Source organism: Mycobacterium sp. 23, from assembly GCF_048287075.1.
Classification (GTDB): Bacteria; Actinomycetota; Actinomycetes; order Mycobacteriales; family Mycobacteriaceae; genus Mycobacterium; species Mycobacterium gordonae_B.
The window spans coordinates 173,015-230,217 of record NZ_JBLVUX010000004.1 but is presented as its reverse complement, the minus strand read 5'-3'; the positions used below and the strand labels follow the sequence as shown (position 1 = coordinate 230,217).

Below are 57,203 nucleotides of genomic sequence, written 5' to 3'. Positions count from 1 at the left end.
GCAACGCGGCGCACAGCGCCGCAGGGGCCCAGACCAGGCAGGCCAGGCACTGGCCCTAGCCTGGCGAAGCCATCCGTCGGCGCCCCAGTGGTGCCAACGGCACACCCCGGCCGCGTGGGCGCGCCTGTTGGCTGCCCCGCACGCCACGGCTGGACCCCGCGTGACCTCAATCAGCTCGTGACCGACTGGCTGGGCGTGGGGCACTGGATCGCGGACAGTCCCCACAAACCGATTGGTCTACTCGGGGCGATCCTGGCCTGGCACGGCCCTGACAACCTAGACCAGCGCCCGGCCTGCTACGACGACGCCCGCTACGCCGAGTCATTCGGGGCCGCTGAGGTCATCGTCGAGGACGAACCGGCGGCGACCGCCCAGGCCAGAGACATTGCCCGCCAGGCGCTGGCCGGCCCGGGTCGCACTCAGGTCGGCCAGCAGCTTGCGCTGATCCGGGCCCGGTCGGCCCAGCGGCGCGCCCAGGAGATCGCCGCCCAGATCGCCCAGTTTGAGGCGCATGTGGCGGCGCGGCGCGGCGTACCCGCGAGAGGCCGTGAATAACTGGCGGCTCGACTCAAGCGCCGGGTGCGGGTTTACCGCAACAGTTCACGCACCGGTGAATCCTCCGGCCCGATGTGCTGGTCAAACGCCTCGTTGAGGACCGTATACATTCGCTCGGAACCGCCGCGCAGCACGTCGGTGATCAGATCCTCTAGCTCGATGTGGGTGTAGCGAGTCAAAACGGTCGGGTCGATGTACAGGTCCTCGATGTAGCCATCTCGCTCAATAGTCACCTGGACCTCCTCACCGAAGGGCCCCAATTCGTTGGCGCGGCGCTGGCAGTCGGCGTTGAACTCAGCAAGCGCAGCGCGGACCATCTCAATTTGCTTCTCGATCGCAGCGACGGCGTCAGCATCACTTGCGGGCATTGGGTTGCTGCCCGCGCGATTTATCGCGCTCTCTGTCATCGTCTTTGTTACGCCCTTCTCGACGGTTCTTGACCGGCTCACTGTTCGGCGGTACCACCACCTGCAGCTTGCGGTCCTGATACAGCTGCTTGTTGTGCGGCCCCGAACCGCTGCCGCCGCGCCCACCCATCGGCGGCAACATCGACCCCATCGCCCCTACCGCGGGGGTCGGTTCTGCCGATGCCGGCGCCGCTGCGGGCGCCGCCGGCGCCGGCGCGGGAGCCGCCGCCTCCGGGGCAGCAGCCAACGGAGCGGGCGCGGCCATCGCCCCGCCGTCACTGGCCGGCGCGGTCTCTCCGCCCCCGCTGCCGCCGATTCCAGAGCCCGCTTCTGGCTCGCCGAGCGATTCCGGGGACTCTGGTGGCGACTGCCCACCGGACGGTGCTCCACCCCCGGGGTGTTGGCCTAGGCCACTCATCATCGGCGCTGTGGCCTGCTGGACCCCTTGCAACGCTTTGCCCGCCGGCCCCGCCAGCCCACCCAGAACACCGCCAAGACCGCCGACCACCCCGCCGATAATTCCCGGGACCAGCATCGGCGCCGCTCCTGCACCAACGTCAGTCACCGTCTCCAGCAAGGGGCGACCGCCTTGTGTCGGATCCACGTCGGTCGGCGGCCAGCTCGGCCCACCACTGAGCATGCTCTCCCCCGCCGCCGGGCCTTGCTGCACCGGCTCTAACGGGGCGCCGGCGGCCGCGGGATCGGGCTTGGTGGTCACCGGCGTGCCACCCGGGGCCTTAGCTCGCTGCACATCAGGACTGTCCGGTGCGGCTCCCGGCGGCGGCACCGGCGCGCCCGGGCCAGGACCTGGCACCGCCTCGGCGAAACTGTAGCTGCTAAACCCCGCGGTCGAGGCCTGATACAGGCCGGCGACCTTCACCTGGGCGTGCACGACCGCCTCGCGGCGCATCCCCCCAGCCGCGATATTGGCCTGCACCGCTGTCTGCAACTCGCGCTCCCCCGCCACCACTTGCCGGTAAGTCGGGATCGCGGTGCTCGCGCGTTGAAAATTCTGCACATGCGTCGATGCCTGCTGCGCCAAGCCCGCGACGTGGCGCGCATGGCCCTCATACCAGGCCTGCAAGGTGCGTAACCGCGCAGTCGCCGCCTGCGCACTGGCCGCATCCCAACTAGCCTCGGTCGCCGCGATCGCCGCCCCCAACTGGGCGGCGGCCTGCTCGAGCTGCCCGGCCTCGCTACGCAAGCTGGTCTCCACCGCCTGCCACGCCTGCATCCCCCCACCGGTGCGGCCGGCCTCAATTAGCCGCGCGATGTCGCGCGGCGCGGCCGGCACCTCACCAGCCGGCGCCGACACCCCGCCGCCGCCCACCCGAGTAGCGACAGCATCGATATCCACCCAAGGAACGGGTGTCGATGCAGGCACCGGCCCGGCTCCACCGATGCCTAAGCTCGCCGCCGATACCGACTCTTGAGCGTCGTAGGTCGCGGCGCTGGTCTGCAACATGACCCCGTAGCGCTGGGCCAGCGCGTTGGCGATCGTGGTGTAGCGGCGGGCCACACTGACCGCGGCACTGAACCGGGAACTCGCGGCCACCGACACATGATCGGGCGCGCACGGCTGCACCTGGTCGGTGTGCGGGAGCGCCGCGTGCGCTACGGCACCAGTCTGCCCGGCCGCACCCCTGAGCGTCCCTGGGTCTACCCGCACCGAGTCCGACACCGCCGCAACCCCGTGCTCAGGTGCTCAGCGTGCGCTGGTTGCGCTCCTCAGCGTCACGGTAAGTGGCGACGCTGCGGTTAATGTGTCCGGCCACCTCCTCGCAGTAGCGACCAAGCGTATGGCCGGCCTCCGCGCGAGCCTGTAGCACCTCCTGCAACGCTGCGCCCACCGTCGACGAGCCGATCCGCCCGAACATCGACCGGGCCCGTTCCAAGGTTTCCGGACTGGCGTCAAGCATCTCCCGGACGCGGGGAGCTTCGCTTTCCCACCATTGCGCGTGCTGGTCCCACTCGTCGTAATTCACCGACACATCGTTGGCCACTGGCAGGTACCTCCGGTCTCTGAACTGCGTATTCATCAACCTTAAAGCGCTGCGCCGCCCCATGTCTGGGCCGCGACCAGTCAAAAATCGATCGTCTGCCGGTACTCCTGCACCTCGGCCACACTCGGATAGCCCGCGGTCACCGACCATTGCGCGCCGGACTCCTCGCCGCTACGCACCCGCGCCTGGGCGCGTAACTGCATCAGCGCCAACCGGTGCAACCGTGCAATGCGATCAGCCAGCACCTCAGCCGGCCACGACGTCGCAGCCGGCTCCAGCTGCACCTGCACATCAAGGCCAGACTCGTCGGACATCTTGACCATCAGCGCACCATCGCGGGACCACTCGACGATCTCATTGATCACCGTGATCCTCGCTCCATCGACATACATTTAGGCACCCGCTGCAACAGTCGGCGCCGACACACCGGGCGCCGCCGCTGCGGGTACGTGCGTCGTTGTGCCCGTACCGAACTGGGTCGGGTCCTCCCACCCCAGAAATTCTCCGGCGGGCAATGCGCTCTGCGGTTGAAGCTGTCCATCGAGCCAAATCTTGCCATTCCCCATGTAAATGATTGGCTCGCGACTTTTGCACTGAGCGACCTGACCAGGCACCAGATGGCTGGGATCCGTTGGCGCCGTCACCGGCGTCCCTGGCGGGGGCAGCTGCGCATACGGCTTCCACGCATCAGTGACCGAGGCCCCATTGAGTACCGCGCGCACCACCGCGGCGTGTTGCGCGGACGTCGTGCTCACCGGCGTGCCATCAGGCATTTGCACCACCAGACTCCCATCGCCTCCTGGCGCGCTGGCCGGTGCGGCCGCCGCATCTGCGGGGTGTGCGGCCGGCTGCGCACCCGCGCTTCCCCCTACCGCGGCGTCGGCCTTCGTATCACTGTCACTTTTGCCGTGGCCCTCGGCGACCTCAGATTTCTCTTCGTGACCATGATGGTCATCAACGAAATCAGCAGGCTCGCCGCGCTCATGGGACTCGCCGTCGTTGAGCCCCTCACCGCTGCCAGCGTGGCTGCTCATCGCCCCCGCTAGTGGCGCCAGCGCACCCAATGCATCCATCGGCAAGGAACCTCCCGCCCCACCCAACATCCCGGGCAGCGAACCCAAAGCCCCCAACGCCGGGCCCAGCATTGACGACGGATCACTCATCATCCCAGGCAATCCGCCCATTCCTGCCAGAGGATCAGTCACCCCACCGGTCGCGCCGGCCCCCGGGTCAACACCCGCACCTCCGCCAGCGGCTCCGCCACCATCGGCTCCGCCACCGCTACCAGAACCAGCGGCATCGGCACCGCCTGGCCCGCCCCTACTGCCATCCGCGGGACCCTTGCGGGACTCACCGCTGGTCTCGCGGTACTCATCGCCCAGCGCGGCCAGCAATTCGGCCTGCCTCTTGCTGTCCACCTTGGCGCTGTTGAGTAGGCGCTGAATCTCGGCCAAATGCTGATCCAGCATCGTGTTGAACAACGACAGTGCCTGAGGGTCTTTCGACATCGCCGGATCGGTCATGATTTTCTGATGAGCAGCCTGAATACCGGCGACCAGCTCACCGACCCGAGCCCGTGTTTCGTCGTTGGTCGTGAAGATCTCTTTAAGCAGCTTGGCTAATTTCTCATCGGTAGCTGCCACCGCCCCGCTGCTCTGCCGGTACGCTCCACCCGCCTGATCCGCCCCCCAGTGCAACCCACCCGAGGCGTCCCAAGGCGGCCTCGCAACGTGCGGCGGCCCACCTACCCACCCCCGAGGCACCACATCCCGGGCCCGCTCACGCGGCGGCCGCCGATCGTCGTCGTCGCCGAAAATTGCGTCGACACCAGCAAGAACCGGGCGGAGAAGGTCCTCCAAATCCTCCAAAAATCCCACCGGCTCCCCTACTTCCGCCTGATCACAGACATCCACGCACTGACTGAAAAAACGCTACCGCCGGGGTCGACCCCAAAGCGACGGGCGAGGCACACCAATTCGCGACGCTCCTACAGCAGGCGGCGATGGCGCTGATGCACCTGGACGTCACAAACGGGATGGGGTCAATCCCAGCGGGCTCGCCGACCCAGATCGGTCGCGTTCGAAAGAGTAGCGAGGTCACCCTGACCAATTTCAGGCCCTTAGCCGCGACAGGGCCCTGCGGCTCGTGCATGCCGGGAAACAGTTTGCTGCCGTTGTGGTCTGGGCCGGTGCATGCCGGTTACGGTGTGAGAACCGTGCCCCACCACAGCATGTGCGCGGTATACCGCGCGGCGTGTCGTGCGCGGTATACCGCGCACTCGTGCCACTCTTGTCCCACCGACACCACGTTCACCGGTAATAGGAGGGCGATCCGGTCCCATCAGAGGATGCACAACTTCATAGGCCCCCGAAGCAGAAATCCCCGCCGAAGCGGGGACACCTGCCACCGGAGCTAGCGACTCCGGATTTGGGCTTCCGACAAGCAGAAACCACGCCTAGCCAGGCAGGTTTCACGATAGAGGACACCCTCGTGAACCACAAGATCCGACGTTACCCAGGCACACCGTGCGCCCAGAACCCCGCCGACTGGCTCGACCCGAGCAGCCGCGGCCACACCGCGCGCGCCTGCCGCACCTGCCCGGCCCTCGCCCACTGTGCAGCCGAGGCACGGCGCACACGACCCGCCTACGGCATGTGGGCGGGGGTCTGGATCGACGGTGACTTCGCTGACAAATCACAACTGCTGGCCCTGCCGCACCCTGACCCATCCACCACCCAGCAAGGTGCGCTCCAAGGCCCGGTTGTCGAAGGCCCGGTTGTCTCGCCGAAAGCGATGCGGGCGGCACGGGTACGCCGCGTCGGTGCCCTGTGCACCGCGGGTGCGCCACCCGCGGTCGCCGCGCTGATCACCGCACGCGCTAGCGGGCACTGCGAGATCATGGCACCGGCCTGCACCTACACACAGACCGCTGTCTTCCCTCGCCGCCGCCGCCGCGCCATCAGCCTACTGAGCAGCCCCGCCGAAGCCCTTGCCGCCTGCGCCAACTGCATCGACCTCATCGAGCACACCGCCCTGCCGACCGCGCTGGACCTCGGCTACATCCTTGACCCCCGCAGCTGCGCGAGCACCGTCGCGCTGTGGTGGCGCCAACGCCACTGGGTGCACCTCGATACCCGGGGGCGCCTGCGCCCGCTCGCTACCCCGCGGCTTACCCCCTCCGCCTGACGTGCCCGCCACCTCCAGCGCTCTGGCCTGCGACCCCGCCGCTACCTGGAAAACGCTGGCCCCGCTGCTAGCGGCCCGCCCCACGGTGCGGACCTGGAACGCCGCCACCGGCAAATTCGATCGCAGCGCCCCCCTGAGCACCCGGCTGCCCCGCCAGCCCGCGGCCGTCGCGCTCTACCTGTACGGACGCACCCAGGTCCTGGCACTGGACTTCGATACCAAACGCCACGAACCGGCCACCGTAGACGCCGACTTCACCCGCGCCCTGACCTGGATCACCGAAGCCGGCGGGCGCGCCGTCACCGACCGCTCCACCAGCGGTGGACGCCACATCCTGGTCCCGCTGGCCGTCGGCACTTCGGCCACCGTCGAGGAACTGCTCCCGCTGCTGCGGCTGCTAGAAGCGCGCCTACCCAGCCTCGACAAGACGCCCATGACCAACCCCAAAACCGGCTGCATCACCGCACCGGGCTCCCCTTGTCGCGGCGGGGGCCACCGGCGTCTCGACGGACCCCTCAGCGCCGCCGTCGAAGCCTTCACACAGCGCTCCGATCCAGCCCTGCTCCCGCGGCTCAACCTGCTCCTGGGCGCGCTGGCGCCCTTACCTGGCCGCGGCCGCAACCCGGCCACCGTCTTACCCGGTGCGGCGATCATCGGCACCGGCGGTCACGCCCGTCTGGCGCCGGAACACACACGCGCCGGTGACCTCCCGGCCCGCATCACTGCATACGCCGCCACCGGCGTCTTGCCGCCCGACACCACCTGGCCAAGCCACTCCGAAGCCCGCCAGTCCGTCCTCGCCCACGCAGCGCTGCACGGCCACAGCCTGACCACCATCGCGGCCCTGATCACCCCGGGCAGACCCTGGCACACCGGCCTGGGAGGCGCCTATCGCCGCTATCACGCCAACGCCCAAGCCGCCCTGACCCGCGATTTCCATAAAGCCCTGACCTGGGCCGCTGCAAACGCCCCCAATTTCCGGCCAGTCTGCGCACAAGATCTAAAAGTTCACACACGGGGGGTGGGCAGGGGCCCCGAGCTCCATCGGCGGTGGCTGGCGAACGCTGTCGCCTGGATCGAACGTGAGTACCCCGGCCACCCCTACCGGTGGATTGGGGCGGCGGTGTACCAGGCGCTGGCGAGCTATGCGGTGCGCGCTGGGCAGGTCATTAACGGGGTTCCGGTGGTGGGAGTCGGGGGACGGTCGTTGTCTGTGGCCGCCGGACTCATCGCGGAGACCACTGTCTGGCAGTTTCTCCGTGACACCCGGGATCTGCCTGGCTCTCCCTTGGTGCGCACTCGCGTCGCCCAGGGTCGCGAGCCTGACTACTACGCGCTGACCCGTCAGAATGTGTTGCACATCCCTGAACGGGCGGTCGCGGTAACCCGCGTTGAGGACGTCCATCTGGCGTGGAAAGTCGTCGGACACCGTCACCGGCGCGTCTACGAGCTCATCGTCCACCGCCGGCTCAATACACCCGCAGAGGTCTTCGCTGCCGCTCACGTCGGCTCTAGTAGCGGCTACACCACGCTGGCGGCGCTGGCTACCGCGGGACTGATTACCCGGACCCACGGCACCGTGGCGCCGGGACCGACCAGCCTGGACCAGATCGCCGCGGCTCACCGCCTCAACGAACTGCGCGCCACCCGCATCGCCCGCCACCAGCGCCAACGCGCCGATTGGCACGCCTGGCTGGAAATCCGGGAAGAAGCTCGCAACCACGCGAGACGACGGGGTGCAGCCTTCGACGTAATCGCGGAGGTACCAGATGAATCCGATCGGCAGGAGTATCTTGCGGCGGTCTTGGCTACCGGGCCCCCCACCGTTGATCAAGAGCAACGAGCCATCGAGCTACTCAGCGACCTCCTGGGCGCCAAGCTGGTGTTCTCGGCGAGGTGAAGTCCGCAGCCGACCACTCGTACGGTGTCGGGACGACCACATACCGCCCAACTGCACGTGCCCTTCACTTACGTTGGGGTGAGATGACACGGCCGGCTCGATGATGTTGCGGGGGCTCGCATGTCCGCCGCCATCGCCCCACCTACGTCTGACTTGCCCGTAGGTATCGTTTGTTGACTTCGGGTTTGACGAAGCGTACGAGCCCCAGCTAACGGTGCTACTGAGTGGCAGGACGCGACTCGTAGGCGACAGAACGGCACGGTGGCCGGCGATCTGCGTTAGCAACTCACCCCAGCGGGCCGCCAAGCCGATCACCCAGAGTCGGCGCCGATATTCGGGCCCCGGCGCGCGTTCAGGCGGAGAGCTGCTCCCGGGTTTCGAGAAGTTGGTAGGCCGTGCGACGGATCAGGTCGACGGGATCCAGCCCCCGCTGCTCGGCGATCGGCAGCAATTCGGTAAGAAGGTCGCCGCACCGCCTAATGAGGTTGTTCAAGTCACTGCCGGCCGCCGCTTCCAGTTCTTGGAGCTTGTCCGGGTCATAGCGAAGCTGAAGCCGTGCTCCCATACTGCGGGTTTCAGATCCCTGACGTTTCTTGCGGCGCAGCGCCTCGCCCTGGTGGCTCGCGCCGGTTCGAGGTGTACGAGCTGTTTGGCTCATGAGATCCGGTTCCCCTTTCAGCGTTGATCAAGCCGACCGGAGGCTTGAGCTGCTATAACGCAATCCTCGTAACAGAATACCGGTAACTAGTACCATGTAACGTAGATTGCGTAATAGCATGTGAGGCGTGTCGTACGCCCACTCGGAGAGGGTGCAGGAACTCTCCGCCGCGGTGTTCGGACAACGGCACCGGCTAGCACTTATGGCGGCAATCGCGCAAAGCGAGGACGGTGTTGTCAACCCCACTGACTTGGTGGAAAGTTTGCGACTGCGGGCCCAAAGTTCGCTGCAGGGCCCCCTAAACAGCCTTCTGGCAGCCGGACTGGTGACGCGGATCTCAGGAATCGGCGACCGCGTTTATTACCGGCGAGAAGCCAGCGCCGCCTGGGCGTTCGCGCTCGAGCTGCTGACCCGCGCGCTGCGCGAGGAAGCGCAGCTCGACCAGAGGCCAACCGCAGACCATTAGTTACCGTAACAAACGGCCGTCGTGTACGGACGATGCGGACCTCGGCGCGCCCGAATGCGGCGCGCCAAATGACCGGTTTGACGATGGCTGGTGCGGCAAACTAAGTCGTGGTCGGCCCGCATGTTCGTTGGCCACTCGTCAGGCCAGCCACTGTTCCAAACGACGCGTTGGGTCCCGGCGCGCCAAGCCGCCCCCAATCGCCGATCACTGTCGGGCTGGATGCGACGATCTGGACCCATTGCCACGGGCGGGGCCGAATACGGCGCCCAACTGCCACGCTCGGGTCCCTCGACGAGCGCGTCATGCGCTAGCCGAGACAACGCAGTGCGCGTGGCGGGCTGGCTGAAGCGCTCGACTTTGAGGCGCTGCCAGGCCTCAACTCGACAGCGAGCGTCCGAGCGCCGCGATCGTGCCGGATTCCGGGATTGTCGGGGACACGGCGACTGCCTACGGGGATCAGCCCATTGCCGCGGCGTCCAGAAAGCCATTCAGCAGAAACTTCATCGGCGTGGCGGGCTGGCATAACCCCGGCCGCGGCGGGTTAGTGCCGCCAGCTTGAAGAGCGGCTGACCCGCGACGGCCACAGCGCCAAACGGGAGCCCTCACCAATGCTCGCTGCACCCTTCGCCGTGGCGGCCACTCCCCCGCAGGCCGAGCGATATCCGCCAACACTCGGCACCCGTGATCGCACTCCGGGGTTATTGCGCCCGATCGAATAACGCCGGCCAACAGCCGACCAGTCGCAGTGACCCACAAGTTGCCCAGCGGCCGACGCAAGGTCCCCGCGAGGAGTGCCGCAGTCGGACCGCACAGGTGCCGCCCCGGCAACCCACTTACTCAGAAGAAGGCCCGTAGTTTTCCGCGGAAAACTGGGCCAACTCTCAACAATAACCGCAGGTCAAGACCACTGCCCGTGGGAAACCCTACTCATCAGACGCTGGATTGCCAACGTGCGTCAGCGTCAGTGCGCGCGAAGTTTTCCGCGGAAAACTGACTATAGTTCACGCAACGTCAGCGTGTCGGCCATGCTGGATGTGTGCGCAGATCGTACCCTCTAGGGAGTTGATCTCGGGCCGGCCGCAGTCGCGGCCGCAGAAGGTAAAGGTCTCATTCCCATGACAAGAGTTGTGACAATTTTGAACCAGAAAGGCGGTGTCGGCAAAAGCACTGTGACCGTCAATCTGGCGGCGGTGCGAGCCGAAAAGCTGATGGCCACCCTCCCCGCTGACGCGCCCTCGCCGGTCGCTGCGGTGTCGATCGACCCTCAGGGTTCGGCCAAATGGTGGGCCAATCGGGTTGATGCGCTCCCCTTTCATCTCGTGCAAGCTCACGACGATCCGCTTGAGTGGCTACGTCAACTCAACGACCTCCCCGGCATTGCCGAGGTCTACGTCGACACCGCCGGCTGGTTCGACCTCGATCCGGACTCCACTGGCGACGGGTTGGGCGACGGGTACTCCGCCGATGCCTTGCGCACCGTCCTGGACGTCACTGACGAAGCGATCGTCCCGATGCTGACCGCACCCATGTGTTTCGACCCGACGGCTCGTACGATCCGCAAAATCCTTCAACCGCGCGGTATCCCCTACCGGGTGTTCATTAACGACTGGGATCCACGCGACGGCGGGCACTGGCTGGACCAGACGCAAAAGTTCGTGCGGAGCCAGGGTTGGCCGCTTGCCAAGACGGTCGTGCGTCACTACAAGATCCACACCAATGCCTCCAACGAGGGCGTGGTTGTCACGCAGTACAGGCAAAGCGGCACGGCGGCTAACGCCGCCTCCGACTTCTACGAACTCGCCGACGAACTCAGCCTGGTGGGTGTCCGGTAATGGCCCGCGGTGGTGTGAAGACCTTCGACGGACTCGTCGAGGCGGTCGGCGACAATTCCTCAGTCGACGGCGAGGCGCGGCCGACCGGTCCGCGACCGCCGGTCACGCGATCAGTACCACTACGTGACCTGATCGCCAATCCGCACAACCCCCGCGATTCGGTCGGTGATCTAGACGAACTGGCATCCATAGCCGAGTTCCAGCTTCAACCGGCGGTAGTGGTCACCCGCGGCGCCTTCGAAAAGCTCTACCCCGAGACCAGCATCTCGGCGCGTTGGGTGGTCGTTATTGGCAACCGTCGCCTCGCTGCCGCCCACAAGTTCGGCCGTCCCGAACTCGACGTCGTGGTCAAGGACGAGCTAGCCAAGGACCGGGCGACGCTGCTGACCGCCGTGATATCCGAGAACGTCGACCGGTCCGGGTTCGACGTCATTGAGGAGGCCAAAGCGGTGGAGAGCCTAGTAAGCGAATACGGCAGCGCCGACGCCGCGGCCGATCATCTTCGCAAGAGTAAGACATGGGTTTCGCAGCGGCGCGCGCTGCTCAAACTCGCGCCGGCCCTGCAGGAGGCCACCCGCAGGGGTGATTTGGCGATCAGGGAGGCGAGGTCGCTGGCGCGGGTGCCGCTGGAACAGCAGGTGACGCGCTGGACGGCGGTCAGGGACCGCCGCGGAGAGGGTCGGGAGACCGACGCCGACGGCGGAAAGTCTTGCGCCGAGGGCAACGGGCGGGGTGGGGGAGAGGCGACGTCGCGTACGTCGCGGTCAATTAGTAAAGCCCTGCACAAATTCGACACCGCACCCGACGAGTTGGCCGCCGCGCTGCGAGACCAGCTCGGTGACGCCGGTGCCAAAACCCTTGTCCACCAGCTGCGAAAACTGTTGAGGCACGCTTAGCTTCGACCCCGAAGCGCGCAGTGTTACCTCAAAGGTCGCGCTGGCAATCGGTTGCGCCAGGCAAGTGTCCGGACCGATGAGGTGGCCACAAGCTGATCGTGCCGGCGCCATCGGGCGACCGGTAAACCGGGTTTGCGAGTAATCGAGTGTCGGGGGCCGGTTCTGGGTTCGGCACCGCGACTGAACGGCTTGGGACGGCCGCACCGCAATGTGCGTGGCCTGGCCTTGATGTTGATCGGTTGCGACTTCATCGGGTGGGCGTACCTCGGTGTGAACCGGGTTCGACCGGCAAAGGTCACCAATCGATCTTCGAGCTGGTGCGGCCGCGACGTGATCGGGGAAGCTGGTAGCAGCGGCACGGGAAGGCGCAGGCGTTGCGGCGCGAGATCAGCAGTGTCCTGGGCTGCTGTTTGCGTGAGGGAACGCTCGCCTGGCTGCCGGCGTTCCAACGTTCGCCCTATGGCCGGATAGATTAGGAACCGTAGCAATGCGATGTGTGGCGACATCCCGGGTACGACGGGGGAGGGGGCCACCCTGGTGACAGGTGAGGACTCAAAGCAACGCGGGTCCATCGGCGGCGCGACGAGATGATGGGACGCGGCCACCGTGGGGGCGCAGAGCCAGTGATTTGTGCCACGGTGAGCTCATCGCCGGTGAGCCAGTTTTCCGCGGAAAACTGGCAACGTTAACCCTGGGCGCACAGAGGACGGCGGGTGCGGAATACTCTCAGCGACAAGCTATTTCGGCATCGCACTGTACGGGATAGTGACCTGCGTGGCAGTAAGTGTGAGGGGGGCGGCGCAACGCAAGCTTGGTGGGGGCCTATTGCCGCAGACGTCAGTGCGTGACGGGTCGGCGTCATTGGAAGCCGTGTGGTTGGCTGCGCGGCCGCGCGTCTGCGCGTGGTGTTCAGCCGTTGATACCTATGCGCCATGAGCGCTCACGCCCAGCATGGGCACCCGAGGGCACGGGCGGGGTGCCAGAGACCAGACCGTGCGACAGCCGGGACAGAACGACGAACGCTCGTCATGGGACAGGTGGCTATGACAGTTTGATTCAGGACCGGTGTGACGGCCTGATTCAGGACCACCTTCTTTCAGACCGGTGTGTTGTGACGGTTTGATTCAGGACCACCCTCGACGGTTGGCGTGTCGATTATTGGCTCGCTGTCGGAGGGTTCCGGATGGGAAGTCGTGTGGAGCTGTTCGCCCAGATACGTAGGGACGCCCGGGTCGAGGGTTTGGGTATTCGGGCGCTTGCTCGTAAGTACAAGGTTGGCCGGGATACGGTCCGGCACGCGTTGGCGAATCCGGAGCCGCCGAGGCGGAAGACACCGGTGCGGGAGTCGCCGAAACTGGGCCCGCTCAAACCTGCGATTGATGCGATGCTGCGGACCGATCTGGATGCGCCCCGCAAGCAACGCCACACTGCGACAAGGATTTGCAATCGTCTGGCCGATGAACACGGCGTTGAGGATGTGTCGTATTCGTCGGTGCGTGACTATGTCCGGGTCCGTCGTGCGGAGATCATCGCCGAGTCCGGTAAGCAGGCGCAGGAAGCGTTCGTGCCGCAGGAACACCCGCCCGGCGCTGAAGCTGAGGTTGATTTCGGCGAGGTTCACGTCATCCTCGCTGGTGTCAGAACCCGCTGCTACATGTTCGTTTTCCGAATGTCGATGTCCGGCAAGGCAGTCCATCGGGTGTATGCGACTCAGTCGCAGGAGGCGTTCCTCGAAGGCCACATCGAAGCATTCGACGTGATCGGCGGCATCCCGGTGCGCCATATCCGCTACGACAACTTGAAGTCTGCGGTCACCTCGGTGGTGTTCGGCCGCGGTCGGGGCAGGGTCGAGAACGACCGGTGGGTGCTGTTCAGATCGTTCTACGGGTTCGACCCGTTCTACTGCCAGCCGGGAGTGAAAGGCGCCCACGAGAAAGGCGGAGTCGAGGGCGAGATCGGACGTTTCCGCCGCACCTGGCTCACGCCCATGCCGGAAGTGGACTCGCTGTCAGAGCTCAACGACTACATCCGCCGCTGCGAAGCACGTGAGGATCATCGGCGGGTCACCGGCCGGCTGCACACCGTGGGCCAGGACTTCCAGACCGAACGAGAACATCTCGCCGCTCTGCCTGCCGAGCGGTTCGACCCGGGGCTGGTGCTGCATCCACGGGTGGACCGGTCGGCGCTGATCACGGCGCGGTCGGCGAAGTACTCGGTTCCCGCCCGGTTGATCGGACGCAAAGTCAGGGTGTCGCTGCGGGCCTCGGAGTTGGTCGTCTTCGACGGCCGCACTATCGCCGCACGCCATGAACGCGTCACGACCCGCAACGGGCAATCGATCAACCTCGACCACTATCTGGAGGTGTTGCACTGCAAACCCGGCGCGTTGCCCGGCTCCACCGCGCTTGCTCAGGCCCGCGCCGCCGGCACTTTCACCGCAGCGCACGAGGCGTTCTGGCAGCAGGCCCGCCGCGTCGACGGCGATGCTGGCGGGACTCGCTCGCTAATCGACGTGCTGCTGCTGCACCGCAGCATGCGCGCTACCGATGTGATCGCCGGGATCCACGCCGCCCTGTCGGTCGGTGCCGTTTCAGCGGATGTGGTCGCGGTCGAAGCACGCCTGCATGCCGCCGGTGGTGGTCTCGAATCAGACCGTCACGCCGGTAACCATGCCAATACCGTCGATTACCGGGTCGTCAGTCTGACCCAGCGCCGCCTGGCTGATCCAGCGACCGTGATCGCCGGCCTGCCACCCGACACCCGGCCGCTGCCTGACGTCGCGGCCTACGACGAGCTGCTCCAACGCAGACCCCCAACACCGCCACCCGGTGACGGAATGGAAGGAACGACTGGATCATGAGCACGGCCACGAAAGTCACCAACACCCTGCGCCGCCAACGCGGGATGACCCCACAAGCGGCCCAAGCCGCCGTCGATTCCGCATGCCGACGCCTGCGGTTGCCGACCGTGCGTGCGGTGATCGACGAAGCAGTGAAAGTCGCCGAGCGTGAACAGCTCACCTACCACGGCTTCCTCGCCGAACTGCTCCTGGCCGAATGCGATGACCGGGACCGCCGATCCACCTTGCGGCGAGTCGCAGCGGCCGGGTTTCCACGTCAGAAATGGTTGGGCGACTTCGATTTCGACGCCAACCCAAACATCAACGCCGCCACCGTACATACCGTCGCCCAAGGCGATTGGATACGCCGAGGCGACCCGCTCTGCCTGATCGGCGACTCGGGCACCGGCAAGTCCCACCTGCTCATTGGTGTGGGCACCGCCGCCGCCGAGCAAGGCTTCCGCGTCCGCTACACACTGGCGACCAAACTGGTCAACGAACTCGTCGAGGCCGCCGATGAAAAGCAACTCGCCCGCACGATCGCCCGCTACGGCCGCGTCGATCTTTTATGTATCGACGAACTCGGCTACATGGAACTCGACCGCCGGGGCGCGGAGTTGCTGTTCCAAGTACTCACTGAACGCGAGGAAAAGGCGTCAGTAGCCATCGCATCCAACGAGAGTTTCTCCGGCTGGACCAAAACCTTCACCGACCCCCGACTCTGCGCCGCGATCGTCGACCGACTCACCTTCCACGGCACCATCATCGAAACCGGCACCACCTCATACCGGCTCAGCCATACCCGCGGTAGCAGCTCGCGATCACAGCCTACGAAGACGCCTGAGCCACCACCTCCTCGCCGAGGTGGTCCCGAATCAAGCCGTCACAGTGGTCCTGAGTCAGGTTGACATAGAGAGACAGGGACAGGGACAGGGAGCGCTGGGGGAGCGGCGTTGGTTAGAAGGGGGCAGTGCTGGTGGTGCGCCAGGGGCGCTTAATCCGCGGTCTGCGGAGTTTGTCGGCCAGTGTGGGCCGCCGAGCTGTCGCTATGCGGCAGTGCCTCGGCTCGACGAGGAGGTAGTGGTGGTCACCACCGCGCCGGAATCTGCGCTAAGTAGTGACGACGTCTGAATCGCGGCCAAGGGTAACTCCACCGCCCCCGGAAGTTCTCTGCTGCGGTGGCCGTCCAACAGCCATCACATGGCCGGCCGAACAGCGGATCGGCGGACAGCTATCTAGCGACCCTTCGACGCAGCACACCAATTCACCCATCTCGAAGCTGACTGAGAATCTCCACGGTTGACTTGCCGATGTCACACGCGCCGGCGGTGAAGGCGCAGTTGCAAGTTGAGCGGTTTGAGGGTCATGGCCTCAGCAGCGGCGAGCCGGTAGTCCGGCGAGGGTTCGAGGTCGAATTGGTGCAGGACGGCAGCGAGGGTCACAAGGATCTCGTGGAGTGCGAATGCGCGACCGATGCACGCGCGGGGACCTGTTCCGAAGGGCCGGTAGGTGCGGGGTGGAAGTCTGCGCAGGTTTTCGCTAAGGAACCGGTCGGGATTGAATTCGGCGGCATCAGGTCCCCAGGCATCGGAGCGATGTGCAGCAATGAGGTGGACGAATACCCAGTCGCCGGTCCGGAAGTGGTGTTTTCCATTACCGATCGTGGTGTCGTGGCGGGCCTGGCGGAAATAGCCGGGGGCCGCGGGCCACAGTCGTAATGTTTCGTCAACGATGCAGCGCAGGTATTGCAATTGGTGCACATCCCCAAAACCGATCTCGGGAAAGCCGGGTTCGGGCCAGCGTGCGTCGATCTCGGCGCGGGCCCGGGCAGCGATGTCAGGATTGCTGGACAGAACGTGCAGAGCGAAAGCGATTGCGTTAGCCGAGGTTTCGCTTCCGACGACGAGAAAAGTGAGCAGTTCGTTGATGACGGTGGCCTGGTCGAGCTGTTCACCAGTGTCGGGGTCTCTATTGTGCAGCAGTGAGTGCAAGATGTCGCCATTCCCCTGGGTGGCGGGGTCCCTGCTGCGGTCTTTGACGATCCTGTCGACCTCTCGGCGCATCTCGGTCTTGTCTGAGACGTGCTGACTTTTTCGCTCGTCAGAGATATCGACCGTGTGGCGGTCCGCGTAAGCAAGTTCGCGGAGCAGCATTGCCAGGAACGGCTTTTGCCGTTCCCGGGGATTGCTCAGGTTGTTGAATGAGTGCCCCATGGCGACGCGGCTGATGATTTCCAGGGTCAGTCGGTTGGCGTCAGCGGGAACACTGATCCAGGCGCGGACACGGCTTTTGGTGTTCCACCCGTCGATCAGTTCGCGCACAGTGTTGACCATGTCGCTGTGATAGCGACTCATCGCTGCCCTGGTGAACAGCGGTACAAGCAGGTTATGCGCTCGCCGCCAATTCGGTTCGTGGTTGTACGCGGTGAATAATCCGTCGCCGAGCACCGATCGCAGTCGGTCCAATGAAGGTCCGACGTGTTTTTCCCAATGGGTTTCGTCGTTGACTTCCGCGACGAGGGCGGTGTCAGCGACAAAGATGACCGGCTGGGCGGCGAACGGTTGCTCGATCATGCCGCTGCCCAGTTCACGCAGCCGATCGGTAACGTCTTGGACCGGCTTGGTGAAATCGATCGTGCGGTAATTACCGAGGACAGGGAACTGAAAGCGAGAAGAATCCCTGGTTGACGGGGGAGTGTCCGCGATCATCCGGGCGTGCCTGCTTTCGTCGATGGGATCGGTGCGGTGCGCCTCTGAGTGGCAGCCCACGCAAGGGTCCACCATTTTGCCACCTTCACCAAGGCTGCGACCTCGCCGTCGAGGGTTGTTGACGGCGATCCGAGCACCGTTACAGCACTGGGGGACTTGGGTGTGAGTCCCGCGCTGCGAGCCCTCGCGGCACACGCCAACTGGAAGGCCTGAGTCGCTGCGCCGCAGCGTCGGGTCGGTACTGAATGCGTCGAGAGGAACGTTGCGACCTCCCGCGGATCGACTTCGCCGAAGTAGGGGCGCAGCCGCAGAAAGGCGTCGCGAATTTCGATCACTGTTTGGTGCAGTGCCAGGGTAGTGATCCGCCCGCCCGGATCTACCTGCTCGATGTTGAATCTGCTCTCGGGAACCACTGATGTCATCGCACGCCATAGTGGCTGCAACTTTCGGCTACTGCGGCTGACGGGATCTAGGCCCAAGCGGGAGAGCAGTCTCACGACAAGTGGAATTGCGCCCAGGACGTAGACAAACACTGCGATACCGAAGTATTCGAAGCCGTGCAGCCACAGTCGGAACATCACAGTGCTTGTCCAACCGAGTTGATCGGTCAACGCTGATATCAGCGCTTCCAGGCAACCGAGGGCAGTCATCGTGCCCAGCGTCAGGCCGCTGGCGGCCAGCAGGCGCTCGCGTCTGTTGCTGGCCCTCTTGAGTTCGTTGGCAAACATCCAGACAAATCTTGCGGCCATCACGAGCAGGATGATCAAGTAGAATACCCATGCCCAGATCGCATCCCAACCGCCGGAGACTTCCAGCGTTTGGCCGGCCAAGCGGGCACGGGTAGCGGCAACTAGAAAGCAGATGCACGAAATGATGGCCGCCGCCCGGTAGTAACGGTGTTGACGGCGTGCTTGCTCTGGTGGCAGCCCATTCCACAGCATCGTGAAGCCGATGAGTTCGGTGCTGGCGAAAACCATTGCGACGAAAGCCATTTGTTGGGCGGTAGTCGGCGACATGAGGGCGCCTCGAGACAGGATGTCTTCGACGCTGCCCTCGCGCAGAAGTTGGGCCACGAGGACGAATGCCATCAAGTTGTTGTAATAGGTGTCGTAGCTGTTGGTCCTACACAGCCAGTAACGCCCGACGAGCAAGACCGCCATGGTCACGATGACGGGCCAGGCAATGACGGCTGGGACGCTAGAAATCATCGCCGATGAAGGAAGGCGCTACGCATCATCGATTGGCTTTGCGCTGCCTCGGCGGCGGCAAGCATCAATACCGAAGCAAACCGTTCGGCGTCCCGTTCCTGCTCGTCGGCGTAGTCCGTGCGCCCCAGGACCGTCCGTATCAGGGCTGGCTCGAGGTCGGGGAGGATGGAGCGGCACAGTTCGGCGATCGCAGTCGGCCCTACCCTGTTGCCCTCGCGTGGCCCGCTGCGATGTTCAAGGACCATGTGGCCAATCTCGTGGCAGACAATTTGATCAATGTGGTAGTCGGTTGTCCCCGCCTCATGAACGATGATGTCTTCATCATCTTTGATCAGCCACAGGCCGCAGGGGCTGTCGATGAAGGCTGCGGTGTCAGTCGGGATCAGCCGGATGGGGCGGCCACGCTGATGCGCAAAATTTTCGACGAACGTTCGCCGATCCCATGGCACAGGGATCGGCAATTGACGCGCCAGGGTAAGCAGATCAGCGTTAGTCGCTGCCATGATCTGGCCCTCGAGGAGAGACATCGACCGGCGGCAGCTGTTCGAGTTGGCGCACGTGATCGGCCATCGCCGCCAAGCTATTGAGGGACTCGGTCGTCAATCCGTGGGCGCGCATCGCCAGGTCGCGCACGCCACTGTCCCGCAAGGCCTGCAGCAGATTGAGTTGCGCGTCAATCTGCGGATCGATACCAGGGTCGATCAAATATGACGGTGAGACCCCAAAGAACTCGGCGATCGCCCGAAGGTGCTGGACAGTCGGATTGTTCTTGGCGCCCGTGCGCAGCTGCCACACGTAGGCGGCACTGATCGACACACCGGTGTGTTTCGTGATGGCTTCCGCGGCTGCAGCGTTGGACAACGGCGGTTCGGTGGGCTTGCGCATGATGTCGAACAGCTTGTTGAGCTTGGTCGCCAGTTCAGTGACCTCGCCTGTAGCCGAATCACGGTGCACAGGGTCAGTCAATCTACTCTCGTTTCGCTCCACGCCCCCTCGCATAAACTGAGGTTACTACACGACATCGTCCCAGTTCCGGGTGGAAGTCTCTCTGCGGACTGACGCCCAGGACTGGGCCGGACGGTGGCAGCGGCTGCGGCACAATCGCTTGCATTTATGTGAGTATATGGTATGAACTAGGTCAAGTACACAGATTGATGGAAGTCAGCGGCGACCAGCGACGACGCCTGCCAAGCCCGGCTGACAGCCTTAACGCGTCAAATAGCCGCCAAGATGGGGGATGTGTTGTGTTGACAAAGGATTCCCATGTGGCGCGCATCCAACGTGATGAGTGGCTAGAGCTGACACGTACGCAATCCCTTCTTCCGACACAACGAAGGTTTCCATTCAGGACGACGCGGGCAGAATCGACGATGACAGTGCCAAGCGAGACGCAGATGGACTCAGAATCGGTGCCCGACGAGTCACGAATAGAGTTCTACGAAAGCTATTTTCGCGCCCATCACGGCCTTTCCTGCAGCCTGTTCACGGCATCCGATGGGGAGCGGTTGCACGTCTACACCGCCGGTCCCGACGCGGCGTCAGCGATACTTCTGTGCAACGCGCCGGGAATGTCGGTTGAGTTCGTTCGCCCCCTTGCCCATCGGCTGGCCGGAGCGTTCCGTGTGATCACATGGGAGTCCCGTGAACTGCCGGGCGTGTATCACGACGCCCAGTCATTGCGGCATCTGATGGATCGTCAGGTGCGTGACGGGCTGGAAGTACTCGCTCACTTCGGCGTGTCCGGCGCGAAGCTGCTCGGCTGGAGCGCCGGGACGCGGATTGCACTAGAAATTGCCTCAATATGGGATGGCGCCGCCAGCAGTTTGGTCCTGATGAATGGTGCCTACCCGACTGAACTCGCAGAACTCACCGCGCTGACACGGAAATATGCCGACGATTTGCAGCCTGGTCCGACGGGAAGCGATGACACACCGGCGCGGGCGGTGGAAACGGGCGCAATATTTATGACCCGCGACCTCAGCGGTGCCAGACCAGGCAGTAACGCGGCCGCCATGTATCCTTTTGGCCCGCCACAGCGACCTGCCGAGAATATCCGGGCCTACGCAAAACTGCTTCTGTCGCAAGCGGATAACGCGCTGGACCTGAGCAAGCTACCGTACGTTCCCGCGCTGATCCTGACTTGCGATGGGGACGTGACCTCACCTCCCAGCTCATCCACTCGCTTCGCCTCAGAGGTCCCACTGAAGGCCCAGTGTATTTCGTTCCCAGCTGGCGACCACTTCTCGCTGTACTGGGACCCTCGATTCATTGACGCCGTCGATGACTTCGTCAAGTGCTCGGAACTTACCGAAACCGCCAGTAGCCCCGATGTCGCGGCAACGCCCAGGTTCGGAAAGGTCGCCACTTCTACGGTGGGTGCGGGGGAGAGGATCACCGTGGCGGCGCTGTCGAAGCGGTCACCGACACGCGCACTCGCCTAACGGCCGTCAGTCTCGTCGCGACCGATCCTGCACATGCGTTCCCCCCAGAGTTTAGGCTCGCAGCACGCGATCCTGATAACATCGGTACACGTCCGGTGTCATCGCGTGAAACGAGAGTGTATGGCCGAGAGTGCTTCACTTGGGCTTCAAAGTAATTCCGGGCTGGCGCAGAAGCTGAACAAATTGTTCGAGGTCATGCGTAAGCCCTCGGATGCGCCGTTGTCTAACGCCGCGGCGGCGGAGGCGATCAAAGAGAAGACGGGCGTATCCATCAGTGCGGCATATATATGGCAATTGCGTAGTGGCCTGAAGACAAACCCCACTGTTACGCACCTGCAAGCGATGGCCAAATTCTTCGGAGTGCCGGCGTCCTACCTGATCGACTCCGACTCTGAGCCGGAGATCGAAGGGCAACTCAACCTGCTGCAAGCACTGCGAGACAGTGGCGTGCGTGATTTGGCAATGCGCGCTTCGGGGCTCACCCCGAGCGCGATCACCAACATCGCAGCAATGGTCGACCACGTGCGTCGATTAGAGCACCTGCCGCCGGTCGCCAATGATGAAGGGACATCCAAGTAGATGGCGGTTGCGAGCAATGACATTCTCGATTTGGTGCGCGCTTTGCCCATCCCCACGCCCTGGAATCGAAATGTCTTCGTCGAGAACCTCTCGAAAAAGCGCGGTCGCGCGATCACGCTCGTCCCTACAGACACCGCGTCACTGGGGCTCGGCCCCTGCGGACTGTGGCTTTCCCGTGACGACGACGACCTGATCCTGCACGAAGTAGGGACTTCGGAGTATCACATCGATCAAATTGTCGGCCATGAGGTCGGGCATATGTTGCTGGGGCACGATCGCATCGATGCCTTCGGCAATAAGAAGGAACGCCAACGCGATTTGTGTCGCTACGTGTTGCCCGATATCGACCCCGAAACGGTTCGGGCAGTCTTGGGGCGCACCAACTGCCCCGGCGACGAAGACGAACGCGACGCCGAGAGGTTTGCTTCTGCGCTGATGCTGGCCGTCGCTGATGCCAACGAACGGCGATCGATTGTGCGCAGCGCCTTTTTCCGCCGACGATGAGCCCGGTCCTTCCAGACACCACCGCTGACCGGTGACGAAGTTCATCATTGTCATCGATCGTTTGTGGTGGCGGCGGGCAGACCTCCATGTGAAACACTTTTTCACGGTGCCTGCACACGTGGCGGTGTTTCAGTGACCCCCTCCGCCGTCCCGGCCATGATCGCCTGGCCATTCATCGCATTCATGACAGTGGTACTACTCGGGCGCTACCGGTGGTTCAACGAAAATCTCTCGGAAAAGTACATCAACAACACCCTGGCCTTCTTGTGGGCGGCTCAGCTACTCCGAGAACCCTTCGTGCAAAGGCAGATGATCGATTCAGCATTGGTCACGGAGCCCGGCGTGTGGCAAATAAGTACCGCGCTCATGGGCTACAGCTTCACCGAATTCATCGGATTCAGCATGCTGTGGTCAGGGATGCCCGAAGCGGAAACCCGCCGCAAACACCGGTACTACCGTATGGCGGCGATTCTGCTAATCACGGGATTTCTGATCTGCGGGACCCGTGCCCGCCTTGCCAACAAGCCCCTAGAGCTCCTGGTGGGGTGGGATTCAGTGACAACGCTGAGTTGCCTCACGGCCATGTTGATGGTCCTGGCTATACGTCTGGTGTGGAATTCCCTCAGCGAGCTGCGGGCGGCCAATAGCCCCCGGGAACGCTGGATTGCACTGAGCACACTGCTGATGGGGGTGTTCGGCGTCGGAATCGTAGTGCAAGAGGCTGCGCTGCAGCTGTTCGACCAACTCGGCTGGACTCACACCGCTAGTTACCGCAAGGGGTCGCACGAGGACGGTCTCTTTTTCGGCATCCTGGCGCCGTTTGTGATGGCCGCCGTCCCTCTCGCGCTGAAGCTGCTCCGGTCGCTCGGGCTGGATCGCACCACTCGAAGCTGGCACAAACTGCAACCCCTGCGCCAGGCGATGAGAGCCGTCACCCCAGAACGCTTCATCGATTCTGACGACGAGGAGTTCGGGCGGCGGGGAAAGTCGACACTTCAACTGCACGACACCGTGGTCGAGATCCGCGACGCCATCTTGCGCCTGCGCCCCTACGTCCGCGCAATACCCGAGGATGAGGTGATTTGCTTCCTGGATGTGTCCCAAACTGTCCGTGCCAGCGAGCGCGAGGCCGCGCTTGCTGCGCTGCGTCTCGCTCACGCCGCGAACGCGAAAACTGCCGGCATCACCCCCGATCCCCCCGAAGGCGACGCCGCGCTGATCGTCACCTCAAAAGCGACAACCCTCGAAGAAGAAGCGGCCGAACTGCTCACGCTGGCGAAATGGTGGCCCAGCGCGTACGCCGCAGCCACCTCCGTGGCCCCCACGAAAGCGAGCCCAACACCATGACCACGCCCACCGCCACGGCCATCCCGCACTCCCGCTTCCGGCTTCCCTTGCTTGGTGATCTCCTCACCATCGACTTCACCAGCCCTGTACTAGGAACGACCGACAAGCTGCGCAACTCCACCGACGGAATCTTCGAACAGCGCATCTTCGCCCTATCAGCCATCGCTATCTCCGATGCCGCCCTCATCGAGGAAGTCAACGACGAAACCCGATGGCAAAAACACGTCGGTCCGCTCGTCGACAAGCTGCGCCTCACCCTCGGAGACGGACTCTTCACCGCCTACAACGATGAACCCAACTGGCACAAAGCCCACAACATCCTGATGCCCGCGTTCACCAAGACAGCCATGAAGAACTACCACGACAGCATGGCCACCACCGTCGAAGAACTTGCCCAGGCATGGAAAGACGCCAGCGCCAAGCGGTCGTGGATTGACATCCCCGCCCAAGCCAACCGGCTCACCGTCGAAATCATCGCGCGCGCAGGATTGGGCCACACCTTCGGCAACCTCAGCGATCCGGGGGAGAACGCATTCAGCGCAGCCATCATCAGCGAACTGAGCTACGTGCGGCGCGCGATGCGCGTCGACCCGATTCCCTTCTACACCAATCTCTTCGGGAAGAAACGCTATCAGCAGCACCTGGCCGACAGGGAGTTCATCCGAAACTTGGTCTGCGGCATTGTCGATGCGCGCCGCAACAACCCGGCACCAGGACCAACCGAAAACATGCTCGACATCATGCTCCACAGCGCCGATCCCGAGACGGGGGAGAAGCTGGACTCGGAGAACGTTGTCAACCAAATCCTTACCATGATGGCAGCCGGTAGCGAGACGTCAGCTAACACCATCTCGTTCGCCCTGCATTATCTGTCCGCCCACCCCGACGTGGCGGCTCGCGCACGCGCCGAAATCGACCAACGCTGGCCCGAATCTGACTTTCCGCGCATCGAATTCGACGACATCGCCAAGTTCAGATATCTGCGGCGGGTGGTCGACGAAACGCTGCGCCTGTGGCCCGTAGCCCCCGGTTACTACCGTCAAGCTCGCAGCGATACCACCCTCGGCGACGGCAAATATAGCTTCCGGAAGGGAGATTGGGTGGCTGTCGTCCTGCTGGCCGCCCACCGCTCCCCGGCCTGGGGGCCCGACCCCAACGAATTCAACCCCGACCGATTTCTCCCCGAGAACCTACGCAAGCTGCCCCCGCACATCTACAAACCCTTCGGCACCGGGCCACGAGCCTGCATCGGCCGCCAATTCGCACTCCACGAAATTTGCTTGACACTCGCCGCGATCCTGCACCAGTTCGACCTGGAACCCAAGCCCGGTTACCACCTCAAGATCGCCGAAACACTGACCCTGAAACCCGCCGACTTTCAGTTACGCCTGCACCCGCGACATCGACCTGACAACCCCAGCTAGCCGGGCCGCTGACGGCGAGTGCCAGCACGGCCACCTCAAAGCAACTGGCCGCCAACAGGCGAGAGGAACCGACGATGCGCCTGCCATTCCTGCCCCTACCACTGTGGGTCGCGCGTGGGGTGATCGACCTTCGAGAACGGCTGCTGGGCCTCGCCGACGCCACAGTCCCTGGGGAAATCACGCTGTTCCTCGACGTCATCTTCGGGCTGCAGAAAACAAAAATCGCCGGCGTTCTCGTCACCTCCGGCATCGCCGATGCCCTTGGCGAAACCTCTCGGCGGCCAGTCGATCTGGCCGACGAACTCGGATTAGATTCTGACGTGACAACCAGGATCGTCAACGCCGCGATCACGCTGCGACTGATCAAACGTGACCGCACCGGACGTGTGCGCTTGACCAGAATCGGTGCGCCGCTGCGCCGTGAACACCCCAAGTCGATCGCATCCTGGGCCGCCTACTACGCAGACCCAGACACCGCGGCGGTCTACGCCCACCTTGACCGCCAACTACGCGATGGCGCCGAAATATCCGGACATCGAGCAGCATTCGGCAAATCGCTATGGGAATATCTAGGCGATCGCCCAGAACGAGGAGAGGCGTTCGCAGATGCGATGCGCCAACTCACCGAATTCGACCTTGCCGGGATCGCCCAGTCCTACCCCTGGCCGAAGCACGGAACCATCTGCGACATCGGCGGCGGAGTGGGACACCTGCTTGCAGCCATCCTCGAACAGCGCCCGCATGCGCGAGGCATCCTGCTCGACACACCGGAAGTACTTGAGCGGGCAGACAGATTTCTGCGCCAACAAGGGCTCGACGATCGGATCGAAACCCGCGCCGGCGACCTGTTCGGCCAACTCGACGCTCACGCGGACGTGTACACGATGAAATGGATCCTGCACGACTGGAGCGACGACGCATGCCGCGACATCCTCAAAAGCGTACGCGCCACCATGCCGACCGGCTCCAAGCTAGTCACCATCGATCAACACCACGAATCTGCCCGCCCCAACGCCTTCACCGCCATGGCCGACGTGATGATGCTCGTCTTCTGCGAAGGCGGGCGAGAACGCTCACCCCAGCAAGTGCAAGCACTGATGCGCGACGCCGGGCTCATACCGGGACCAGTTCGCCACTTCGGACCGACAATGCTCGTCGAGGCCACCGCGCCCTAATGGAAGCGGTGAAGATCCTGGAAGTGCAGCCGCGAAGGACTCCCCGCGTAAGGGGGGTGCGCAGCGTTCAGATGCTGACGGCGGGAACTGTGGAGGCCCTCCCCGGCCGAAACGCACTGAGATTTGTTCGAAATGGCTTGTCCTGTAACTGGTGCCGAGCTAGGAAGTGAATGGGTGTCGGGAGGGAGTCGGAGGTGGTCCTAGTACCGTTCGAGCCGCAGGACAACACGCCATGCGGCCGGCCCTGAGTTCGGTGATAGTGCGGGTTATCTCGGGCAATTCTGGGCGGCCGAGGCGGTCGATGGCTGTGCGGGGGGACCCGGCTGCCTCCAGGCTATCTCGTTTCTCTAGGCCTCCGAGGAGGTTAAGTGTCAAGTCCTGATCGGCTTCTCGCCTCGGCGAGCAGTCTCACTTCGGTTGCGCGGTGGCAAACTGAGAGTCGAGTCGGGCGTGGGATCAGCGCTTCACCCCGGATTAGCTGGGACGATCAACCCGTGTCCGGCATCATCGAAACTGTCCCCAGATGAGTTGCTGACCACCCCGCGTGCGGTTCGCCGGCGGATGGACTTCGACCGACCGGTCCCGCAGGAGGTGATCAAGGACTGTGTTCGCATGCCTTACCGGCACCGTCGGGTTCAAACCGCCAGGGGCACTTGATCGTCATCACCGACCCTGACCAGCGCGCCCGGCACGCTGACCTCTACCGCGCTGCCTTGACGAATACCGTGCATCGGCGACTCACGACGGGGGCCTCTTCGCCGCCGGCGGCGAACACAGCGCGGACTCATCAGGCGCGGTCAAGGCGGTAAAACGATGAAGGTCTAGCCCGGATTTTTCGTATCGGATGGTGTGAGCTGATTCTGATTCCGAGTTGTGTTGCCGGGTAGTGTTTTTGGTGTGATGGTGTGATCGATCTGTCCCGTGTCGCCGGGTGGGGCGGGCTTTCCAGGGCCGGTAGGTCCTTCGTGATCGGTGGGCAGTCGGGCTGGCGGTTATCCGAAGGCGGTGCGGATGGTCTGCCAGGCGATTGCGATGGGGATGGCCCAGCGCCAGGTGAGGTCGATGCGTAGCCGCGTCCTGCAGGGCGCCGCGGGTGATGCGTGCGGCGACGTGCAGGACGCGGTAACGGAAAGTGGTGATCTCGACGCGGGCCAGGCCGGGATCGTTTCTGAAGCCGATGAGTCGGCACCAGGTGACCAGATCGGCAGCGGCGAGGGTTGTCTCGAGCCAGGCGGCTTTGGCCCAAAAGGACTGGCAGGGCAGGTTGCGAAGGCCGGTGGCCTTCAGTTCGCGGATGCGGTCTTCTACGCGGGCGTGTTGGCGGTGCCGTAGTTCCAGGCCGGCGACCTGGCCGGGTACGACGCCGGGGGGCGTGTCGGTGATGAAAGGCGGTGACCCGCATGCCGTCGGCGTCGGTGAACCGCAGCTGCGCGCCAGGATGGGGTCGTTCCTTGCGCAGGATCAGCCGGGTGCCGGGCGGCCAGCTGCTCAGGTTGACCAGAGTGGTGGCCTCGGCGACCCAGGCGCCGTCGCGGAGCCCACCTGTGGTGTCGATCGCCGGGTACCAGCCCTCGGCGAGGTTGAGGGTGTCCACGGCGTCTTGCACCCGCCAATCGACGGGGTAGCCGAAGGAGAACCCCACCCCGGCAGCGTGGCAGGCGTCGGCGAAGTCGTGAGTGGCCCCGGCGGTATCGCAGCGCACCAGAACCTTCGGCCGGTCGGGATCATCGCCACGACTCGGGTCGGGTCGCCACGGCGCGGGCAGCGCCGCCAGCGCTTGCTGCAAGACGATGACGGGGTCACTGGCGGTATGGAGCCGGCGTTGCCGGTGCGCAGCAGCCCGGCCAGGGCCTCGCCACCGGCGATCTCGGGGCGGTCCAGGAACGCCAGCAGCGGATGGTGCCCGAACGACTTCTTCCAGGTCGGCGTCGCACCGATCTTGTTGTCGGAGTGGTCGATCACCAACGTGGCGTCGTGCCGTTCTCATTCACGTTAGGGCAGGAGACTCCGAGTGGTTTTGTGGACACCCGTGGCATGACACTGTCGCGGAGCCAAGTGTTCACGCTGTACTCGGCCTCGGTCCCGACTGAGTTCCAGGCCCTGCTCCTCAACGACGGCAACGGCGACCCGCTGCGGATCCTGGCTCCCCGGAGCGCCCAGCCCGGCGGCTTGGCCACCTGGCTCGATTAGCCTATCGACGCCTTCTGGTCGAATTATCAAGCTAACCAATTCATTACGACGGCCCTGGCTACACGGTGACTGGACAGGTCGACGCCAGCGGCCTTTTCCAGTACAGCGTTACCCCGGACGGGGGGACCGCCTCGATGTATACGTGCGCCCGAGTCGGCACAGCTGGCCGGGCACCCGGCGCCGGCCACCACCAGGAACGTGAGGAGGCAAATGATGCAGACCTCCTGCCTGCCTGACTAGGCACAACGCGTCTTGGACCGCTATGCGTATTCCGGGAAACGGCGGGATGCGGTACTGCTGCGCTTGAACTATCTCTGTGATAGCCGGCTCGCCGAGACCGGACTGCTGCAGATTCGCTTGACGTCGTGCTCACGCCTGGTTTCATGCTGCACCCGTATCGTCGGCGCGGACAATAGGGGGAGCGGGCACGGAGAAGTGGCTCGAACCGGAGGGCGACGCGCTTGGGCGCTGCGCTGCTCAAATCGCGAACAGCGTTGCCCCGAACAAGATTGCCATCGCAGCTGCTGTCATCGCCTGCGCGACATCGCCGAGTGGCCCGAGACGCGTTGCGGTGTGCCGCTTCTCGACGAAGTATTTGGATACCCAGAAAACTGCGGCGACCGTGAAAATGACGGCTCCGAGCCAGTTCATTGCGGTGAACCAGGTGGGTACTTCGTTGCTCGCCTGTTCATTCATCGCCGCCATATCCATGCCGGGCATCGGAGTGCTCGGCGAGTGTGGGGAATGAACGGGGAAGGGGTTGTTCATAGAGGCATACATCCACGCCGTCGCCAGCATCATCAACGCGTGATACCCGTTGGACATTCGGGGATAGCGTGTTCGGTTCGCGATGATGGCTATCACGACGAACCACAAGGCCGCCAGAAGGAAGAACACGGCGGGTCCGAGAGTGGGTACCCGTGTGCCCCACGGCCAAGCCATCACGGCCATGGAGATGGCCATCAGCAGGTGTAGACCGTGGCTGACCGCCGCGGTGGCCGAAAGGCGTCTGATGAGAAGCGGTAGGCCGCATTCAGTGGCTCCCAACGCAAAGAGTGCCGTGACGACCCAGCGCAGCAGCAAATCGTGGATCATAAGATCGCAGGCCGCTCCGATCGCGGTGGTTGAGGAGATTGTGGATCGCCGGGACAGCAGTCCGTTGTCATCGGTCGCGGCCGAAGCGCCGAAGGCGCAGGGAGTTGGTGACCACGCTTGCCGAGGACAGCCCCATGGCGGCGCCTGCGACGACGGGATTCAGCAGCCCCAATGCCGCCAGGGGTATGGCGGCTGTGTTGTAGCCAAAGGCCCAGCCCAGGTTCTGGTGAATGGTGCGCAGCGTCTGCCGGGAAAGCTGGATCGACCGCACCACACCGTCGAGGTGGTCGGACATCAGGGTGATGTCTGAGGCCTCAATGGCCACATCGGTGCCGGTTCCGATCGCGATCCCCAGGTCGGCTTGCACGAGTGCCGGGGCGTCGTTGACACCGTCACCGACCATGGCGACCAGCCGGCCCTGCTCTTGAAACCTACGGACCTCGTTGACCTTGTCTTCGGGCAAGACCTCGGCCAGCACCTGGTCGATGCCGACCTGATCGGCGATGGCTGCCGCAGTGCGGGTGTTGTCGCCGGTGATCATGGCGACCCGCAGCCCCATCGCATGCAGCTGACGCACGACGTCGCGGGCGTCGTCTTTAATCGTGTCGGCGACCGCGAGCACGCCGACCACTCGATCATCGCAACTGACGAATACCGCTGTGCGGCCTTGGGCTTCGAGTTCGGCGGCGGCTGCCGCCAAACGATCGGGCAATCGCAGGCCGTTTTCCTCGATGAGTTTGCGCCGGCCCACTACCACGCTTCGGCCCTCAACATCGGCCCGCACTCCGTGGCCAGCCAGGCTGCTGAACGCCGCAGCGGTCGGAACCTCGATGCCGCGCTCACGGGCGCCGGCGACAATGGCCGCGCCGACGGGATGCTCGGAGCCCGACTCGACTGCGGCGGCAAGCCCCAGGACAAGATCAGTTTCCAGCCCGTCATCGGCGATGACGTCGGTGAGTTGCATCTGGCCGCGGGTGAGGGTGCCGGTCTTGTCGAACACCACGGTGTCGATTTTCTTCGACGCTTCCAAAACCTCGCCGCCTTTGACCAGGATGCCCATTTCCGCGCCGCGGCCGGTGCCGACGATAATTGCGGTGGGTGTGGCCAGCCCCAGCGCACAGGGGCAGGCGATGATCAGCACTGAGACCGCCGCGGTCATGCCCGCGAGCGGGTTGGCCGCGAAGATCGCCCAGCCGGCAAACGTCAGGGCGGCCACGCCCAGGACGGCGGGAACAAATACCGCCGAGACCTGGTCGGCCAACCGCTGGACGGGGGCTTTGCCGCCTTGGGCCTGCTCGACCAGGCGCACGATCTGGGCCAGCGCGGTGTCGGCCCCGACGGCAGTGGCACGCACGGTCAGCAGCCCATCGATGTTGACGGTGGCCCCGGCCACTGTGTGCCCCACCGATTTCTCGACCGGCACAGATTCACCGGTCAGCATGGACTCGTCGACGGCGGCACGTCCCTCAATGATCCGGCCGTCGACGGGAATCTTCTCCCCGGGTCGTACCAGCAGCAGGTCGCCGACTTGCACCTGCTCCACCGGCACCAGAATCTCTTGGCCGTCGACGAGCAAGCAGGCTTCCTTGGCGCCCATTTCTAGTAGTTTGCTGATCGCCTCGCGGGTCTTACCGGTCGCTCGGGCCTCGAAATAGCGGCCCAACACCACGAAGGCGATGATCAGAGCCGCGGTGTCGAAGAACAGCGGCCCCCCGGCGATGAGCTGGTAGGTGGAGTAGGCGAACGCTGTCAGCGTGCCCAACGTGATCAGCGTGTCCATGTTGGCCGTGCGGGCCCGCGCCTGCTGGAGGGCCCCGGTCAGGAACGGCCAGCCGGCCACGAATTGCACCGGCACCGTCGCCGCGAAGGCCAACCACCCCACCCAGGAGGCGCCGAACACCATGGGCGCCGCCATCGATACCAACCCCAGCGGCACGGCCAGCCATACGCGTCGCAGCCACTTGCGCTGCTCGCCGTCGGCGTCTGCCGGTGGCACCCCGTGACACGACGCCGCTGGCTGATGACAGCCGCCCTGGCCGGCAACCGATTCGGCTGCAGGGCCGGTCGCGAGTCCCAACAGCCGATAAATCCCGCCGGCAATTTTTTGCACCACTCCGGGTTCGCCGGATCGCGCGGAGTGGGGGGCGCGTGCGGGGACCGATTCCGCGGGCGTGTGCTGGGCGTCCTCGATCGCCGACATGACCGCAGCAGTGTCGCAGTCATCTGGCGAATACCAGATCACTACCGAGGCCGATCGCGGGTAGGCACGGACCGCCAGCACACCGGTCACCTTGGCAACAGCATCTTCGATCGCGACCGCCCGTGTTTCGTCGAGGTCAAAACCGTTGACGCGCACACGTATTCGTCCGCCACCCTGGGAGATGATGGTCAGCGTGGGGCAGATGTCAAGACCAACCCGGGTGTCAATGGCAGGCATCGCCGGCCTTGGGAGTCGAGGTCGAGGTTGTCGGTACCACCGTGGGGGGTTCGACCCGTTCTCCGATGCGGTCTGCTGCCTCAGCCAGGACGTCGGCCACTGCCAACCGAGCACGCTCGGCACCAGCTTTGGTCTTACGCTCGGTCGCGCGCGCGGCGCGAAGGCCCACAGCGGTTGCGCTGACCGTCACCTTGCGCCAGGGCGCCTTCGCCAGGGCCTCATAGGCCGCGGCGCCGACGACTCCGGTCACCACGGTAGGCACCGCCTTCACCAGAATTCGCTGCCACGCCATCTTGAACACTTCCTTCCCATTGCTGGCTGTCACGGGTTGCGGACAGTCAGGTTCTCAATACGCCCGTGTCGCTGTGCGGCACCTGGTCAGCAGGCGCAGTCCTATCCATGGCCGAGACCGTACCCCCATAGGGTACCCGCCGCAAGCGGGGAATCGGAAGGTCGGGGCGGATCGCCGGCAAGCCGGCAGGCCGTGACCTGAGCTGCGCAACGGGCCACAAGCGGCCGCCGGGAGCGTGGCTGAGCTGCGGCTACAACCTCGGCCCGGGTATCGGGTCGGCGGCGTCAGGTCAATGCCGAACGCAGGAGCCATCTCGGCCGCTGGTGGCGCGAAATGCCACGTTGCTGGACGTGCTGGCGGGTATAGTGGCGTCGAGGACGTCATTGGTGGCCGACCACGAACGCTCAGCTCGCGGCAACGAAGTGAACCACCCGATGACCAGAATGCTGGGAGTGCAGGTGGCAACCACATACGGGTATGCGGCGAATAAAGACGCATACGCTAAGCGCCTACGCAGAGTCGAGGGCCAAATCCGCGGTATCTCCAAAATGATCGACGAGGATAAGTACTGCATCGACATCCTGACCCAGATCAGCGCGGCCAGCAGCGCGTTGCGGTCTGTGGCTTTAAACCTTCTCGATGACCATCTCGATAGCTGCGTCAGTCAGGCAATCGCTGAGGGCGGCGCACAGGCCGACGCGAAGCTCACCGAGGCTTCGGCGGCGATCGCCCGACTCGTGCGCTCCTAACCGTTGACCCATCGCCGACTGCTTGCGGACCGCTCACCGGCGTGGGTGATCCTTCGCGGCCGGTTTAGGATGGCGCGCTCGTGTGATGTCGGCGCGGGGGCGCACCGGCTACCGCAGTGGTGCTGTTGAGAGCACGTCCCATAGCGGCCCCGCCGTAACGCCGATCCCCAGGCTCAATGCTGCCGCAATAATCGCGGTGCGCGCAGACCATTCGCCGGTGGTGAAATCACTAAGAATTTCGGGCTTCTGGAACACCGGAGCGATCCAACGCAGATAGTAGACGAGGCTCAGCAGGCTGTTGAGGAACACCACCACGGCCAACCACGCGAGACCACCGTCCCATACGGCCATGGCGGTGGTGAGTTTTGCGACGAAGACACTGGTGGGTGGGGTGCCGACCAGTCCGAGCAGCGCCACCAGCAGCGCCCCGGCCAGCCAGGGCCGGGTGCGCGCCAGGCCACGGTAGGCGCTGAGGTCGCGCCGATCGGGCAGCGCGGTGCTCACCGCGAACGCCGCGCTGTTGGTCAGGGTGTAGCCGATTAGATAAAACAGCAACGACGGAAGGGCCAGCCGGCTGTGGCCGGCGACGGTGATCGGCACTAGGAGGTAGCCGACCTGGCTCACCGTCGACCAACCCAGGAGCCGACGGGGATCCTGCTGTCCGTAGGCGGCCAAGTTGCCCAATGTCATACTCGCGACAGCGAATATCGCGATCAGCAGTGGCCATGCAACCGTGTGCGGCACCACGGCGGCCACGCGGTACAGCGCGATCAGTGCGCCGATTTTGGGCACTGTCGTCAAGTAGACTGCCGCGACACCATGGGCGCCTTGGGTGGCGTCGGGAACCCAGAAGTGCCCGGGCACGCCGCCTGCCTCGAACATCAGACCTGCCACCACGGCCACGACCCCTGTCACCACCACCGCTACCGGAGCGCCTCGCAATTGTGCGGCAAGGTCGTTGTAGCGGGTGGCCCCGCTGATCCCGTAAAGGACGGTCACACCCAGCAGCAAAGTGATCCCGAACAGGGCGCCGATCAAGTAGGTCTTCACGGCTGCCTCGGCCGCCTGGCCCGAGCGCGACAGTCCGATCAGCCCGTAAAGCGGGATGCTGGCCAGCAGGTATCCGGTGGCCAGCACCAGCAGGTCGTCAGTTCCGGCGAGCACCATGACGCCGGTGGTCGAAAACAACAGCAGCGCATAGGTTTCGCTTTCCCGCGCCGTGGCTGTGATGTCGTCGCCGGCCAGCGCCAGAACCACCAGAACGCCGATCGCGGCGGTGATCCGCGCCACCGCGGTGGTGGTGTCGGCGGCGAAGGCTCCGTCGAACGCTGTCTGATCCGGTGCCGTGATTCCTACCGCCGAGACTACGACGACACCGATAAGCGCTGCGGCTGCGACGATTCGGGCCCACCATTGTCGCTGGCGCGGCATAAACGATCCGCCGATCAGCACCAGCAAGCCACCGCCGAACGTCAGCATCTCCGGCAGCATCAGCAGCGGCCGCATCGCAGTGTTCACAAGCTATCTCCCCACCAGCCCGATCAGCGTGTGTGACGCCGGCTCGATCACATCCAGCAGTGGGCGCGGCACAACGCCGATCAAGATCGAGAGCGTGAGAAGCATTCCTGCCGAGCCGGTTTCGGAAGGGTGCAGATCGAGGAAGTTGTGCGAGTGGCCGCGGGTCTGGCCGGTGAAGATCCGCTGCAGGGCACGCAGAAATAAGGCTGCGGTGATCAGGATGCCCGGGAGCGCGAGCGCGGTCAGTGGTGTGGCGGCGATGGCGCCGGTGAAGATTTGAAACTCGGCGATGAAGCCGGAGAATCCCGGCAACCCTAAGGAGGCGAACGCGCCGAGTGTGAACAGCGCAGCCAGCTTCGGGGCGGGTCCAGCCAGGCCGCCGTAGGAATCCATGTCGTAACTGCCGGCGCGGTCGTAGAACACCCCGGCGAGCAAGAACAGCGCCCCGGTGATCAGCCCGTGGCTGACCATTTGTGTGACCGCTCCGCTGACCGCCACCGCACGCGCCTGGTCGCTGCTGGGCGAGAGCAGGCCGGCAGCGCCGAGCGCCAGCACGATGTAGCCCATGTGGTTTACCGAGGTGTAGGCGACCATGCGCTTGAAGTCCTGCTGCGCCAATGCAACCAGGGCTCCGTAAAGCACCGAGACGACGCCGACGGCGATGATCGCCCAGGCCCACGCGCGCCAGGCGTGTGGCAGCATCGGCATCGCGATTCGCACGAACCCGTAGGTGCCCATCTTCAGCAGTACCCCCGCCAGCACGGCCGAGCCGGTGGCCGGAGCGTCGGTATGAGCGGGGGGAAGCCACGTGTGGAAGGGCACCGTGGGTGTCTTGACCGCCAGACCGAGCAGGATCGCCGCGAGGACCAGCCCGCCGGTCAGGGGGCGATCTGCCAGCGGGTTGGCGGCGATCAGCTCGAGCATGTCGAAGGTGTGCGGGTTGGCGGCGATGTACAAGCCGATGAAGCCCACCAGCAGCGCCAGTGAACCCAGGAAGGTATAGAGGAAGAACTTCAGCGCCGAGCGGGCGGAGTTACCGTGCCCCCATCCGGCGATCACGAAGTACATCGCCACGATCGACAGGTCGAAGAACACGAAGAATAAGATCAGGTCCGCGGCGACGAACAGACCGAGGCTCACGGTCTGCAGAAACAGGAACAACGCCGCCTGCGATCTGGGCCGGTCGCGACCCCGCAGCCCATAGAGCGCGCAGGCTAAGAAGATCACCGCCGACATGAGCACCAGCGGCAGCGACACACCGTCGACCCCGATGTGGTAGCTGCTGTTGACCCCTGGGATCCAGCGGGCCCGCTCCTCGAAAGCCAGCCGGTTGGGGCCCGGTGTCGTATAGCGTGCCCACACCAGCATCGTCAGCGACAGATCCGCAGCGGTGACGGCGACCCACACCCAGCGGGCTGCGGCTTTGCCCGACTTCGGTATCGCAAGCACACCAGCTGCCGCGGCCAACGGGAGAAAAACGATCAAACTGAGCACCTGGTCACCTCACCGCTATCAGAAGCAGGACGGTTGTCACGACCACCACCACGGCGGCGAGGTAGTACTGGTGCAACTGACCGGTCTGCGGCTTGCGCGCCAGTGCCCCGAGCTGACGTGTGCGCGTCGCCAGCGATTCCACCGCGGCATCGACACGACGGTCATCGATGCGCGCGGCCCACCGGCCGGCTCGCAGCGACCCGGCAGCGACCCGGTCCACGGCGCGGTCGAGAACGCCGTCGTCGAACCGGGCCAGCGCGTGAGCCAGGCGCAGGGTGGGACGGGCGACCACGGCGGTCGCCGCCCGTTGCAGACCGAGCCAGTCGGCGGCCCACCGCGGCTCGGGCACGCCCCAACGCGCCACCGCAGCCACGACCAGAAGCGCCAACAGCGCCGAGGTGGCCAGTTCCGCCGGGGCCGGGTGGACCGTCGAACGGTGGTCGAGGACTCCGCTGAGTGTCGACACGATCGGCGGCAATGCCAACACCCCTGCCACGGCGGCACCCACGGCGAACACCAGGATGGGCAACTGTCCAAAGACGTTGAGCCCTTGAGGATTCGGCGAATCTCCGATCGGCGCTGGGGCACCCCACAGCGTGATGAGGATTTTCCCCGCGTAGGCCGCCGACAGCGCGGCGGCCACCAATCCCACGAGATAAAGAGCGATCGAATGGTCGAGCGCAACCGCTAGCACCCCGTCCTTGGTCGCCCATAACGATAGCGGCGCGATACCCGCCAAAGCGGCCGCACTGATGGTGGCGGACCAGCCGAGCAGCGGCCATCGCCGGGCCACACCGCGCAGCGTGTCGAGCTGCTTGGTGTCCAACAGTGACAGCCATGCGCCGGCGGCAAGGAAGAGCCCGCCCTTGGTGAAGGCGTGCGCGACCAGCTGCGCGGCGCCGCCGCTGATCGCCCCGACCCCAGCTGCCATCACCACGAATCCGAGCTGCGCCGCGGTGGAGGCGGCGAGCAGCTGTTTGAGGTCGCGTTGAGCCACCGCGACAGCACCGAGCAACACCGCGGTCACGGCCCCCGTCCAGGCCGCCCATTCGGCCGCCCATCCCGTCGCTGCCAGTAGCGGCTGGATACGCAACAGCAGGTATGCGCCCATGGCCACCATCGCTGCGGAATGCAGTAACGCGCTGACGGGGCTGGGGCCCTCCATTGCCCGGGAAAGCCAGAACGAAAACGGCAGCTGCGCCGCCTTGCCCAAGGCGGCGATGAACAAGCCGACCGCAATGACGTTGCGCCACGTCACGGTTGCCTGGGGCAGGTCGGCCAGCGCAAATCCCGCGCCGCCGGCAAGCGCCGCGCCGGCGCCGACATACAGCCCGAGATCGGCGCTGCGGGTGGTCACGAATGCGGTGAGGCCGGCCGACATTCGAAAGTCGTCGCGCCACCAGAAGCCGATCAGCGCATACGACGCTGCCCCCATCACCTCCCACGCGAGCAGCAGCGCGGGCAAGGTGGCGGCTGTTGCGGTCAGCAGGGCGGCGGAGGCGAACAACAGCATCAACCCGTGGAATCGGCCCGCCGCTTCGCGGATGTCCGCCACGGCGAACATCAAGACGAAGAAGGTGACCATCGCGACCGCGGGGACCACCACTGCCGACAGGCTATCGACGGACAACCCGAACTGCCCGCCCGCGACGAACGCGACGCTGACCGCGGGGTGAGTGATCGCGACCACGATCGACAACGCCACTGCAACCGCCGACACCGCGATCGATATTCCAGGCGCGAACCGATCCCCGCGGCGCGTGAGAAGCAGTGCCGCGCCGCAGCCTGCCGGAAGACAGATCAACAGCCATAAGGCTGGCTGCGTCGTCGAAGTCACCCCGTTCACCCGGCCAAGTCGGCAGCCGAGTCGGTCATGTCTGTGCGGCGCTCCCGGTGCAGCAGCGTGGCCGCCGCGAAACCCATCGCCATCTCCACCGTCATGGCGGCGATGATCACCAGCGCCATCACCTGTCCGGCCGGTGCGGGTGAACAGAACCACCAGAATCCGCCGGCCGCCAGGATGACGGCGTTCATCATCAGCTCGAGGCCCATCATCACCATGACCACGACTTGCTGTGAGAGTGCTCCGTAGAGGCCGACGCTGAATAGCGCCGCGGCGACCAGTAGCACGGTTTGCAGCGTCATCGGCCCAATCCGCCGGGTTGTGGATCGCTCGCGGGTTTGCGCTTGAGATTGTCGCCGAACCGGTCATAGCGGCCGCGGCGGGCGGCCAGGACGATGCCGGCGACGATGGTCGCGACCATCACCGGGCTGATCACCGTCATGGCCAGCATGCTGGGGCCCATCAACTCCTGGCCGAGGGCGAAGGTCAGATCCTTCGGCGGTGCGCCGCGCCGCGCCGGCCAGTCGGTCAGCAGGATCCCCGACCCCAGCATCACGAACGTTCCGATTGCGGCGGCTACGGCGCGTCGGTTGTCGTGCACCATGCTCATGGGCATCAGCGCCGGGTTCATGCCCATGAACATGACCATGTAGACCGCCATGACCGCCATCTCCATCACCATCATCAAGATGATGACGATGCCGATGTAGTTCTGCTGCAATAGCACAACCACTATGCCGACCGCGATGAACGAAATGGCCAGAGCGTAGGTGGCGCGGGCCATGGAGTCGACGACGAAGACCGCGGTTCCGGCCAGCACGGCGGTCACTGCTAGGACGCCGAACACGATGTGGACAGTCATGAGAGTCACTTCCTCACTACGATCTCACTGCGATGATGGCCACGACGAGGTCTTGGACAAGCGTGAGCGGCAAGAGCACCATCCACCCGATCTCTAAGAACTTTTCGGGCCGCAGCACCGGAAGCCGGCTGCACAGCCAAACGAACACCGACAGCACGGCGATGGTCTTGAGCAGCACCCACGACCAGGCCGGTAGGAGCGGACCGGCGCCGCCGCCGAGGAACATCGGCACCGCGAACGCCGCACCGGCCGCCAGGAGGCTGTAGCGGCCGGCCTGGAATACGAGTCGATCCACGCCGGACAGTTCCGCGCTGACACCGCCGGCAATATCAGCTCCCAGTGCCGCGGAAAAGGGTCCCCACACCGAAAAGGCCACCACCCCAAGGCAATACACGACGAACGCGACCGGCATCCATACCGCGAACCACAGCCCTTGTTGAGCGGCGGCCACATCGGCGACCCGGAGACTCTGCGCGGCGACGGGCGGGGCGACCAGCGCGAACATCAGCGGCATCTCGTAGCCGAGCCCGTGAGCCAGGAATCGATACGCGCCGACGAGGGGATGGGCGGAATTTGCACCCCACCCGGCAAGCCACACCAGTGCCCACACCATGACATCCATGGCGTTGAACCACATGACCCCGACGTCGAGATCGGCCAGCGTCCAGCGCCCGAGCGGCACCACAGTCACCATGAGCGACGCGGCGAGAATCAGCCCCACTCCGCCGGCGCGCCACAGCAACGTATCGGCGGCCACGGTGGTGCGGCGGCGCTGCCGCATCAGCCGTGCGACTTCGTAGAGCGCAGTGCCCGGTTTGCCGCCGTCAGCCGCGAGCACGACGTCGAGGGTCGCCGCATAGAAGCCGAGGCACAGCAGCAAGGCGACACCGGCCAGCGCCCAGGCGCCCGAAACCACCGTGACCGAGACCTCAGCCATAGCGACCGCCCGGATGCGGTGTGGTGTCGATGCCCAGGCTGGCGATCACCAGCCGGGCGGCCCCGACGTCCAGTCCGCTCACCAGCCCAGGCACTGCGTCGAAGACGCCGGTTGCAGCTGCGGCGACACCGCTTGGTCCCGTCGTGAGCGCGTGCCGCGCCATGTCGACCTGGGCGAGGAGGCGGTCGTAGCAGTCACCGGCCAGGGCCGTGGGCAGCTCGAGGGTCTTGCAGTCCTCGGGGGTCAGCGATGCGACGTCGCGCAACGACCAGCGCAGCGTTGGCGAGCGGCGAAGTTTACTGTGCAGGGTGTCCAGCAGGGAAGCGGCGTGCCCGGCGTCGGCCTCGCCGAGCAGCTCGTCCCGCGCGCGACGGGCGATTGCGGCCGCACCAGGCCAGGCGGCCAGTGCCAGCAGATCAACGACATGATCACAATGTCGCGCCGCGAGGTGGGCCCTCGGTCCGGGCGGCGGAACGTGGTCGCCGACTTCTCTGTCGGCGATCCACGTCTCGGCTTGGGTGAGCACGTCCCCCTGCAACGAGCACCGCACCACCAGCCCCGCGGGCCAGTAGCGCAGGACCGGCCCAAGGCGAAGGTGCAGCACATCCATTTCCAATCCGTCACGGTCGTCGCCACCTTCGGCCAGCGCAATCCCAGCCGGCGCCATGTCCATCCCACCGTGGTGCATGTGCTGGTGTGCGCTGTGGTCCGTGTGCTCGGGCTTGCCGCGACTGCGGGCGTTGTGCTCGGTGTGCTCGTGCTCGACGTGGTTGCCGTGCTGGTGGTGCTCGTGCTCGCCGTGGTTGCCGTGCTGGTGGTGCTCGTGCTCGCCGTGGTTGGTGGCGTGGTGCTCCTGGTGCTCGTGTTCGCCGTGGTCATTGCCGTTCAGCTCCGGAGATTGCGCCCGCTCGCGCGCGTCCCGGCGGTGCACTTCGACCTCGGCCAACTGCATGGCCGCACGGTGCAGTGCCGATTCGACCGCGCTGGAATCGGGCAACTCGACGCGAACCCGAGGACCTGGCATCTGATCCCAGACCCGGTCGATCGCCTCATTCAGTTCCGGTCCCGGTGTACCGCAGATCGCCAACACGTCAGCGTCCGCGGGGGATTCAGCCACGCACCAACCGCGGACTCGAAGTCGGTGTTCGGTCTGTGCGCGCACCACCCAGAACCCAGGGGCCTCTACAAGGAGCACGTGCGCCCGGCGTGCTGCGCATCGCGCCAGCCGGCGTGTCAGACCCATCGCAGGGCGCCCTCGCGCCACGCCCAGGCCACCGCCACCAGCAGCGCTGCCAGAAACGCAAACATTTCAGTGATGGCGGTCGCGCCCATTTTGATGACGACCAGTGCCCAGGGATACATGAACAACATCTCGACGTCGAAGGCGAGGAACACCAAGGTCGCCAGATACCAGCGAACGTGATATCGCGACAACGCATGCTCTTCAGGTGGCCACCCTGACTGAAAAGGCAGTGTTGTCAGCATGTTCGGGCTGATCGCACTGACGCGATGCAATCCGTAGACACTGACAAGCCCAGCCACGGTAACCGATAGGGTCCACGCCACACCCGCATACATCGCGGCTCCTAGTCTGTTGTGGTCGCCGAATCGGTACCCTTGCGGCCGCTTCTCAAACCCTTGCCGTCGATCCCTTGTCCGTTGGCGGCCTTGGTCCGCGATATGCGTCCCCGGCCGCCGGTCAATGGCCGTCGACATAAGGTACCAGCCCTAGCCGGGGGGAATCTTCAACCGACGAAGGGTACGGGCGCGAACACGTTCGTTGCCCGAGGCCGACAAGACGAAGCTGCTTGTGCCGCTTCAGTTTCATCGGCGCCGCGGCCGTGGCACGATCGACTCAAATGCACGAATCAAGAGACTGCCCCGCGACGTGCGATGAGGATCTGCTGTCCTGCTTAGGGCCGGGCTTTCCGCCGCTGTCGGGCAGCGATCCCGGCCGCGTTGCCAGGATCCGCGACGAGGTGGCGCATGGTTTTGCGGCCCTGGCGGACGTCACCCATGCCGTGTCATTCTTTGGTTCCGCGCGGACGCCGCCGGATCACCCGCACTACAAGATGGCGCGAAAGATGGCCGCGCGCCTGGGCGGTTTGGGATTCGACATCATCACCGGCGGTGGGCCGGGGATCATGGAGGCCGCGAATCGGGGCGCCCGCGACGCCGGCGTGCGGTCGATAGGCCTGGTCATCGAGTTGCCCTATGAGCAGCAGCCCAATCCGTTCATCGACCTCTCCCTTCAGTTCAATTACTTCTTCGTGCGCAAGCTGATGTTCGTCCGCTACGCCTCGGCGTTCGTGGTCCTTCCGGGCGGCTTTGGAACGCTCGACGAACTTTTCGAGGCCCTGACGCTCATACAGACTCAGAAGATACGCAACTTCCCCGTCGTGCTTGCGGGTTCGGACCACTGGACCGGGTTGGAGCGGTGGATTCGTGATCGGCTGCTCGAGACGGGACTGGTATCGGGAGCAGACGTCGACCTGCTCGTGATCGCCGACGATCCGGACGAGATCGGCGAGCTCGTCAAGCGATGGCGCCGCCGACAGTTGGAGACCTACCGTCCATCGCGGTGAGGCGATGTCGAAACGCGCACGATCTGAGTCGTGGCCATTCGTCGGGCCTGTGCGACGTCGGGTCCTTAAAGGCCTAACGACCGAAGGCCCAGGACGAGATGTCAGACATCCGCACGCGGAGCTGATCGTGTGAATAGACTTCCTCGCCACTGCGGCGGTAGGTAACTCGCGACAGGTGCATGTACTCGTGGAGGTCGCCCCCGTTGGGGCAGTTCGGACAGTTGCCATCGGTGGAGGTCTGTCGGCTGTGGTCCCCACCGACCGTTTGAAGGTAGCCAAGGACCTTCTGGTCGAAATGCCAGCAGGGCTCGATGATACCGGTCACAGTTCCCCCTGGCAGGTGCAGCGTCACATTGACGTCTGCGCCGGGCGTGTGCGGATTGGACTCGATTGCGTTGATGATCAGGTGCAGTGAGCGGTCGATCGTCCCTGGCGCGAATGGTGTCGTGGCCGCGGTCACGGTGTCGGCTTGGTCTTTTGCCATCTGCTGTCCCTTCGTCGCCGCATCGATGGTGGGGCATGTGGGCGGGTAAACCGGGTACAGGCTAGTTCTACCGCATGCCGCACCCACGACACCGCGATTGCGGGGAGGAAATCGGGGTGCACCTCTTCATCCGGCGCCTTGATTACCCTAGGGGGGTATGGTAGACAGGAATCATCCGGCGCTTGGCAGCAGATTGGAGAGCGGCATGAGTACCTTGACCGTGATTGTTTCTGGGATGACCTGTGGGCACTGCGCTTCCTCTGTTCGTGAGGAAGTTGGCAGCATTCCTGATGTCACGGCAGTGGACGTGGAGCTTGGCAGCGGCAGGGTGACCATTGACAGCGATGGCGTGGTCGAGCTGGATGCGGTCAAGGCCGCGGTGGAAGAGGCCGGCTACCAGTTGGTTCGCTAAGACGACCTGTCGCGATTGGACTGAAGGAAACAGAGCATGGATTCCGCCACGGAAACCGCCCGGCATCTTGAGCTGCGGATCGGTGGGATGACGTGTGCTTCGTGCGCCGCCCGAATTGAGAAGAAGCTCAACAAGATCGACGGCGTCAGCGCCTCGGTCAACTATGCCACCGAGAGGGCCAGCGTTGACTACGTTGGCAACGTCGCACCCGATCAGCTGGTGATGACGGTGGAGCAGGCGGGCTATACCGCCCAACCGCCCAGCCAGGGTTCACCGGCCACGAACGACGAGTCTGCCGTGCCGGGCGCAGCGACCGATCCGGCGGCGGCGATCAGGCAACGACTACTGGTTTCACTGGTGTTGACCGTGCCGGTGCTTGCGATGGCCATGGTGCCCGCCCTGCAGTTCGCCAATTGGCAGTGGCTCTCGTTGACGCTGGCCGCGCCGGTGGTGGTGTGGGGTGGGCTTCCATTTCATAGGGCCGCGTGGGTGAACCTGCGGCACCACACCGCCACCATGGACACGCTGATCTCGATGGGGACGATCGCCGCATTGGGTTGGTCGGTGTATGCGTTGTTCTGGGGCACCGCCGGGATGGCGGGCATGAGGCACCAATTCGAGCTGACAATCTCCCGTACCGATGGCACCAGCAACATTTATCTGGAGGCGGCCGCAGGCGTCACCACCTTCATTCTCGCCGGCCGGTTCTTTGAGGTCCGGTCCAAGCGGCGGGCCGGTGCGGCGCTGCGGGCGCTGCTCGAACTCGGCGCCAGGGTGGTCGCGGTGCGCAAAGACGGTGTCGAGCACCGCATTCCGATTGAGCAACTCGCCATCGGTGACGAATTCGTGGTACGCCCTGGCGAGAAGGTGGCTACCGATGGCCTGGTTATCGAGGGCTCCTCGGCGGTGGATGCCTCTATGCTCACTGGTGAGTCGGTGCCGGTTGAAGTCGGCCCCGGAGATCAGGTAGTGGGCGCCACCGTCAATGTTGGCGGGCGAATCGTGGTGCGCGCCAACCGGATCGGGTCGGATACCCAGTTGGCGCAAATGGCGCGGCTGGTCGAAGAGGCGCAATCGGGCAAAGCGCAGGCGCAGCGGTTGGCCGATCGGATCTCGGGAATTTTCGTGCCGATCGTGATCGCGCTGTCATTGGCGACACTCGGGTTCTGGATCGCGGCAACCGGATCGGTTGCCGCCGCTTTCACTGCGGCGGTGGCGGTGCTGATCATCGCGTGCCCGTGTGCCCTGGGTCTTGCCACACCGACCGCCTTGATGGTCGGCACCGGCCGTGGGGCACAACTCGGGATCTTGATCAAGGGACCCGAAGTGCTGGAGTCCACGCGGCGAATCGACACCATCGTGCTCGACAAGACCGGCACCGTCACCACCGGCAACATGGCCCTGCTGGATGTCATCGCTGCACCCGATGAGCAGCCCGCCGAGGTGCTGCGGTTGGCGGGCGCGCTGGAGGACTCCTCCGAGCACCCGATCGGCCGCGCGATCGCGAAGGCAGCTCGTGACAAAGTCGGTCAGCTGCCCCCCGTCGAGGGTTTCGCCAACCGGGAAGGGTTGGGCGTGCAGGGCATCGTCGACGGTCACGCCATGACAGTGGGCCGGCAACTGCTGGCGGATCGCTGCCAGCAGCTACCGGACAGCCTCACCGGGTCGCTGGGTCAGGCCGAGTCCGAAGGCAAGACCGCGGTCGTGGTCAGCTGGGATGACACGGCCAGGGGAATCCTGGTGGTCGCCGATGCGGTGAAGCCGACGTCGGTCGAGGCCGTCGAGCGGCTGCGTGCGCTGGGATTGACCCCGATCATGCTGACGGGCGACAACGCAGCCGCAGCCCGTGCCGTCGCTGGGCAGGTGGGCATCGACCAGGTCATCGCCGACGTGCTGCCCCGAGACAAGGTGGAGGTGGTGCGACGGTTGCAGGCCCAGGGCAAGGTGGTGGCCATGGTCGGTGACGGTGTCAACGACGCCGCGGCCCTGGCGCAGGCCGATCTGGGGCTTGCGATGGGGACCGGTACCGACGTCGCGATCGAGGCCAGCGATCTGACACTGGTTCGCGGTGATCTGCGCGCGGTGCCCGCCGCCATTGAGCTCTCGCGTAAGACGTTGGCGACGATCAAGGGCAACCTGTTCTGGGCGTTCGCCTACAACATCGCCGCACTGCCGCTGGCAGCCGCGGGCCTGCTCAACCCCATGTTGGCGGGTGCGGCGATGGCGTTCTCCTCAGTATTCGTGCTCACCAACAGCCTCCGGCTGCGCACCTTCAAACCGCACGCATAGCCAAAGCTGCCACCGAGCGGGAGCCCCCCGATATGAGCGCACGGTATCTCGGATCGCTCCGGTGTCCCCGCTGTGGCGAAGAGGCGCCGGAAGATCGAGCCTCCTTCGGGTGTCCGCGATGCGCACGCGAAGGTATCGGGGTGAATCTAACCCCCGTCTACGCGATCAATCCGGGCCCTCTGCCATGGAAGGCATCCCAGTCAGGAATCTTCGGATACCGCGAGTTGCTGCCGCTGGCGCCAGAGGACGCTCCGGTGACCTTGGGCGAAGGTCAGACGCCCGTCATTCCGTTGAATCGGCTGGGGCCTCGGCTTGGCCTAAATAGGCTCATGCTCAAAGACGAATCTCGAAATCCGACGTGGTCGTTCAAGGACAGGCTGGCGGCGGCGGCCGTCACAAAGGCGGCGGCGTCGGCAGCATCGACGGTCATCGTCTCATCGACGGGAAACCACGGCGCGGCAGTGGCCGCCTACGCAGCCGCGGCAGGGCTTCGGTGCGTGGTCCTCACATTGTCATCGATACCGCGCGAGATGAGCATTCTCATTCGAGGCTACGGCGCCTGCCTCGTCGCGTACGAGAAAGGCCCGGACCGGTGGTCGGTACTGCGTCAAGCGGTCGAGGCGTTCGGTTGGACTGCGATATCCGGGGCAGTGACTCCGCCGATCGGTTCCAACCCGTTCGGGGTCGAGGGATACAAGACGATCGCCTACGAGCTGTGGGGACAACTCGGGGAAGCGCCCGACGTGGTCGTCGTCCCGACCGCCTACGGGGACGCGTTATCCGGAATCCGCCGGGGTTTTGCCGACCTGATCGGTCTCGGCCTGACAACCCGCATGCCCAGGCTGGTCGCGGTCGATCCGTTTGGCGCCTACGCGCAGGGGCTCCAAGCCCCACCGGGACGTCAGCCGACGGTGCCCACTCGGCAGTCACTCGCGTTCTCGGTCGCTGCGCGGGTGGCCACCTATCAAGGCGTGGAGGCGATCCGGGCCACCAACGGTACCGCCGTGGCAGAACCAAGCGATGACGCGATTGTCCGTATGCAGCTCGAGTTGGCGTCCGGCGAGGGCATCTACGCAGAGGGCGCCTCCGTGTTGGCGGTACTTGCCGCTCGGCAGCTCGCTTCTCGACGTTGGATCGATGCTGACGAGAGCGTCGTCTTGCTGTCGACGTCGACCGGACTGAAAGATCCGGGCTCCACGGCCGGCCACCTGCCCGAATTGCCGGTCCTGGCGCCGACCTTGACAGCCCTTGAGGCGGCGCTACCGGCCGGCATGTGCCCGTGACGCGCCGATCCGCACGGCCGCGTCGGCGCGGTTACGGGGCCTCCGGTTGGGAATTATCACGGTGCCACAACCGGTCAGGCCCCTTTGGAGCCGCGCCGATGTTTGGCGGGCCACTTTCCGGGTAGCGCCTGGGTATGAAGCCAGAGATGGCGACTGCCGCGGTTACCGTTGCAACACAGCGACCTTGGGCGCGGGGTGACTAGGTTGGCGCGGTCAACGCTGAGGCAAAACCTGCACCGTCCCCAACTGATGCGTGTTGCTCTGGGCCCCATGCCAACCCCGTGTGCGACCCGAACTGGGATGGCAATTGGCGCCACGACTCTTTCAACCCCGTTGCAGGCCTTGGTTGTACCGGTTCCGGCGGCGGCGGAGGCTGAAGACACTTTCGCCCTCACCGTCGAGCACCGACCCACGAGCCCGTACCAACGTTCAGACGTCTGCGAAGGCGGCGGTCAGATCGTGCGGCCGTTCGGCCGTGATGTAGCACAGTCGCGAGACGCGACCGGTTGCCATGGTGGTAAAGCCCGCCTCGGCCATCATCGCGCGAAGTCTGTCGAAGATGTCGTGCATCTCCGCTCGACCGTGCGCCGCGCTGACAACGCGCTCGAGAAGTCGAATCCGCGGCGGACAGACATCAGCGATGCACGCCCGTCCGCCCGGCCGCAACACCCGAAGCGCCTCGCGTATCGCCACGAGACGATGGTCAGGCGCAATGTGATGGAAGGTCAGACTTGACGCAACGACGTCGAAGGACGCATCGGCGAAGGGCAGATTCTGAGCTTGCGCTGGATAAAACGTGCAGTGCGGCGGGGAATGTGCCGCGGCATAGGCTAGGGACGGCAGTGACGGATCGATTCCCACCACCACTCCCGAAGGACCCACCACTGGGGCGATTCGGCGAGCAAAATATCCTGTGCCGCAACCAAGTTCGAGTACTCTTTGACCCGGCCGCGCGCCGGACGATACGACGAGACGGTCCCAAATACGGGCGCGCTGGCCGAAATACCAGACCTCTGACAACGCCTCGTAGGCCCTTGGCGAAATACCCTCGGAACGGGGACCGCGCCGACGCGCAGTTTCGGTACCTGATTGCATTGAAACCTCCTTCGCCGCGGGGGCCGCCTGCCCGTGCCTGCTACCGTGTACCCGTATAGGTATGTTGAAAACGACTCTGCTCTCTTGATTATCGAAAGGAAGTCATCCTGATGGTGCAACGATCGATGACCGCCTCCGCAGCTACAGCTGCGGTCGTGGGGCTACTGACCCTCACCGCATGCGGCAGCTCCGGCAACCAGGCCGGATCCAGTGCCACGACGGCCGGGTCGTCGAGTGTCTCGAGTTCGCCAGCGGGTTCGCAGGCGCACAACGATCAAGACGTCATGTTCGCCCAGCACATGATTGCCCACCATCAGCAAGCGATCCAGATGAGCGACATCATTCTCGGAAAGCAGGGTATCGATCCTCGCGTGATCGACCTGGCCAACCAGATCAAGTCGGCGCAGGGGCCAGAAATTCAGCAGCTGCAAACGTGGCTCAACCAGTGGGGACAGCCGACGACCCCGGGTGGCATGTCCCCCTCGTCGTCGATGCCCGGGATGCCCGGGATGCCGAGTCAGAGCGGGATGCCCGGAATGCCGAGCCACAGCGGCATGCCCGGCATGCCGAGCCACAGCGGAACGCCCGGCATGCCCGGGATGCCGAGTCAAAGCGGAACGCCCGGCATGCCCGGGATGGGTGGGACGGACGGAATGATGTCCGAGCAAGACATGCAAGCCCTGCGAGACGCGCAAGGTGTCGCCGCCAGCAAGTTGTTCCTCAACCAGATGATCCAGCATCATCAGGGCGCAATCAGCATGGCGCAGCACGAAATCAAGTCCGGTCAGTATTCTGCTGCTACTGCGATGGCGCAGTCGATCGTCGACACCCAGCAGAAGGAGATCACGACAATGCAGGCGATTCTGGGCTCGCTGTAGCGAGCGTTGTTGTGATTGCGGCGTTTACTCACTTCGTGGCGCCGGCTCAAGGATTCGCCAAAAGCAGTTTCCACTGGACCGGTTCGCACTGGACCGGCCAACTTCGGCCATGCAGCGGATAGCGGAAACCCTGCCGGCTATCCCGCTGCCAGCTGCACCAGTCTGCCGTTGCCGTTGTCGGCGACGAACACCTTCTTGCGGGAGGCGTCGACCGCCACGCCCACGGGATGGCCGCCGGTGAACGGCAGCGTTGTCGGGGCGCTCGATCCGGTGTCCAGCTTGGCCACCTTGCCGGTCTCGTGGTCGGTGACGTAGACGGCGCCGGCGGTGTCTACCGCGATACCCGAGGGCACGGCAAGTCCGGTGAAGGGCAACTCCGTCGGAGTGCTCGACCCGGGGTTGAGCTTCAGCACCCTGTCATTGTCCGAGTCGGTGACATAAACGCTGCCCGAAAGGTCTACGGCGACACCATCTGGATGGTTTAGGCCGGTGAACGGCAGATCAGCCTGAGTGTTGGATTTGGCATCAAGCTTCACCACTCGGTTGTTGCCGCGGTCTGCGACATAGATATTGCCGGTAGCATCGACCCCCACGCCCTGCGGGTACGCGAGGCCGGTAAAAGGCATCACGGTTTGGGTGTTGGATCCGGCTGCCAGCTTGACCACCCTGTTATTGAAGTCGGCGACGTACACGGTGCCGTTGGCGTCTACTGCCAGCCCCTGCGGTTGGTAGAGGCCGGTGAACGGCAGTACCGTCGGGGTGGACGACCCGTCAGCCAACTTCACGACGCGCCCGTACATGCCTTGGCTGGTGACATACACGCTGCCGGTATTGTCCAGGGCGACCCCGCCCGGCGAAAAGGGAAAGCCGAGCCCGGTCATCGGCACTATTGTCTGTCCGGGCGCCGATGCCGCCGGTTGCGGTTTCGGCTTGAGTAGATGTCCGACGACGACGATGACGCCGATGATCACCACTAGTGCGGTGGCGCCGATGGGGACCCACATGCGTTTGCGTCGAGGCTTCGCCCGTGCCCCAGATGTGGGGGCCGGGTCCGGTGGGCCGGTAGGGCTGACGAAGGGTGGGACGTTCGGGCGGCTGCGCCAGCTGGAGGTGTCGGCGGGTGACGGTGTCCACCCGCTCTGGGTCGCGGGCGAACTTGACATCGCTGACCAGGGCCTGGCCTGTGTGACAGAGTCGGCGGCGGCTGGGCCGGCACCGGTCGATGAGATCGTTCGCTCGCCGCGCTGCGCAATCGCGGCCGCCTGGTTCTGCTCGGCTGTGGTCAGTGCGGCGTGGGCGGCGGCGGCCAGTTCACCGGCGCTGCGGAAGCGTTCCTCGGGGTTCTTGGCCATTCCTGTGGCGATCACCTGGTCGAGACCCGGCGGAACTAAGCCGGGCCGCAGTTGGCTGGGCCGCGGAGCGGGCTCCATCAGATGCGCGCCGATCACCCTCTCGATGCTGCTGCCGGGGTAAGGAGGTGACCCGGTCAAGCACTCGGCCAACACACATGCCAGCGAATAGATGTCGGCCCGGAAGTCAACTCTGTCGCCGGCGAATCGCTCCGGGGCCATGTAGTTATAAGTTCCCAGCGCCATTCCGGTGTGGGTCAGCCCCGGATCGGTTGCGGCACGGGCAATGCCGAAGTCGACCAGGTAGGCGAAGTCGTCGACGCCGATAATGATGTTTTCCGGTTTGACGTCGCGGTGGGTAACCCCGCTGGCGTGTGCGGCGTCCAGCGCGGCGGCGACCTGCCGCACGATGGCCACTGCTCGCGCCGGTGTCAGCGGACCATAGGCCGTCAACATGCGGCGCAAAGAAATACCGTCTATCAGCCGCATGTCCAGGTACAGCTGCCCGTCGATCTCGCCGTAATCGTGGATCGGCACCACATGCGGTTCGGTCAGCCGTCCCGCGGCGTCCGCCTCGCGCTGCATCCGCTCGCGAAACACCGGGTCGGCAGAGAATTGCTCCGAGATCAACTTCAGCGCCACCACTCGGTGTTTGCGGGTGTCCTCGGCCTCGTAGACCTCGCCCATTCCGCCACGACCCAGTAGCCGCATCAGCCGATACGGCCCGACAAGCGAGCCTGCCCTCGGCCCGGACTCACTGACGCCTGCCATCAAACTCCTTCATGTTGATCAAGAGATAGCGTTGACCGCTGTCGCCAGCCTCGCCTGGAGCCAGTTCGGCGGTGTGATGGATCCATACTGCGCCAAGCCGTCTTGCCCCGGACCTATAATCGCCTGCATAAACGCCCTGACGGCTCTGCCCGTGGCGGACTCCGGATACTTCGAACAGACGATTTCATACGTTGGCTCTACAATCGGGTACGCGCCGGGCTGCGTCGGCTTGGCGAACGATGACGTATCCAACACCAAATCATTGCCCTGACCCACAACTCTGGCTCCCGCGATCGTCTTGGCGACTGTCTCGGGTGTGATAGACACGGGATCTGAACCTGCTGAGGTGATGATCTGGGCGATGTTCAGTTGTTTGCCCAGCGCGAATGACCAGGCAGTGTAGGTGATCGATCCGTCGGTAGTCTGCAGGGCCGCCGTCACCCCATTGTCTCCGTCGGCGCCGGTACCGACGCCCCCTTCAAACGTCTCGCCGTCGCCTCTGCCCCAGGCGCCGTCGGATGCGGCATTGAGGTATTGCTGGAAGTTGGCCGAGTTACCGGAGTCGTCATTGCGGAAAATGACCCGGATGGGCGACGAGGGCAGGCTGGTGCCTGCGTTGAGCGCCCTGACCGCCGGGTCGTCCCACCTGGTGACGGTGCCGTTGAAAATCTTGGCCAGTGTGAGTGCGTCCAGCTTCAGCGAACTCACCCCGTTGATGTGATAAGTGACCGCGATCGGCTGAAACAATGCCGGCAGCTGCCAGGCGGGGGACGCGCACCGTGCCGCCGCCTTGTTGGTTTCGCCTTTGGCCGGGTCCAACGGCACACCGGACCCGGCCAGATCCGTTTCGCCCTTGATGAACTGCTCGACGCCGGCGCCCGAGCCGTTAGCCTCGTAGTCCAGCGTGTAACCAGGGCACGCGTGGGCGTAGGCATTGACGAATTGTTGTATCGCGTTCGCTTGTGCGGTCGCGCCGCTGGCGTTGAGTTCCGGTTTCCCACCACAGTCGACTTTCGCCGACGGCCCCGCGGAGGGAGCGGAGGTACTGTTGCTGCCACCGCATCCCGATATTAACAGCGCGCCAACAAGCAGCAGGCCCATCACGTCGGTTCGACAAAATGTCACAGAACTCCTCTGACGGGATAAAGGGACCACCACATATACTTTGCCATCCCCCCGGGGGAAGCGGTCGCCGTCGACTGATTTGACTTATGGCTCATCAAGATCCACCTTGGAGCAGTTACCGATACAGCAACGTTGGACGCCACTCAGGACTGACGGAGCTGACCATCCGAGGCTACCGACGCACCGCTGAACAGGCCGGGACCTGACGGCTGCGAATATGCCTAAGGAAGCACACTTCCACCTGTTGAAAATGATTGTCAGGTTCACTAAGCTCCGAAGCCAGTCGGGCGAAGGAGTGTGCACATTGGCCACGATGTGGATGGCGTCACCACCCGAGGTCCACTCAACCCTGCTCAGCGCTGGCTCCGGGGCAGGCTCATTGCTGTCTGCCGCCACGGCATGGTCGTCGCTGAGTGCCGAGTACGCGGACGTTGCTGACGAACTCATGGCTTTGCTCGTTGCGGTGCAAGCGGGAGTTTGGGAAGGTCCGAGCGTCGAGCAGTATGTGGCCGCCCACATCCCTTACCTGGCGTGGCTGACGCGCGCAGGCACAACCGCCGCGCGGGCCGCGGCGCAGCAGGAAATTGTAGCCGCCGCATACGAAGCAGCGCTGGCAGCGATGCCGACGCTCCCAGAACTAGCCGCCAACCACGTCATTCACGGAACGCTGGTTGCCACAAACTTCTTCGGGATGAATACCATCCCGATCGCGCTCAATGAAGCCGACTACGTCCGAATGTGGATCCAGGCGGCCAGCACCATGGCTACCTACCAAACCGTCTCGGATGCGGCCCTGGCGTCCACTTCGCCAACCGGAACAGCCCCGGAGATAGTCCAGGAGACACAGTCCAGCGCGGGCACCGGTGTGGAGACGCACGCCGGCGAACCCACCGTGATCGACTACGTCGTTGCCGATTTCTTACGTAACATCTCCGGCGGTCGGGTGGATTGGAATGTCACCGAAGGCACCCTCAACGGACTTCCTTTCGAGGACTACACCAATGCCGCTGACCCATACTGGTGGGTGGCCCGTGCCATCGAATTCCCGAAAGATTTTGAAACGTTTATCCAAGAACTGCTTACAAATCCGCAAGAGGCGTTTCAGTCTTATTCCTATCTCATTTTCGTCGACTACCCAGAGCACATACCGCAACTCTTCCAAGCCTTGATTCAGTCACCGCAGTTGCTTGCTTTCGCGTTCGGTGCCGCCGCCTCGAATGTGGGGGCGGCCATCGGCTTAGCAGGACTGTCGGGCCTCGCCGCTGTCCAGCCACCGGCGGTCCCCGCCGTCGTGGCGCTGCCCGGGTCACCGCCAGCGTCGGTATCACCCGCGGTCGGGATGGCACCGGTAGCGTCAGTCGCTCCCACTGCTCCGGCTCCGGCCCCCACTCCTGCGCCTGCTACCAGCTCCATTGCCAGCGCAGGCCCCACACCGCCTCCAGCTTCGGCAATTACGGGACCAGGCTTTCCGTTTCTGGTCGGTGGTGGCCCCGGCATCGGGCACGGATCGGGCATGAGGACCAGTGCCAGCGCTGCCGCGAAGAAGAAGGCGCCGGAGCCCGATGTCGCTGCGGCTGCAGCCGGGGCGGCTGCGCGTTCGCGGACACGTCGACGTCGGCGTGCGGGGCTGCACGACCACAACGATGAGTTCATGAACATGAACGTCGACGTCGAACCGGACTGGGGCGCGCCAGCGGGTGGGGAATCGACGCCGTCAGCCGTGTTTTCCGAACAAGGCGCCGGAACTTTGGGATTTGCCGGCACAGCGAGCAGGGAAGCGGCTATTGCGGCGGGAGGCATGGCCAGGCTGGAGGAAGACGAGTTCGGTAGCGGGCCGAAACTGCCGATGATTCCGGGCACTTGGCGCGGGGACGAGGCCGGTGCCAGCTGAGTGCTGACGGGCCGTCGACCCGTTCGCAGATCCTTTTGCCTCCCGTGCCCAGGTGCGGACTGACATGCTCGAGCGGACGAGCGCCCCAAGCGATTTGGCGAACCCCGCCGCAGCTCGGCAGGAGTCACCGGCTGATTGTGTTCTTCGGCTCTGCTGCGCTCCGCGCGTGTCCGGGCAGCGGGGGCGGAGGTTGGTGTGCTGTTGTCAACCGCTCGCGACACCTGCAGTGATGCAATGCGTTGGCCGCCGCGAAAGCGAGGCACGCGACCGCGGCCGGGGTGAGCGCCCGGTCGCCGATGCGACCGCCCACCACCACTCCGGCGACGGCGCCGCCGACGAACAGCAGCACCGTTGTGTTGAGGATCGCTGCTTTCCAATAATCCAATCCGTGGCGGCGACTAAGGGCTACGAGAAGCCCTAAGTCAGTGGTGGTGCCGGTGAAGTGCGTTGTGCGGATGGGCATTTCAGGAAGCCCAGAAATCATCCCATTCTGCAGGCCGCACGCCGCGGCAGCCAGCGGCGCCCGGATCAACGGGTGTTCGATACTAGCAGTGGCAATCAGTAGCGCTGCCTCGCCGATCAGGACCGCGGCGTGGCGAGGGCCTGTATGACAGTGCGTGGGAGCCAACAGCACGCCGGAAACCATGACGCCCCCGAGAAATCGACCACGATCGCCGCGATCATGGTTACCGGATGCAGCAATGGGTTGGTGGTGTGCTGGCCGATCTTTGTCGTTAACGCTGTGAGTTTCCGTAGCGTTGCTGGTCTGGGTGTATCCGGTAGCAATGCTGCGTTTGGCAGCGAAACCGGCGGGCGTGATCGTGTGAAGTGCGCAGGCCGTGTTCGCAGAACGGTGTGGACAGCCCGCAGTTGACGTCGCTGACGCCAGCCCATCTCGTGTTAAAGCAGCAACGGGACAGCGATATCCACCGCCAGTGCCTCAGCCGCAAAATTCGCACCCCCAACACGAGTAAATGCGCTGTACCTGAACCTATTTCAGACGCGCCACGCAGAGCCGCAGAAATTGTTCACTCTGTGATGGTACGGCCCTCGACAGCAGCCGCGCTAGACTGACTCCAATCGTCTTCCATTATTCCGCGTGTGGGCGGCAATGACGACCAGCGGTGTCCACCACGAGAGGGAACTTAGATTGCCGACGCAAGCCGCCACCCGGGTCCATCTGGGTGAGCGAGTCACTCGCGCACGTCTGCTTGGTCAGGGGCCTACGGTCCTCCTTGAAGCCGGTGGGGCAGGTGAAGGAACGACGGACTCCTTCGGCGGCGTGTTGGAACAGTGGGTCGCGTCCTTTGCCACTGTCGTAACCTACGACCGTCTTGGTAGTGGTGACGCGGATGGTCCACCTCGGCGCAGCGTGGCCGAAATGGCTGATGACCTTGACTCCGTAATCCATCAAGTGCGTTGCGCTGCGCCGGTAGTGATCGTGGGGTGGTCGTCGGGTGGATTGGTCGCGCAGATGTTCGCTTTACGACATCCACAAGAAGTAGCCGGGTTGGTCTTGCTTGATCCCTCTGCGCCGGTAACCGAATCACGACTTGTCGAGTTGGTAGGGATGACCCTGGCTGCCGCAGGACTTTTCCTCCTCGGGATCGCCCAGCTGCTGAGGGTTCCCAGGACCAGCTTGGGCCGGCGCGTGTTGCGGCGGATGGCGCCGAAGGATATCTCGAAGCCGAGATTGGGCTGGTTCTACCGTTATGTCGATAATCATCCTTGGGCGGCATTGCAGACGGCACGGCTTGTGCCGCGTCATACGAGCTATTTGCGCGAAGTGAAGCGAGAACTCGAACGCGCATCACTGCCGGATGTGCCGGTGCGGGTGATTGTGCCGCGGTCGCGAACCCGGTGGCGCGCTACGTATGCCAAGATGGATGCGTCCAATCGTGCACTGGTCAAGCGTTTTCCCAGAGGCGAACTTGTGTTCGCTGACGGAACGAGCCACTCGTGGCTGCCTGTCGAACGGCCCGATGTAGTTGTCGCGGCCATCCGTGATGTGCTGAGCGTTGCCTAGCTTCGGATTGTCAAGGGCGGTATCCGCGGCTCGACGCTGAGCCTTAGCTGCGCGCCGAGTCGACAATCTTCCTGCCGCGCAGCTTGTTCAAGGCGTCGCTTTCTGCGGTGGCACGCGTGGGTCCGGCCCCGCCGGGGAATCTCGCGCCGTCAGAAGCGACCGCGCCGCACAAGTACATTGAAGGGCAATACCTTTGATGCAGTATGGGCTGCGGCGTGGGTGGACGATAACCGCCCCGGGACTGCTCTGCGCGACCATGATAGCGGCCATGCTGATGCATGTACTCACCGTGCGTTGTCGCACAAAGCGCTTCGTCGGAACCGCGACCTCCTCCACCCACGCAATACTGGCAGAGGTATGCCGTGTGGGGGGTAACGAAGGCCTCTATGCGAGTCGCCGCAATAGTTTTCGTCGAGGCTGCCCGGGATTGCGCCCTGCGGTCTTCTCTTGATCAGCGGTACCTCAATTTCCGTCCGTCTGTGCGATGTATCAGCATGGCGGGCACATATCCGGTGGCGTAGGGACACCAAGGGCCCTTCATTTGTAGTGGGTGGGCCGGCCAGCTGGAAGTGGCACGGAGGTCTCAAGACGGCGCCGTCGAGGTGCCGTTGACGGCTGTAGCGGAGTTTGCCGCAACGGTGTTCATGCCGCTGCCCTCCAAGGGCTGAAGCGCTCGAGGCAGCACCATAGGAACCGTACCCCCCAAACAGTATCCGGCCCCCGGGCATTACAAATTGTGCGCGGAGGTCAAAGTTCGATCAGCGCGGCAGCGAACAAAATCGCCATTCCGGTGGCCATCATGGCTTCGGTGATGTCTCCCAGTAGCGGAGGTTGGATCGTCCTGCGTCTGCGCTCGCGGAGGTATGCCACAACCCAAGATGCTGCTGCGATGGTGAAGATAACGACTCCAAGCCAGTTCATCGTGGTCACCCAGGTGGGCGGTTGGGTGGTTGCCGTGTGGTCCATCGCGGCCATGTTCATTTCGGGCATCGGGGCAGGCGGTTGACTGAGCGAAGCCGTAAGCGAGCCCAGGCTATTCATGCTGAGATACATCCATGCAGTTGCCAGCATCATCAGGCTGTGGTAACCCGCTGACGCCCGGGCGGCCGGCGAACGGGCGGTGATCAACGCGATCGCCACGAACCAGACCGCCGCCAACAGGAAGAAGGCCGCGGGCGCGGAGGCCGGCAGCCGCGCGCCCCACGGCCATGCCATCACAGCCATACCTGTTGCCATCAAGAAATGCAGACTGCGGCTGACAACCACCGTCGCGGGCCGGCGTCGCGTGAGGATCGGCACGCCGCATCCCAGGGCGCCGAGTGCAAACAGTCCGGTGACGACCCAACGCACTAGTAGGTCGTGGATCATGCCGGCGGGGGCCGCTCAGGTCGAAAACGATCGGGTCCATGCACTCCGAGAGTGGCGGGCGTTATTGTCATGTACCGCGGCCGAAGCGCCGGAGCCGTAGCG

51 protein-coding genes and 3 pseudogenes (2 of these 54 running past the window's edge) are annotated in these 57,203 nt (G+C 64.5%); 24 read left to right on the top strand and 30 right to left on the bottom strand.

Going from position 1 to position 57,203, the window contains the following annotated elements; genetic code table 11:
* Together ACNQS7_RS01275 and ACNQS7_RS01270 are read left to right on the top strand one after the other, a co-directional pair.
* On the top strand, positions 1-181 hold the 3' end of the coding sequence (locus tag ACNQS7_RS01275; RefSeq protein ID WP_063892971.1) for a hypothetical protein. Its footprint begins 614 nt before the window's first position; the window shows 181 of its 795 coding nt (coding positions 615-795); its start codon lies beyond the left edge, outside the window; its stop codon occupies positions 179-181.
* Positions 178-555 (top strand): hypothetical protein, encoded by a 378-nt coding sequence (locus ACNQS7_RS01270; RefSeq protein WP_063892970.1) that lies wholly within the window; start codon positions 178-180, stop codon positions 553-555. The genes ACNQS7_RS01275 and ACNQS7_RS01270 overlap by 4 nt, the downstream gene beginning before the upstream one ends.
* A gap of 32 nt (positions 556-587) precedes the next feature.
* On the opposite strand, the gene ACNQS7_RS01265 is transcribed toward ACNQS7_RS01270, so the two are convergent.
* The 5 genes from ACNQS7_RS01265 to ACNQS7_RS01245 form a co-directional block, all read right to left on the bottom strand.
* Positions 588-923 carry a hypothetical protein gene (locus ACNQS7_RS01265; protein ID WP_055581640.1) on the bottom strand — a complete coding sequence of 112 codons (336 nt, stop codon included), beginning with the start codon at positions 921-923 and terminating at the stop codon, positions 588-590.
* Entirely contained in the window at positions 910-2,643 is a 1,734-nt protein-coding gene (locus tag ACNQS7_RS01260; RefSeq protein ID WP_082977864.1) for a PE family protein, read from the bottom strand. Before ACNQS7_RS01260 ends, ACNQS7_RS01265 begins: the two co-directional genes overlap by 14 nt.
* Before the next feature lie 16 nt (positions 2,644-2,659).
* Entirely contained in the window at positions 2,660-2,965 is a 306-nt protein-coding gene (locus ACNQS7_RS01255; RefSeq protein WP_156452903.1) for a type VII secretion target, read from the bottom strand.
* Positions 2,966-3,045: 80 nt separating this feature from the next.
* Positions 3,046-3,357: a hypothetical protein gene (locus ACNQS7_RS01250; RefSeq protein WP_055581637.1), complete on the bottom strand. Its 312-nt coding sequence runs from the start codon at positions 3,355-3,357 to the stop codon at positions 3,046-3,048.
* Positions 3,358-4,608 (bottom strand): DUF4226 domain-containing protein, encoded by a 1,251-nt coding sequence (locus ACNQS7_RS01245; protein ID WP_055581636.1) that lies wholly within the window; start codon positions 4,606-4,608, stop codon positions 3,358-3,360.
* A gap of 847 nt (positions 4,609-5,455) precedes the next feature.
* Here ACNQS7_RS01245 and ACNQS7_RS01240 point away from each other — a divergent pair.
* Entirely contained in the window at positions 5,456-6,151 is a 696-nt protein-coding gene (locus tag ACNQS7_RS01240; RefSeq protein ID WP_055581635.1) for a WhiB family transcriptional regulator, read from the top strand.
* A 1-nt stretch (position 6,152) separates the two neighbouring features.
* The gene (locus ACNQS7_RS01235; RefSeq protein WP_418011119.1) at positions 6,153-8,051 is read left to right on the top strand and encodes a hypothetical protein; all 1,899 of its coding nucleotides are present in this window, start codon (positions 6,153-6,155) and stop codon (positions 8,049-8,051) included.
* Positions 8,052-8,403: 352 nt separating this feature from the next.
* Here ACNQS7_RS01235 and ACNQS7_RS01230 read toward each other — a convergent pair whose 3' ends face one another.
* The gene (locus ACNQS7_RS01230; protein WP_055581633.1) at positions 8,404-8,709 is read right to left on the bottom strand and encodes a hypothetical protein; all 306 of its coding nucleotides are present in this window, start codon (positions 8,707-8,709) and stop codon (positions 8,404-8,406) included.
* A 127-nt stretch (positions 8,710-8,836) separates the two neighbouring features.
* Between ACNQS7_RS01230 and ACNQS7_RS01225 the strand changes: the two genes are divergently transcribed.
* The 5 genes from ACNQS7_RS01225 to istB all read left to right on the top strand — a co-directional run bounded on the left by ACNQS7_RS01225 (position 8,837) and on the right by istB (position 15,650).
* Positions 8,837-9,175 carry an ArsR family transcriptional regulator gene (locus tag ACNQS7_RS01225; RefSeq protein WP_231752689.1) on the top strand — a complete coding sequence of 113 codons (339 nt, stop codon included), beginning with the start codon at positions 8,837-8,839 and terminating at the stop codon, positions 9,173-9,175.
* A 1,115-nt stretch (positions 9,176-10,290) separates the two neighbouring features.
* The gene (locus ACNQS7_RS01220) at positions 10,291-11,007 is read left to right on the top strand and encodes a ParA family protein (RefSeq protein WP_055581631.1); all 717 of its coding nucleotides are present in this window, start codon (positions 10,291-10,293) and stop codon (positions 11,005-11,007) included.
* Entirely contained in the window at positions 11,007-11,903 is an 897-nt protein-coding gene (locus ACNQS7_RS01215) for a ParB/RepB/Spo0J family partition protein (RefSeq protein ID WP_055581630.1), read from the top strand. Before ACNQS7_RS01220 ends, ACNQS7_RS01215 begins: the two co-directional genes overlap by 1 nt.
* A 1,183-nt stretch (positions 11,904-13,086) precedes the next feature.
* A complete protein-coding gene (gene istA, locus ACNQS7_RS01210; RefSeq protein WP_055578112.1) occupies positions 13,087-14,763 on the top strand; it encodes an IS21 family transposase in 1,677 nt (558 codons plus the stop codon).
* Positions 14,760-15,650: an IS21-like element helper ATPase IstB gene (gene istB / locus ACNQS7_RS01205; protein ID WP_082275278.1), complete on the top strand. Its 891-nt coding sequence runs from the start codon at positions 14,760-14,762 to the stop codon at positions 15,648-15,650. Before istA ends, istB begins: the two co-directional genes overlap by 4 nt.
* Positions 15,651-16,055: 405 nt before the next feature.
* Here the strand turns inward: istB and ACNQS7_RS01200 are convergent, their stop codons facing one another.
* Genes ACNQS7_RS01200 through ACNQS7_RS01185 form a run of 4 tightly spaced genes read right to left on the bottom strand, consistent with a single transcriptional unit; the run spans position 16,056 to position 19,543 of the window.
* A complete protein-coding gene (locus tag ACNQS7_RS01200; protein WP_231752688.1) occupies positions 16,056-17,525 on the bottom strand; it encodes a cytochrome P450 in 1,470 nt (489 codons plus the stop codon).
* Positions 17,447-18,610, bottom strand: coding sequence for an MAB_1171c family putative transporter (locus ACNQS7_RS01195; protein WP_418011118.1), 1,164 nt, complete (start codon positions 18,608-18,610; stop codon positions 17,447-17,449). The genes ACNQS7_RS01200 and ACNQS7_RS01195 overlap by 79 nt, the downstream gene beginning before the upstream one ends.
* A 44-nt stretch (positions 18,611-18,654) precedes the next feature.
* Complete coding sequence (locus tag ACNQS7_RS01190; RefSeq protein WP_055581628.1) at positions 18,655-19,161, bottom strand: hypothetical protein; 507 nt, start codon at positions 19,159-19,161, stop codon at positions 18,655-18,657.
* On the bottom strand, positions 19,148-19,543 hold the full coding sequence (locus tag ACNQS7_RS01185) for a helix-turn-helix domain-containing protein (protein ID WP_231752691.1): 396 nt from the start codon (positions 19,541-19,543) through the stop codon (positions 19,148-19,150). The genes ACNQS7_RS01190 and ACNQS7_RS01185 overlap by 14 nt, the downstream gene beginning before the upstream one ends.
* A 509-nt stretch (positions 19,544-20,052) precedes the next feature.
* Between ACNQS7_RS01185 and ACNQS7_RS01180 the strand changes: the two genes are divergently transcribed.
* The 6 genes from ACNQS7_RS01180 to ACNQS7_RS01155 all read left to right on the top strand — a co-directional run bounded on the left by ACNQS7_RS01180 (position 20,053) and on the right by ACNQS7_RS01155 (position 26,128).
* Positions 20,053-21,099, top strand: a complete 1,047-nt coding sequence (locus tag ACNQS7_RS01180) for an alpha/beta fold hydrolase (protein WP_065136021.1) — start codon at positions 20,053-20,055, stop codon at positions 21,097-21,099.
* A 120-nt stretch (positions 21,100-21,219) separates the two neighbouring features.
* Positions 21,220-21,678, top strand: a complete 459-nt coding sequence (locus ACNQS7_RS01175) for a helix-turn-helix domain-containing protein (protein ID WP_055581884.1) — start codon at positions 21,220-21,222, stop codon at positions 21,676-21,678.
* Positions 21,679-22,182: a hypothetical protein gene (locus ACNQS7_RS01170; protein WP_055581883.1), complete on the top strand. Its 504-nt coding sequence runs from the start codon at positions 21,679-21,681 to the stop codon at positions 22,180-22,182.
* Between the two features lie 156 nt (positions 22,183-22,338).
* Positions 22,339-23,529, top strand: a complete 1,191-nt coding sequence (locus ACNQS7_RS01165) for a DUF6545 domain-containing protein (RefSeq protein ID WP_065136023.1) — start codon at positions 22,339-22,341, stop codon at positions 23,527-23,529.
* Positions 23,526-24,953 carry a cytochrome P450 gene (locus tag ACNQS7_RS01160; protein ID WP_082986592.1) on the top strand — a complete coding sequence of 476 codons (1,428 nt, stop codon included), beginning with the start codon at positions 23,526-23,528 and terminating at the stop codon, positions 24,951-24,953. The genes ACNQS7_RS01165 and ACNQS7_RS01160 overlap by 4 nt, the downstream gene beginning before the upstream one ends.
* 74 nt (positions 24,954-25,027) lie before the next feature.
* Positions 25,028-26,128: a methyltransferase gene (locus ACNQS7_RS01155; RefSeq protein ID WP_055581881.1), complete on the top strand. Its 1,101-nt coding sequence runs from the start codon at positions 25,028-25,030 to the stop codon at positions 26,126-26,128.
* A 738-nt stretch (positions 26,129-26,866) separates the two neighbouring features.
* Here ACNQS7_RS01155 and ACNQS7_RS01150 read toward each other — a convergent pair.
* Together ACNQS7_RS01150 and ACNQS7_RS01145 are read right to left on the bottom strand one after the other, a co-directional pair.
* On the bottom strand, positions 26,867-27,415 hold the full coding sequence (locus ACNQS7_RS01150) for a hypothetical protein (RefSeq protein WP_371934630.1): 549 nt from the start codon (positions 27,413-27,415) through the stop codon (positions 26,867-26,869).
* Between the two features lie 151 nt (positions 27,416-27,566).
* Positions 27,567-27,830 (bottom strand): annotated as a pseudogene (locus ACNQS7_RS01145) (IS1380 family transposase); the annotation flags it as partial.
* Between the two features lie 332 nt (positions 27,831-28,162).
* Between ACNQS7_RS01145 and ACNQS7_RS01140 the strand changes: the two are divergent.
* Positions 28,163-28,318 carry a hypothetical protein gene (locus tag ACNQS7_RS01140; RefSeq protein ID WP_156781195.1) on the top strand — a complete coding sequence of 52 codons (156 nt, stop codon included), beginning with the start codon at positions 28,163-28,165 and terminating at the stop codon, positions 28,316-28,318.
* A gap of 477 nt (positions 28,319-28,795) precedes the next feature.
* On the opposite strand, the gene ACNQS7_RS01135 is transcribed toward ACNQS7_RS01140, so the two are convergent.
* From ACNQS7_RS01135 to ACNQS7_RS01125, 3 genes are all read right to left on the bottom strand, one after another.
* On the bottom strand, positions 28,796-29,413 hold the full coding sequence (locus ACNQS7_RS01135) for a DUF5134 domain-containing protein (protein ID WP_055581878.1): 618 nt from the start codon (positions 29,411-29,413) through the stop codon (positions 28,796-28,798).
* A 67-nt stretch (positions 29,414-29,480) separates the two neighbouring features.
* Entirely contained in the window at positions 29,481-31,775 is a 2,295-nt protein-coding gene (locus ACNQS7_RS01130) for a copper-translocating P-type ATPase (RefSeq protein WP_418011126.1), read from the bottom strand.
* 61 nt (positions 31,776-31,836) lie between these two features.
* Positions 31,837-32,142, bottom strand: a complete 306-nt coding sequence (locus ACNQS7_RS01125) for a DUF1490 family protein (protein WP_055581889.1) — start codon at positions 32,140-32,142, stop codon at positions 31,837-31,839.
* A gap of 443 nt (positions 32,143-32,585) precedes the next feature.
* Here ACNQS7_RS01125 and ACNQS7_RS01120 point away from each other — a divergent pair, with 443 nt between their 5' ends.
* Positions 32,586-32,891 carry a metal-sensitive transcriptional regulator gene (locus ACNQS7_RS01120; RefSeq protein WP_055581888.1) on the top strand — a complete coding sequence of 102 codons (306 nt, stop codon included), beginning with the start codon at positions 32,586-32,588 and terminating at the stop codon, positions 32,889-32,891.
* A gap of 108 nt (positions 32,892-32,999) precedes the next feature.
* On the opposite strand, the gene ACNQS7_RS01115 is transcribed toward ACNQS7_RS01120, so the two are convergent.
* The 8 genes from ACNQS7_RS01115 to ACNQS7_RS01080 form a co-directional block, all read right to left on the bottom strand.
* Entirely contained in the window at positions 33,000-34,397 is a 1,398-nt protein-coding gene (locus ACNQS7_RS01115; RefSeq protein ID WP_055581876.1) for an NADH-quinone oxidoreductase subunit N, read from the bottom strand.
* A 15-nt stretch (positions 34,398-34,412) separates the two neighbouring features.
* Complete coding sequence (locus ACNQS7_RS01110) at positions 34,413-35,903, bottom strand: complex I subunit 4 family protein (protein WP_133450220.1); 1,491 nt, start codon at positions 35,901-35,903, stop codon at positions 34,413-34,415.
* 4 nt (positions 35,904-35,907) lie between these two features.
* Positions 35,908-37,740: an NADH-quinone oxidoreductase subunit L gene (locus ACNQS7_RS01105; RefSeq protein WP_418011117.1), complete on the bottom strand. Its 1,833-nt coding sequence runs from the start codon at positions 37,738-37,740 to the stop codon at positions 35,908-35,910.
* 5 nt (positions 37,741-37,745) lie between these two features.
* Positions 37,746-38,048 (bottom strand): NADH-quinone oxidoreductase subunit NuoK, encoded by a 303-nt coding sequence (gene nuoK, locus ACNQS7_RS01100; RefSeq protein ID WP_055581874.1) that lies wholly within the window; start codon positions 38,046-38,048, stop codon positions 37,746-37,748.
* Positions 38,045-38,608: an NADH-quinone oxidoreductase subunit J gene (locus ACNQS7_RS01095; RefSeq protein WP_133450219.1), complete on the bottom strand. Its 564-nt coding sequence runs from the start codon at positions 38,606-38,608 to the stop codon at positions 38,045-38,047. Before ACNQS7_RS01095 ends, nuoK begins: the two co-directional genes overlap by 4 nt.
* A gap of 16 nt (positions 38,609-38,624) precedes the next feature.
* On the bottom strand, positions 38,625-39,545 hold the full coding sequence (locus ACNQS7_RS01090) for a complex I subunit 1 family protein (RefSeq protein WP_418011116.1): 921 nt from the start codon (positions 39,543-39,545) through the stop codon (positions 38,625-38,627).
* A complete protein-coding gene (locus tag ACNQS7_RS01085) occupies positions 39,538-40,662 on the bottom strand; it encodes a hypothetical protein (protein WP_231752709.1) in 1,125 nt (374 codons plus the stop codon). The genes ACNQS7_RS01090 and ACNQS7_RS01085 overlap by 8 nt, the downstream gene beginning before the upstream one ends.
* 116 nt (positions 40,663-40,778) lie before the next feature.
* On the bottom strand, positions 40,779-41,123 hold the full coding sequence (locus ACNQS7_RS01080; RefSeq protein WP_055581870.1) for an NADH-quinone oxidoreductase subunit A: 345 nt from the start codon (positions 41,121-41,123) through the stop codon (positions 40,779-40,781).
* Positions 41,124-41,404: 281 nt separating this feature from the next.
* On the opposite strand from ACNQS7_RS01080, the gene ACNQS7_RS01075 reads away from it, so the two are divergent.
* Positions 41,405-42,130, top strand: coding sequence for a TIGR00730 family Rossman fold protein (locus tag ACNQS7_RS01075; RefSeq protein ID WP_055581869.1), 726 nt, complete (start codon positions 41,405-41,407; stop codon positions 42,128-42,130).
* A 73-nt stretch (positions 42,131-42,203) separates the two neighbouring features.
* On the opposite strand, the gene ACNQS7_RS01070 is transcribed toward ACNQS7_RS01075, so the two are convergent.
* Entirely contained in the window at positions 42,204-42,590 is a 387-nt protein-coding gene (locus ACNQS7_RS01070; protein WP_418011115.1) for a hypothetical protein, read from the bottom strand.
* Positions 42,591-42,819: 229 nt separating this feature from the next.
* Between ACNQS7_RS01070 and ACNQS7_RS01065 the strand changes: the two genes are divergently transcribed.
* The 3 genes from ACNQS7_RS01065 to ACNQS7_RS01055 are packed head-to-tail and all read left to right on the top strand — an operon-like array spanning position 42,820 to position 46,598.
* A complete protein-coding gene (locus tag ACNQS7_RS01065) occupies positions 42,820-43,026 on the top strand; it encodes a heavy-metal-associated domain-containing protein (protein ID WP_055581886.1) in 207 nt (68 codons plus the stop codon).
* Between the two features lie 36 nt (positions 43,027-43,062).
* On the top strand, positions 43,063-45,315 hold the full coding sequence (locus ACNQS7_RS01060) for a heavy metal translocating P-type ATPase (RefSeq protein WP_133450217.1): 2,253 nt from the start codon (positions 43,063-43,065) through the stop codon (positions 45,313-45,315).
* A 32-nt stretch (positions 45,316-45,347) separates the two neighbouring features.
* Complete coding sequence (locus tag ACNQS7_RS01055; protein WP_083271075.1) at positions 45,348-46,598, top strand: threonine synthase; 1,251 nt, start codon at positions 45,348-45,350, stop codon at positions 46,596-46,598.
* A 429-nt stretch (positions 46,599-47,027) separates the two neighbouring features.
* Here ACNQS7_RS01055 and ACNQS7_RS01050 read toward each other — a convergent pair whose 3' ends face one another.
* Positions 47,028-47,693, bottom strand: coding sequence for a class I SAM-dependent methyltransferase (locus ACNQS7_RS01050; protein ID WP_065135598.1), 666 nt, complete (start codon positions 47,691-47,693; stop codon positions 47,028-47,030).
* A gap of 284 nt (positions 47,694-47,977) precedes the next feature.
* Here ACNQS7_RS01050 and ACNQS7_RS01045 point away from each other — a divergent pair, with 284 nt between their 5' ends.
* Positions 47,978-48,571, top strand: coding sequence for a DUF305 domain-containing protein (locus tag ACNQS7_RS01045; protein WP_306237986.1), 594 nt, complete (start codon positions 47,978-47,980; stop codon positions 48,569-48,571).
* 137 nt (positions 48,572-48,708) lie between these two features.
* Here ACNQS7_RS01045 and ACNQS7_RS01040 read toward each other — a convergent pair whose 3' ends face one another.
* Entirely contained in the window at positions 48,709-50,691 is a 1,983-nt protein-coding gene (locus tag ACNQS7_RS01040; protein ID WP_133450216.1) for a serine/threonine-protein kinase PknD, read from the bottom strand.
* An 18-nt stretch (positions 50,692-50,709) separates the two neighbouring features.
* Positions 50,710-51,792, bottom strand: a complete 1,083-nt coding sequence (gene pstS, locus ACNQS7_RS01035) for a phosphate ABC transporter substrate-binding protein PstS (protein WP_133450233.1) — start codon at positions 51,790-51,792, stop codon at positions 50,710-50,712.
* Positions 51,793-52,129: 337 nt separating this feature from the next.
* Here pstS and ACNQS7_RS01030 point away from each other — a divergent pair, with 337 nt between their 5' ends.
* Positions 52,130-53,707, top strand: a complete 1,578-nt coding sequence (locus ACNQS7_RS01030) for a PPE family protein (protein WP_133450232.1) — start codon at positions 52,130-52,132, stop codon at positions 53,705-53,707.
* 124 nt (positions 53,708-53,831) lie between these two features.
* On the opposite strand, the pseudogene ACNQS7_RS01025 reads toward ACNQS7_RS01030, so the two are convergent.
* Positions 53,832-54,508: pseudogene (locus tag ACNQS7_RS01025) on the bottom strand (DUF1275 family protein).
* 310 nt (positions 54,509-54,818) lie between these two features.
* On the opposite strand from ACNQS7_RS01025, the gene ACNQS7_RS01020 reads away from it, so the two are divergent.
* Positions 54,819-55,733, top strand: coding sequence for an alpha/beta fold hydrolase (locus ACNQS7_RS01020; protein ID WP_082658380.1), 915 nt, complete (start codon positions 54,819-54,821; stop codon positions 55,731-55,733).
* A gap of 747 nt (positions 55,734-56,480) precedes the next feature.
* Here ACNQS7_RS01020 and ACNQS7_RS01015 read toward each other — a convergent pair.
* The gene (locus ACNQS7_RS01015) at positions 56,481-57,101 is read right to left on the bottom strand and encodes a DUF5134 domain-containing protein (protein ID WP_418011114.1); all 621 of its coding nucleotides are present in this window, start codon (positions 57,099-57,101) and stop codon (positions 56,481-56,483) included.
* Between the two features lie 67 nt (positions 57,102-57,168).
* Positions 57,169-57,203: pseudogene (locus ACNQS7_RS01010) on the bottom strand (HAD-IC family P-type ATPase) (its annotated part continues 346 nt past the right edge of the window); the annotation flags it as partial.

What these genes read in the sequence shown, in the direction of transcription:
- ACNQS7_RS01265 (WP_055581640.1), bottom strand. Translation starts at nt 923, where the DNA reads ATGCCCGCAAGTGATGCTGACGCCGTCGCTGCGATCGAGAAGCAAATT.
- ACNQS7_RS01250 (WP_055581637.1), bottom strand. Translation starts at nt 3,357, where the DNA reads ATGTATGTCGATGGAGCGAGGATCACGGTGATCAATGAGATCGTCGAG.
- ACNQS7_RS01230 (WP_055581633.1), bottom strand. Translation starts at nt 8,709, where the DNA reads ATGAGCCAAACAGCTCGTACACCTCGAACCGGCGCGAGCCACCAGGGC.
- ACNQS7_RS01220 (WP_055581631.1), top strand. Translation starts at nt 10,291, where the DNA reads ATGACAAGAGTTGTGACAATTTTGAACCAGAAAGGCGGTGTCGGCAAA.
- ACNQS7_RS01215 (WP_055581630.1), top strand. Translation starts at nt 11,007, where the DNA reads ATGGCCCGCGGTGGTGTGAAGACCTTCGACGGACTCGTCGAGGCGGTC.
- istA (WP_055578112.1), top strand. Translation starts at nt 13,087, where the DNA reads ATGGGAAGTCGTGTGGAGCTGTTCGCCCAGATACGTAGGGACGCCCGG.
- istB (WP_082275278.1), top strand. Translation starts at nt 14,760, where the DNA reads ATGAGCACGGCCACGAAAGTCACCAACACCCTGCGCCGCCAACGCGGG.
- ACNQS7_RS01200 (WP_231752688.1), bottom strand. Translation starts at nt 17,525, where the DNA reads ATGGTGGACCCTTGCGTGGGCTGCCACTCAGAGGCGCACCGCACCGAT.
- ACNQS7_RS01195 (WP_418011118.1), bottom strand. Translation starts at nt 18,610, where the DNA reads ATGGCGGTCTTGCTCGTCGGGCGTTACTGGCTGTGTAGGACCAACAGC.
- ACNQS7_RS01190 (WP_055581628.1), bottom strand. Translation starts at nt 19,161, where the DNA reads ATGGCAGCGACTAACGCTGATCTGCTTACCCTGGCGCGTCAATTGCCG.
- ACNQS7_RS01185 (WP_231752691.1), bottom strand. Translation starts at nt 19,543, where the DNA reads ATGCGCAAGCCCACCGAACCGCCGTTGTCCAACGCTGCAGCCGCGGAA.
- ACNQS7_RS01180 (WP_065136021.1), top strand. Translation starts at nt 20,053, where the DNA reads ATGGACTCAGAATCGGTGCCCGACGAGTCACGAATAGAGTTCTACGAA.
- ACNQS7_RS01175 (WP_055581884.1), top strand. Translation starts at nt 21,220, where the DNA reads ATGGCCGAGAGTGCTTCACTTGGGCTTCAAAGTAATTCCGGGCTGGCG.
- ACNQS7_RS01170 (WP_055581883.1), top strand. Translation starts at nt 21,679, where the DNA reads ATGGCGGTTGCGAGCAATGACATTCTCGATTTGGTGCGCGCTTTGCCC.
- ACNQS7_RS01165 (WP_065136023.1), top strand. Translation starts at nt 22,339, where the DNA reads ATGATCGCCTGGCCATTCATCGCATTCATGACAGTGGTACTACTCGGG.
- ACNQS7_RS01160 (WP_082986592.1), top strand. Translation starts at nt 23,526, where the DNA reads ATGACCACGCCCACCGCCACGGCCATCCCGCACTCCCGCTTCCGGCTT.
- ACNQS7_RS01155 (WP_055581881.1), top strand. Translation starts at nt 25,028, where the DNA reads ATGCGCCTGCCATTCCTGCCCCTACCACTGTGGGTCGCGCGTGGGGTG.
- ACNQS7_RS01140 (WP_156781195.1), top strand. Translation starts at nt 28,163, where the DNA reads ATGACACTGTCGCGGAGCCAAGTGTTCACGCTGTACTCGGCCTCGGTC.
- ACNQS7_RS01135 (WP_055581878.1), bottom strand. Translation starts at nt 29,413, where the DNA reads ATGATCCACGATTTGCTGCTGCGCTGGGTCGTCACGGCACTCTTTGCG.
- ACNQS7_RS01125 (WP_055581889.1), bottom strand. Translation starts at nt 32,142, where the DNA reads ATGGCGTGGCAGCGAATTCTGGTGAAGGCGGTGCCTACCGTGGTGACC.
- ACNQS7_RS01120 (WP_055581888.1), top strand. Translation starts at nt 32,586, where the DNA reads ATGCTGGGAGTGCAGGTGGCAACCACATACGGGTATGCGGCGAATAAA.
- ACNQS7_RS01115 (WP_055581876.1), bottom strand. Translation starts at nt 34,397, where the DNA reads ATGCGGCCGCTGCTGATGCTGCCGGAGATGCTGACGTTCGGCGGTGGC.
- nuoK (WP_055581874.1), bottom strand. Translation starts at nt 38,048, where the DNA reads ATGACGCTGCAAACCGTGCTACTGGTCGCCGCGGCGCTATTCAGCGTC.
- ACNQS7_RS01095 (WP_133450219.1), bottom strand. Translation starts at nt 38,608, where the DNA reads ATGACTGTCCACATCGTGTTCGGCGTCCTAGCAGTGACCGCCGTGCTG.
- ACNQS7_RS01090 (WP_418011116.1), bottom strand. Translation starts at nt 39,545, where the DNA reads ATGGCTGAGGTCTCGGTCACGGTGGTTTCGGGCGCCTGGGCGCTGGCC.
- ACNQS7_RS01080 (WP_055581870.1), bottom strand. Translation starts at nt 41,123, where the DNA reads ATGTATGCGGGTGTGGCGTGGACCCTATCGGTTACCGTGGCTGGGCTT.
- ACNQS7_RS01075 (WP_055581869.1), top strand. Translation starts at nt 41,405, where the DNA reads ATGCACGAATCAAGAGACTGCCCCGCGACGTGCGATGAGGATCTGCTG.
- ACNQS7_RS01065 (WP_055581886.1), top strand. Translation starts at nt 42,820, where the DNA reads ATGAGTACCTTGACCGTGATTGTTTCTGGGATGACCTGTGGGCACTGC.
- ACNQS7_RS01060 (WP_133450217.1), top strand. Translation starts at nt 43,063, where the DNA reads ATGGATTCCGCCACGGAAACCGCCCGGCATCTTGAGCTGCGGATCGGT.
- ACNQS7_RS01055 (WP_083271075.1), top strand. Translation starts at nt 45,348, where the DNA reads ATGAGCGCACGGTATCTCGGATCGCTCCGGTGTCCCCGCTGTGGCGAA.
- ACNQS7_RS01050 (WP_065135598.1), bottom strand. Translation starts at nt 47,693, where the DNA reads ATGCAATCAGGTACCGAAACTGCGCGTCGGCGCGGTCCCCGTTCCGAG.
- ACNQS7_RS01045 (WP_306237986.1), top strand. Translation starts at nt 47,978, where the DNA reads ATGTTCGCCCAGCACATGATTGCCCACCATCAGCAAGCGATCCAGATG.
- ACNQS7_RS01040 (WP_133450216.1), bottom strand. Translation starts at nt 50,691, where the DNA reads ATGGCAGGCGTCAGTGAGTCCGGGCCGAGGGCAGGCTCGCTTGTCGGG.
- pstS (WP_133450233.1), bottom strand. Translation starts at nt 51,792, where the DNA reads ATGGGCCTGCTGCTTGTTGGCGCGCTGTTAATATCGGGATGCGGTGGC.
- ACNQS7_RS01030 (WP_133450232.1), top strand. Translation starts at nt 52,130, where the DNA reads ATGTGGATGGCGTCACCACCCGAGGTCCACTCAACCCTGCTCAGCGCT.
- ACNQS7_RS01020 (WP_082658380.1), top strand. Translation starts at nt 54,819, where the DNA reads ATGACGACCAGCGGTGTCCACCACGAGAGGGAACTTAGATTGCCGACG.
- ACNQS7_RS01015 (WP_418011114.1), bottom strand. Translation starts at nt 57,101, where the DNA reads ATGATCCACGACCTACTAGTGCGTTGGGTCGTCACCGGACTGTTTGCA.